General features: G+C 49.1%; 51 protein-coding genes (1 of these 51 cut by a window edge). 27 read left to right on the top strand and 24 right to left on the bottom strand.

The window, feature by feature from the left end:
* Positions 1 to 63: 63 nt before the first annotated feature.
* Both ACKFKH_RS17300 and ACKFKH_RS17295 read right to left on the bottom strand, forming a co-directional pair.
* Complete coding sequence (locus ACKFKH_RS17300) at positions 64 to 801, bottom strand: tetratricopeptide repeat protein (protein WP_446859570.1); 738 nt, start codon at positions 799 to 801, stop codon at positions 64 to 66.
* Between the two features lie 129 nt (positions 802 to 930).
* Positions 931 to 1641 carry a uracil-DNA glycosylase gene (locus tag ACKFKH_RS17295; protein WP_446859569.1) on the bottom strand — a complete coding sequence of 237 codons (711 nt, stop codon included), beginning with the start codon at positions 1639 to 1641 and terminating at the stop codon, positions 931 to 933.
* Between the two features lie 198 nt (positions 1642 to 1839).
* Between ACKFKH_RS17295 and ACKFKH_RS17290 the strand changes: the two genes are divergently transcribed.
* Together ACKFKH_RS17290 and ACKFKH_RS17285 are read left to right on the top strand one after the other, a co-directional pair.
* Positions 1840 to 2568: a phosphoribosyltransferase gene (locus ACKFKH_RS17290; RefSeq protein ID WP_446859568.1), complete on the top strand. Its 729-nt coding sequence runs from the start codon at positions 1840 to 1842 to the stop codon at positions 2566 to 2568.
* Positions 2569 to 2615: 47 nt separating this feature from the next.
* A complete protein-coding gene (locus tag ACKFKH_RS17285) occupies positions 2616 to 2909 on the top strand; it encodes a hypothetical protein (RefSeq protein WP_446859567.1) in 294 nt (97 codons plus the stop codon).
* On the opposite strand, the gene hpsP is transcribed toward ACKFKH_RS17285, so the two are convergent.
* From hpsP to hpsL, 5 genes are all read right to left on the bottom strand, one after another.
* A complete protein-coding gene (hpsP, locus tag ACKFKH_RS17280) occupies positions 2900 to 4075 on the bottom strand; it encodes a hormogonium polysaccharide biosynthesis glycosyltransferase HpsP (RefSeq protein ID WP_446859566.1) in 1176 nt (391 codons plus the stop codon). The two genes, ACKFKH_RS17285 and hpsP, sit on opposite strands and share 10 nt — an antisense overlap.
* Before the next feature lie 41 nt (positions 4076 to 4116).
* Positions 4117 to 4995 carry a hypothetical protein gene (locus tag ACKFKH_RS17275; RefSeq protein ID WP_446859565.1) on the bottom strand — a complete coding sequence of 293 codons (879 nt, stop codon included), beginning with the start codon at positions 4993 to 4995 and terminating at the stop codon, positions 4117 to 4119.
* Between the two features lie 61 nt (positions 4996 to 5056).
* Complete coding sequence (gene hpsO, locus ACKFKH_RS17270) at positions 5057 to 6220, bottom strand: hormogonium polysaccharide biosynthesis glycosyltransferase HpsO (RefSeq protein ID WP_446859564.1); 1164 nt, start codon at positions 6218 to 6220, stop codon at positions 5057 to 5059.
* Positions 6217 to 7227: a hormogonium polysaccharide biosynthesis glycosyltransferase HpsN gene (gene hpsN, locus ACKFKH_RS17265; protein ID WP_446859563.1), complete on the bottom strand. Its 1011-nt coding sequence runs from the start codon at positions 7225 to 7227 to the stop codon at positions 6217 to 6219. The genes hpsO and hpsN overlap by 4 nt, the downstream gene beginning before the upstream one ends.
* Positions 7228 to 7307: 80 nt before the next feature.
* Complete coding sequence (gene hpsL, locus ACKFKH_RS17260) at positions 7308 to 8918, bottom strand: hormogonium polysaccharide biosynthesis protein HpsL (RefSeq protein ID WP_446859562.1); 1611 nt, start codon at positions 8916 to 8918, stop codon at positions 7308 to 7310.
* Between the two features lie 393 nt (positions 8919 to 9311).
* Here hpsL and ACKFKH_RS17255 point away from each other — a divergent pair, with 393 nt between their 5' ends.
* From ACKFKH_RS17255 to ACKFKH_RS17240, 4 genes are all read left to right on the top strand, one after another.
* The gene (locus ACKFKH_RS17255) at positions 9312 to 9506 is read left to right on the top strand and encodes a hypothetical protein (protein ID WP_446859561.1); all 195 of its coding nucleotides are present in this window, start codon (positions 9312 to 9314) and stop codon (positions 9504 to 9506) included.
* A gap of 61 nt (positions 9507 to 9567) precedes the next feature.
* A complete protein-coding gene (locus ACKFKH_RS17250) occupies positions 9568 to 11277 on the top strand; it encodes a glycosyltransferase family 39 protein (protein WP_446859560.1) in 1710 nt (569 codons plus the stop codon).
* Entirely contained in the window at positions 11274 to 12506 is a 1233-nt protein-coding gene (locus tag ACKFKH_RS17245) for a glycosyltransferase (protein ID WP_446859559.1), read from the top strand. The genes ACKFKH_RS17250 and ACKFKH_RS17245 overlap by 4 nt, the downstream gene beginning before the upstream one ends.
* Before the next feature lie 134 nt (positions 12507 to 12640).
* On the top strand, positions 12641 to 12805 hold the full coding sequence (locus ACKFKH_RS17240; RefSeq protein ID WP_446859558.1) for a hypothetical protein: 165 nt from the start codon (positions 12641 to 12643) through the stop codon (positions 12803 to 12805).
* Between the two features lie 103 nt (positions 12806 to 12908).
* Here ACKFKH_RS17240 and pyrF read toward each other — a convergent pair whose 3' ends face one another.
* Entirely contained in the window at positions 12909 to 13631 is a 723-nt protein-coding gene (gene pyrF, locus ACKFKH_RS17235; RefSeq protein ID WP_446859557.1) for an orotidine-5'-phosphate decarboxylase, read from the bottom strand.
* Positions 13631 to 14836, bottom strand: a complete 1206-nt coding sequence (gene tyrS / locus ACKFKH_RS17230) for a tyrosine--tRNA ligase (RefSeq protein ID WP_446859556.1) — start codon at positions 14834 to 14836, stop codon at positions 13631 to 13633. The genes pyrF and tyrS overlap by 1 nt, the downstream gene beginning before the upstream one ends.
* A gap of 307 nt (positions 14837 to 15143) precedes the next feature.
* Between tyrS and ACKFKH_RS17225 the strand changes: the two genes are divergently transcribed.
* Positions 15144 to 17054: a transglycosylase domain-containing protein gene (locus ACKFKH_RS17225; RefSeq protein WP_446859555.1), complete on the top strand. Its 1911-nt coding sequence runs from the start codon at positions 15144 to 15146 to the stop codon at positions 17052 to 17054.
* Positions 17055 to 17132: 78 nt separating this feature from the next.
* Here the strand turns inward: ACKFKH_RS17225 and ACKFKH_RS17220 are convergent, their stop codons facing one another.
* Together ACKFKH_RS17220 and ACKFKH_RS17215 are read right to left on the bottom strand one after the other, a co-directional pair.
* Positions 17133 to 17450 carry a DUF1825 family protein gene (locus ACKFKH_RS17220; RefSeq protein WP_446859554.1) on the bottom strand — a complete coding sequence of 106 codons (318 nt, stop codon included), beginning with the start codon at positions 17448 to 17450 and terminating at the stop codon, positions 17133 to 17135.
* A gap of 129 nt (positions 17451 to 17579) precedes the next feature.
* Positions 17580 to 18572, bottom strand: a complete 993-nt coding sequence (locus ACKFKH_RS17215; RefSeq protein WP_446859553.1) for a J domain-containing protein — start codon at positions 18570 to 18572, stop codon at positions 17580 to 17582.
* Between the two features lie 469 nt (positions 18573 to 19041).
* Here ACKFKH_RS17215 and ACKFKH_RS17210 point away from each other — a divergent pair, with 469 nt between their 5' ends.
* Positions 19042 to 19482 carry an SHOCT domain-containing protein gene (locus ACKFKH_RS17210; RefSeq protein WP_446859552.1) on the top strand — a complete coding sequence of 147 codons (441 nt, stop codon included), beginning with the start codon at positions 19042 to 19044 and terminating at the stop codon, positions 19480 to 19482.
* A gap of 20 nt (positions 19483 to 19502) precedes the next feature.
* Positions 19503 to 20060 (top strand): helix-hairpin-helix domain-containing protein, encoded by a 558-nt coding sequence (locus ACKFKH_RS17205; RefSeq protein ID WP_446859551.1) that lies wholly within the window; start codon positions 19503 to 19505, stop codon positions 20058 to 20060.
* Between the two features lie 4 nt (positions 20061 to 20064).
* On the opposite strand, the gene lepB is transcribed toward ACKFKH_RS17205, so the two are convergent.
* Positions 20065 to 20643 (bottom strand): signal peptidase I, encoded by a 579-nt coding sequence (gene lepB / locus ACKFKH_RS17200; protein WP_446859550.1) that lies wholly within the window; start codon positions 20641 to 20643, stop codon positions 20065 to 20067.
* A 214-nt stretch (positions 20644 to 20857) separates the two neighbouring features.
* On the opposite strand from lepB, the gene ACKFKH_RS17195 reads away from it, so the two are divergent.
* Positions 20858 to 21496 (top strand): peptidoglycan-binding domain-containing protein, encoded by a 639-nt coding sequence (locus tag ACKFKH_RS17195; protein WP_446859549.1) that lies wholly within the window; start codon positions 20858 to 20860, stop codon positions 21494 to 21496.
* A gap of 18 nt (positions 21497 to 21514) precedes the next feature.
* Positions 21515 to 21928: a YidH family protein gene (locus ACKFKH_RS17190; RefSeq protein ID WP_446859548.1), complete on the top strand. Its 414-nt coding sequence runs from the start codon at positions 21515 to 21517 to the stop codon at positions 21926 to 21928.
* A gap of 78 nt (positions 21929 to 22006) precedes the next feature.
* On the opposite strand, the gene mscL is transcribed toward ACKFKH_RS17190, so the two are convergent.
* The 3 genes from mscL to rimI form a co-directional block, all read right to left on the bottom strand.
* Complete coding sequence (mscL, locus tag ACKFKH_RS17185) at positions 22007 to 22429, bottom strand: large conductance mechanosensitive channel protein MscL (RefSeq protein WP_446859547.1); 423 nt, start codon at positions 22427 to 22429, stop codon at positions 22007 to 22009.
* A 219-nt stretch (positions 22430 to 22648) separates the two neighbouring features.
* Positions 22649 to 25126 (bottom strand): ATP-dependent Clp protease ATP-binding subunit, encoded by a 2478-nt coding sequence (locus ACKFKH_RS17180; RefSeq protein ID WP_446859546.1) that lies wholly within the window; start codon positions 25124 to 25126, stop codon positions 22649 to 22651.
* 169 nt (positions 25127 to 25295) lie between these two features.
* Entirely contained in the window at positions 25296 to 25874 is a 579-nt protein-coding gene (gene rimI / locus ACKFKH_RS17175) for a ribosomal protein S18-alanine N-acetyltransferase (RefSeq protein WP_446859545.1), read from the bottom strand.
* Between the two features lie 130 nt (positions 25875 to 26004).
* Here rimI and ACKFKH_RS17170 point away from each other — a divergent pair, with 130 nt between their 5' ends.
* From ACKFKH_RS17170 to uppS, 4 genes are all read left to right on the top strand, one after another.
* A complete protein-coding gene (locus ACKFKH_RS17170; protein ID WP_446859544.1) occupies positions 26005 to 27438 on the top strand; it encodes a hypothetical protein in 1434 nt (477 codons plus the stop codon).
* 114 nt (positions 27439 to 27552) lie between these two features.
* A complete protein-coding gene (gene lysA / locus ACKFKH_RS17165; protein WP_446859543.1) occupies positions 27553 to 28935 on the top strand; it encodes a diaminopimelate decarboxylase in 1383 nt (460 codons plus the stop codon).
* A gap of 186 nt (positions 28936 to 29121) precedes the next feature.
* Complete coding sequence (gene cdaA, locus ACKFKH_RS17160) at positions 29122 to 30030, top strand: diadenylate cyclase CdaA (protein ID WP_446859542.1); 909 nt, start codon at positions 29122 to 29124, stop codon at positions 30028 to 30030.
* A gap of 132 nt (positions 30031 to 30162) precedes the next feature.
* Positions 30163 to 30921, top strand: a complete 759-nt coding sequence (gene uppS, locus ACKFKH_RS17155) for a polyprenyl diphosphate synthase (protein ID WP_446859541.1) — start codon at positions 30163 to 30165, stop codon at positions 30919 to 30921.
* Positions 30922 to 30928: 7 nt separating this feature from the next.
* On the opposite strand, the gene ACKFKH_RS17150 is transcribed toward uppS, so the two are convergent.
* Together ACKFKH_RS17150 and ACKFKH_RS17145 are read right to left on the bottom strand one after the other, a co-directional pair.
* On the bottom strand, positions 30929 to 31228 hold the full coding sequence (locus ACKFKH_RS17150; RefSeq protein ID WP_446859540.1) for a DUF3143 domain-containing protein: 300 nt from the start codon (positions 31226 to 31228) through the stop codon (positions 30929 to 30931).
* The gene (locus ACKFKH_RS17145; protein WP_446859539.1) at positions 31218 to 31799 is read right to left on the bottom strand and encodes a J domain-containing protein; all 582 of its coding nucleotides are present in this window, start codon (positions 31797 to 31799) and stop codon (positions 31218 to 31220) included. Before ACKFKH_RS17145 ends, ACKFKH_RS17150 begins: the two co-directional genes overlap by 11 nt.
* A gap of 262 nt (positions 31800 to 32061) precedes the next feature.
* Between ACKFKH_RS17145 and ACKFKH_RS17140 the strand changes: the two genes are divergently transcribed.
* Positions 32062 to 32691, top strand: a complete 630-nt coding sequence (locus tag ACKFKH_RS17140; RefSeq protein WP_446859538.1) for a Crp/Fnr family transcriptional regulator — start codon at positions 32062 to 32064, stop codon at positions 32689 to 32691.
* Here ACKFKH_RS17140 and ACKFKH_RS17135 read toward each other — a convergent pair.
* Entirely contained in the window at positions 32684 to 33949 is a 1266-nt protein-coding gene (locus ACKFKH_RS17135; protein ID WP_446859537.1) for a septal ring lytic transglycosylase RlpA family protein, read from the bottom strand. The two genes, ACKFKH_RS17140 and ACKFKH_RS17135, sit on opposite strands and share 8 nt — an antisense overlap.
* A 586-nt stretch (positions 33950 to 34535) precedes the next feature.
* Between ACKFKH_RS17135 and ACKFKH_RS17130 the strand changes: the two genes are divergently transcribed.
* The 3 genes from ACKFKH_RS17130 to ACKFKH_RS17120 all read left to right on the top strand — a co-directional run bounded on the left by ACKFKH_RS17130 (position 34536) and on the right by ACKFKH_RS17120 (position 35820).
* Positions 34536 to 34991 (top strand): VOC family protein, encoded by a 456-nt coding sequence (locus tag ACKFKH_RS17130; RefSeq protein WP_446859536.1) that lies wholly within the window; start codon positions 34536 to 34538, stop codon positions 34989 to 34991.
* Between the two features lie 292 nt (positions 34992 to 35283).
* Positions 35284 to 35460, top strand: a complete 177-nt coding sequence (locus ACKFKH_RS17125) for a hypothetical protein (protein ID WP_446859535.1) — start codon at positions 35284 to 35286, stop codon at positions 35458 to 35460.
* Positions 35461 to 35475: 15 nt separating this feature from the next.
* Complete coding sequence (locus ACKFKH_RS17120) at positions 35476 to 35820, top strand: DUF952 domain-containing protein (RefSeq protein ID WP_446859533.1); 345 nt, start codon at positions 35476 to 35478, stop codon at positions 35818 to 35820.
* Between the two features lie 21 nt (positions 35821 to 35841).
* On the opposite strand, the gene ACKFKH_RS17115 is transcribed toward ACKFKH_RS17120, so the two are convergent.
* Entirely contained in the window at positions 35842 to 36261 is a 420-nt protein-coding gene (locus ACKFKH_RS17115; protein ID WP_446859532.1) for a DUF732 domain-containing protein, read from the bottom strand.
* A gap of 383 nt (positions 36262 to 36644) precedes the next feature.
* On the opposite strand from ACKFKH_RS17115, the gene ACKFKH_RS17110 reads away from it, so the two are divergent.
* Positions 36645 to 38684, top strand: coding sequence for a hypothetical protein (locus tag ACKFKH_RS17110; RefSeq protein ID WP_446859531.1), 2040 nt, complete (start codon positions 36645 to 36647; stop codon positions 38682 to 38684).
* A gap of 86 nt (positions 38685 to 38770) precedes the next feature.
* Here the strand turns inward: ACKFKH_RS17110 and ACKFKH_RS17105 are convergent, their stop codons facing one another.
* A complete protein-coding gene (locus ACKFKH_RS17105; protein WP_446859530.1) occupies positions 38771 to 39985 on the bottom strand; it encodes an RNA-guided endonuclease InsQ/TnpB family protein in 1215 nt (404 codons plus the stop codon).
* On the opposite strand from ACKFKH_RS17105, the gene ACKFKH_RS17100 reads away from it, so the two are divergent.
* Positions 39984 to 40151, top strand: a complete 168-nt coding sequence (locus ACKFKH_RS17100) for a hypothetical protein (protein WP_446859529.1) — start codon at positions 39984 to 39986, stop codon at positions 40149 to 40151. The genes ACKFKH_RS17105 and ACKFKH_RS17100 overlap by 2 nt on opposite strands.
* A 51-nt stretch (positions 40152 to 40202) precedes the next feature.
* Positions 40203 to 41450, top strand: coding sequence for a metallophosphoesterase family protein (locus ACKFKH_RS17095; protein WP_446859528.1), 1248 nt, complete (start codon positions 40203 to 40205; stop codon positions 41448 to 41450).
* 243 nt (positions 41451 to 41693) lie between these two features.
* Here ACKFKH_RS17095 and ACKFKH_RS17090 read toward each other — a convergent pair whose 3' ends face one another.
* On the bottom strand, positions 41694 to 42233 hold the full coding sequence (locus tag ACKFKH_RS17090; RefSeq protein ID WP_446859527.1) for a LuxR C-terminal-related transcriptional regulator: 540 nt from the start codon (positions 42231 to 42233) through the stop codon (positions 41694 to 41696).
* 401 nt (positions 42234 to 42634) lie between these two features.
* Between ACKFKH_RS17090 and ACKFKH_RS17085 the strand changes: the two genes are divergently transcribed.
* The 4 genes from ACKFKH_RS17085 (at position 42635) to ACKFKH_RS17070 (ending at position 49967) form a co-directional block, all read left to right on the top strand.
* Positions 42635 to 46315, top strand: a complete 3681-nt coding sequence (locus tag ACKFKH_RS17085) for a WD40 domain-containing protein (protein WP_446859526.1) — start codon at positions 42635 to 42637, stop codon at positions 46313 to 46315.
* 480 nt (positions 46316 to 46795) lie between these two features.
* On the top strand, positions 46796 to 47431 hold the full coding sequence (locus ACKFKH_RS17080; RefSeq protein WP_446859525.1) for a PAS domain-containing protein: 636 nt from the start codon (positions 46796 to 46798) through the stop codon (positions 47429 to 47431).
* Between the two features lie 323 nt (positions 47432 to 47754).
* A complete protein-coding gene (hemE, locus tag ACKFKH_RS17075; RefSeq protein ID WP_446859524.1) occupies positions 47755 to 48810 on the top strand; it encodes a uroporphyrinogen decarboxylase in 1056 nt (351 codons plus the stop codon).
* Between the two features lie 155 nt (positions 48811 to 48965).
* Positions 48966 to 49967 (top strand): NAD-dependent epimerase/dehydratase family protein, encoded by a 1002-nt coding sequence (locus tag ACKFKH_RS17070; RefSeq protein ID WP_446859523.1) that lies wholly within the window; start codon positions 48966 to 48968, stop codon positions 49965 to 49967.
* A 46-nt stretch (positions 49968 to 50013) separates the two neighbouring features.
* Here the strand turns inward: ACKFKH_RS17070 and petL are convergent, their stop codons facing one another.
* The gene (gene petL / locus ACKFKH_RS17065; RefSeq protein WP_446859522.1) at positions 50014 to 50109 is read right to left on the bottom strand and encodes a cytochrome b6-f complex subunit PetL; all 96 of its coding nucleotides are present in this window, start codon (positions 50107 to 50109) and stop codon (positions 50014 to 50016) included.
* Positions 50110 to 50222: 113 nt separating this feature from the next.
* Here petL and aroB point away from each other — a divergent pair, with 113 nt between their 5' ends.
* Positions 50223 to 51326, top strand: coding sequence for a 3-dehydroquinate synthase (gene aroB / locus ACKFKH_RS17060; RefSeq protein ID WP_446859521.1), 1104 nt, complete (start codon positions 50223 to 50225; stop codon positions 51324 to 51326).
* A 14-nt stretch (positions 51327 to 51340) separates the two neighbouring features.
* Here the strand turns inward: aroB and ACKFKH_RS17055 are convergent, their stop codons facing one another.
* Both ACKFKH_RS17055 and ACKFKH_RS17050 read right to left on the bottom strand, forming a co-directional pair.
* Positions 51341 to 52129, bottom strand: coding sequence for a class I SAM-dependent methyltransferase (locus ACKFKH_RS17055; protein WP_446859520.1), 789 nt, complete (start codon positions 52127 to 52129; stop codon positions 51341 to 51343).
* Between the two features lie 57 nt (positions 52130 to 52186).
* On the bottom strand, positions 52187 to 52368 hold the 3' portion of the coding sequence (locus tag ACKFKH_RS17050; protein WP_446859519.1) for a ParE family toxin-like protein. The gene runs 91 nt beyond the window's last position; only the last 182 of its 273 coding nucleotides appear in the window; the start codon falls outside the window, past its right edge; the stop codon is at positions 52187 to 52189.

Raw genomic sequence — 52368 nt, 5'->3', positions numbered from 1 at the left:
TTCCCAACTCGCTCTCTGAGTATTCCTACTCATCACATAACTGGGATGCACCCCGCTTAATCGCTATAATCCTCTCAATCGTTTTTCTGCCTGACTCACCCATTTTTTGTTGCGTCTGTAGTGATAAATCGGTGAGGCTTTGACCTTTGCAATCATCGTTTCTAGACACTCGCGGGCTGCTTGAGAATCACCTTGTTGGATCAAAAGATTTGCCAGCAAAACAGAAGATTCGGGATGGCTCCAGTATTTGATGTCTTGAGTGAGATGGATTTTGGCAGCGTCCCAATCTTGCAACTCAAACAAAGCTTTGCCGTAAAGGAGCGAAGCCTCGCCACATTTGTAGTCACGATCGAGGCTCAACAGCGTTTCTAAATGACCTTTTGCCGACTCAAACTGCTGCTTTTTGACCTCCACAAAGGCCATTCCCCAAAGCGCATGAGGATTTTTTGGCTCTTTTTCTAAAGCTTGTTGATACGCCTCTGCCGCTTTGTCAAACGTACCCATCTCAGAGAGAACATTTCCCAGCGTCACGTACTGATGCGCTTTGCCAATATTTTTAACGCCTGCTTCTGCGTTCCAGAGTTCTTGGCTGTGCGTCCAGCGTTTGAAATAGTTGGGGATGGGCAGATTGGCGCGAGGCAGCCAGCAGGCAAAAAAGTAGATCACCGCTCCCATGACGTTGAGAAACAGCAAGATCCAGAGCCAGGTTTGGCGATCGTTCTCGTTTCGCACACAGTCAAAAATCATCAGCATCCAGAACGCACTGGGCAACAGTACCCACAGTCCCAGCGATGCTAGCAAGCCCTCTAATATAAAGCCTCTTGGGTAGTTTGTTCCAGTTGATGCACATCTTTCTGGATAGGTTCTTTTGATAAAGTTCCCAGACTCGCCAAAGAAGACTTCAGGGGGTTTCGAGTCAAAGCTCAAGCGTCAAGAATTAGCGCGAAGCTCATCCAATTTGTCTCTGACGGCTTGGATGTCTTGCCACATCAACCACTTGGGACTGCCCTGATCGCGCGACTGATTTCTCAACAGATACGCCGGGTGAAATATTGGCATGTAGAGGCGATCGTCTCGCTCCACCCACTGGCCGCGCACTTTGGTAATGCCTTGCTTGATGCCGACGAGCGTTTTCATGGCCGTCGCCCCAGTCAGCAAAATGATTTTGGGGTCAACCATGCGAATCTGCTCCAACAGATAGCCTTTACAAGCTTCTGCCTCATCGGTTGCGGGGGTGCGGTTTTCGGGCGGACGGCATTTGACCACATTGCAGATAAAGACATCTTCTTCGATCGTCAGCTTTACAGCCGCCAAAATTTTCTCCAACAGTTGCCCCGACTTGCCCACAAACGGCAGCCCGGTTTCATCCTCGTTTTGCCCCGGCCCTTCGCCCACGACCATGATCGGTGCTTTGGGATTACCTCGCCCGATTACGGCATGAGTCCGATTGGCTCCGAGGTCACAGCGATGACATTGGTTACAGTGCTGGCTCATCTGCTCCATTGATTCATAAGTGCCGATCGGAATCGGAATCTTGGCACTCGTCGGAATCAAACTCGGATCAAAATCCTTCGGCACTTTGGGGGCGGCAGGTTCTGCGCTAGGTGCAAGGTCAAATAAGCTAAATTGTTCTTCGTTCACCGTGAGTTGGCAGACAGGAGTTTAACTTATAAATTCTAGGGCGAATTGTGAGGGATGAGGGCGATCGAGAGAAAGAGTTTTGCGTTTTTAAGGTTTACCATTGTGTCGCAAGGCGAAACGCCCGTCTTTATCGGTGCATCAAACTTTTAGAATTTTGCCATCATAGGGGAAAGCCAATGCCCTCGGCTGGAGGAGGCGATGTCCCTATCGCAATTGTTTTCAGGATCAAACACGCTGTTTGTCGATCGCGCTCAAGCCGGAGAAAAGCTGGCTCAAGCCGTTTTGTCAGCCGCTCAGGGTTTGGATGCCAGATTCGTCGTCTATGCGCTGCCGCGTGGCGGGTTGCCCGTTGCTGAACCTGTGGCGCGATCGTTGAACTGCCCGCTGGATGTAATTGTCGCCAAGAAAATGACGCGCCCTGAGAATCCGGAGTTAGCGATCGGAGCCGTCACCGCTGATGGACAGGTTCTCTTACCAAAATCGCGATCGTCTGGGGAGGCTTCTCAAGAATGGGAACAAGCCCGCCAACGAGCGCAGAAAAAGGCCCAGCAGCAACTCGCTCAATTTGTCGATCGTCCCGATATCGACCCAGAAGGCGCGATCGCGCTAATTGTCGATGATGGCATCGCGACCGGAATGACGATGGCCGTTGCGGTCAAAGCTTTACGGACTCGCAATCCTGCCCAAATTTGGATCTGTGCGCCTGTGGCTCCAATTGAGTTGGTGAGCGCTTTACAGCAGGGGTGCGATCGCTTAATTGTTTTGGCAACGCCCGATCGCTTTCAGAGTGTCAGCCGTTTTTATCAAGTCTTTGCTCAAGTAGAGATGCAGGAAGCACTGGATTGTCTAAAACAGTTTTATCAGTCAAAGCTTCATCCGTCAGAGCCATCCACACTAGATAAAAAACAAATGGCTGATGACCAATAATTGCAAGCAAAATTGATAGACTAATGCGGGGCGTTTGGGAGTAAAAGATGAGGCACTGGCGGCAGTTTTGGCACAATTTAAGTTTTTTGGGTCAATACAACCCACCTCAGATTGTAGAAGCGGTGATGTTGATGTTGGCAGCGCTGCTGGTGTTGATCTGGGCGAGCGAACGGGCAATGCCCTACTTGCTGTTGAGTTGGATCTATACAGTGGGAGCCTGTGCGCTGATTGTCGTGCGCGAAACGGTGATTCCTTCTGCCCACGCAAAACTCAACCGGACGATCGCAACCATCACGGTGTTTTTGGTCAGTCCGCTCTTGTTTTTGCTTTATCAGACTTGACGACTCAAAATCTGGCAGTAAGCGTGGATCATCTGGTCAGCGATCGCGCCCCAACTGTAATATTTTTCAGCGTATTCTTGAGCGCATTTGCCTCGACGCTGTTGTTCGGCACGATCGCTTAAGGCAGTTCTCAAGGTACTCGTCAACGCTTCAATATCACAGGAAGTGACCCATCCCGCCTGAGCCTGCTGCACGTCTTGCCAAATGTGAACTTGATCAGAAATCACGACAGGCGTTGCGGCGGCCATGGATTCGGCGACGGCGATGCCAAAATTTTCGTAATAAGAAGGCAACACAAACAGATCGGCGGCTTGCAATAGCGCAGTTTTTTCGCTTCCAGAGACAAATCCGGTGAGGGTGGTACGATCGCCCAAATTTGACTGTTGAATTTGATCACGAATCGCTGCCTCAAATTCTGGATCTTGAGGATTTGCCCCTGCCAATACAAACTGAAAGTCTTGCTCTGTTGCTAATTTTTCTAAAGCAGGAATCAGCAAATCCAACCCTTTTTTGGGATCGATGCGAGACATGAAGAGTAGTAAGGGGCGATCGCCTGGAATGCCAAACTTTTCCTTGATGTCGATCGGCTGATTCATCGCTGGCAGCGTCACCCCTAACGGAATCACCAGATCTTGAGTCAACGTGCCAAAGCGATCGGAAATCTTAGCTTCTTGATCACTGGTGAAATGAACGGCGGCCGCCCCCGCTAAATTAGGCCGTTCTAACAAGGTGGCGTAGAGGGTTTTAAGCTGACGTTTTTTCTGTAAATCAGCCGGGTCAAGCGTACCCAACGGACGCAAAATGTAGGGGAGATGCTGCGATCGAGCCACCCGCGCCGCCATTGAACTCACCGGAGAAAACAAAGCGTGAATATGCGCCAAATCGTACTCATGGCTGTGGTTTGCCAACCAGCGCAGCAAATTTAACGAGAATTTGTACCGCCGAAATGGAGAACACCGAAAATAGTAAACCTCATAGCCGTTTTGCTCAACAGGCGTTTCGAGCGGCACATCTAAAGGAGGCTGACCGCGATCGCCATTAGAATCCGTGGTCAGAATGGTGACTTTAATTCCCTGGCTGGCCAGTGCAGTTGACAGTCCCATCACCATTTGACTGGGGCCACCGTAAATTAGAGAAATTGAAGGGACAATTTGAAGGATTCGCATGGGAATTAAAGGCAAACATTCTTTTGGGGGAGTTGGCCCAACTAGCGCAATTGAGTATCCAAGCGTCTCGCTGCAACTAGCTGTAAACGACCTAAACGATAGAATTCCCCAATCTTTTGTTTCAGTTTGAGGATTACTTTTTGGAATAAAGAACGTTGAGGATATTTCAACACGTTCTGTCGCTCAAAATAGACCGCCATCTTCTTTGGATCAGACTGTCCTTTCTTGATTCTGACTCCTTCCGTTCTATCCATGAAGAAGTGAATGCCATCCATCTCTCCCCATCGGGCAGTCATTCCTGCTTTGGCCGCGGCTAGACCGATCGCATTGCCTTCACCATCGTAAATACCATTTAGCTCAAAGTAGTGAGCCAATCGATCCCACCAATCGAGAAAATCCGCCTCTTTGCCAGAGTCTTTAGTAATACAGATCAAATACTCGTAGATAAACTTCGTGGCTGGATCATTCAAGCTCAACTCCAACTTTTGGGCTACTGCCTGAGTGACCTTAAATTCTTTAACAAATTTTGCGGTTGCAGTTCCTGTCTCAATCTGAGCATATCTTTTAGCCATCGTTTCACAGCTTCTAGCGGTAAGTCCTGGAGTTTTGATCCAGTCCATTTCTAGCGGCAGCGGCTCTAAGATTCGCATGTCTGCATCGATAAAAATGCAGGTCTCAAAGAGGCTCAGTCCTTTAGCGATCGCAAACCTTTTATCGTGGTAACACTTGACTCCTTGCTGTTGATGATGAAACGCTAAAACATTTTTTTGATGACTAAAAGCCTTGGGCTGGTCTGTCAAAATAATGAAACGAATGGCTGGGGCGTACTTTTCAAGGTCTTTGGCAAGTTCGATCGCAAGATCTCGGTAGGGCTTGCTGATTGCTAGGGAGCAAAAACAAAAATTTGAAGATTCTACCATCTGATTTCCTAGACGAATGGGGGATTCAAGCGTCCGCTTGTTTCTTTTTTCAGTCTGGGTGCTAGATATTCCGGTAGAAGTTGAGAAGTTCTTTGGCGAGAGCGTGGTTGGTGTAGTGGGCGATCGCTCGTTCATATCCGCGTTGTCCGAGTGCTTGGGCGAGATCGGGCTGATCCATCAGTTGCGATAGGCGATCGCTCAACTCGTCTACATCACCCTCCGGAAAGACCAAGCCAGCCTGACCAATCACATTAGGGATTTCACCAGAGTCAGAGCCAATTACGGGAATCTGACAAGCCATCGCTTCGATCAAGACATGCCCAAATTGCTCTTTCCAGCCCGCCGAGGTCAGTGTTTTAAACTGATAGGTGGTTTCAGACGGCAAGACCAGCGTGTTCATCAAGTTGATGTAGCGATACACGTCGGCATGGGGCACGCTCTCAACCCAGATTAAGCGATCGCTCAGTCCCAACTCTGTAGCCTGTTGGAGCAGCGTTTCTTTGAGTGGCCCGCGTCCCAAGAGCAGCCATTTCCAGGGACGATTGCTCAATTTTGCGAGAGACTTGGCCAGGGTCAACAATCCTTTTTCTTGGACAAAGCGCCCCACAAATCCGACGACAAAATCTTGGGGAGAAATTCCCAGTTGGGCGGCGAGGTTGGGTTGAGGTTGGGGGCGAAACAGGCTGTCGTCTACTCCCAATTGCGGCATGATTTTCATCGGGCCTGCGTAGGCGCGATCGCGCAAAATTTTCTCACCGTCCACGTTTCCGACCACGATGCCGTCGGTGTGTCGCAAGTTGTAAGCTTCTAGCAGCGAGACAGGAAACTTCAAGCTGTAGGGCAGATTCCACCAGGTAAAAAATACGTTCTTGGCCTTGAGTCCCAGCAATCGATTTAGCGTGATCATCTGGGCATACGCCAGCGATTTAGCACCCTGCTCAACTTGAATGATGTCGGGTCGAAACGATCGCATCAAAGCAATCAAATCCGCGCCAAAGGTGAGCATTCCCTGATTGTTTTGGCTGAAATTGGAGACAGGCACGACTCGAAAGGAACCTGCTTGCCGAGGTTGGGTTTCGACGACCTCTTTCATCACGCCGCCCGGTTTCCAGCGTTTGGGCACGACGATCGTCACCTCAATTTCTGGCTCCAAGTTGGCAAGAACTCGCAGCTTTTCACAGTTCAAATCCACAATATAGGAATGGCTGGCAACGAGAATCTTCATAGCGTAGCCCCCGCTTCATGAGTTAAAACTGGCGAAGTTTCTTGGGACTTGCGGCTATAGATTTGACCGTCATCCCAGAGCGATCGCACCACCGTTTTCAATGCCTGCAAAAATCCCAAACTGTAGAATCCAAATCGCGTGATGATCTTGATCGGCGAACCGCTTTTGTGACAGGGCGGACGACCCAACACATGACAGTCAAATAGTCGCAAAAAGAAGCGCGAAGCCTGCCAAAAGGTGAGGTTTTTGAACCCCATCAAAAAGTGATTGTGATAAAAAGTGAGTTGATATTTGAGCGATCGCGTGGTGATATCGTGACAGCCGCCCGTCTCTTCACCCAAATGGATCAGATGCGCGTCGGGGTCGTACCAGATCATCAGTCCCGTTTTGCGAATTCGCAGACAAAAGTCAGATTCTTCGCGCACCGCACTGCCCTGAAATCGCTCGTCAAACAGAATGCCATGTTTCTCAAAGATTTCTCTGCGAAACGACATATTGCAACCTCTGGCACTGAGTACCCGTTGAGGCTTGACCGTATGCACCAAATTGATGTGATACCAGGCGATTCCAGCATCCATCGCTTCAGGTGGCAGGTCTTGGATTTCTAGCCCTTCTTGGAAGTCGGCCAGCTTCATACGATCGAAGACTCGACCCGCTACGGCTCCAATGTCTGGGTTGTCATAGTTTTTGGCGTGCGCTGCTAAAAATCCAGGCTCCAGCAGTACGTCATCATCCAAAAACAGCAGAATGTCACCGTTTGCCCGCTTGACTGCATAGTTTCGCGCACCCGGCAGACTGGCCCAATCAACTTTAAAGAGACGAATTTTGCCCTCGCTGGCCAATCCATCTAGAAATGCCTGAGTTTCGGGCTGATGGGCTTGGGTTTGGTCAACGACGATCGTTTCAAAGTGAGGATAGTCTTGCTTTAAAACGTCGAGCAGCGTCGTTTGCAACGGTTCCTCGCGGCCGTAGGTAGGAATGATAACGGAGATGAAGGGGAGAGGCATGGAGGGATGAGGGATGAGGGATGAAACTAGTGGTTAGGGTTCCCTGCGATCGGGAGAGTGTTGAGAAGTTGATTGCACAATCAGGCCGTTTTGAGGTTTTTGGGACGCTGTTTTTTGGATTTTTTGGCGGCTATTGGAACTGGTTCTTGTTGATCAAGTTCAGGGAGTTTGAGGACAATTCCGGCAAAGAACCAGTAATAAACGGCAACCGGATCGACATCCAACGGATAGTAGTAGGTGTTGTAGCTGATGAAGAGAACGAACGTCCAAAAGGCAGCGCCGTAACCTCGTAAACTGCGATCGCGCACTGATCGATAAGCTTTGAAGGTGGCGATCGTCAGCGTCGTCACAACCGTTAGAAATAGAATCACCCCGATCGGCCCGATTTCAAATAGCAGCTTGGGATAGTACGTTTCGATTAGCGTCGTGTTTCCAAAGGTGCGGGCAGAATTGGTGGCGCGTCCGACTCCTTTGCCTAAAAAGCCTGGGCCATCGTTCACAAAGCCAAACTGCGACGCGATAAAGTCGGTGGGTGGGGCGGCGTTCCAACGGCTGACAGCGCTATCTAGTCGTTCTTGCACCAAAGCCGGGTTTGAGGCCATCACAAAGCTGAGAATCAACGCTAAACCAACCCCGATCGGAATAAATCGCTTTAAGTTGGCGACTTGTCCCGTTGTGATTAGCAAGATGATCGTGACGATCGGCACCAAAATCAGCGCAATTCTCTGACCCGACACAACGGACATCATGAGCGTCCCAGCCATCGCCGTTAGCCCTGCCCCTCGCCACAAAAAAGACGGGTCCATAAAAGCGACCGCAAAGCTAAAAAAGGCGCTAGAGATGAGAAACCAGCCCCATTGCCAGGGTGCGACAAACGTTCCGGGGAGGCGAATCACCCCCTGCTCAGGACTGTAGAGCAGCGAACCTCCGACAAAACAGCGGGCTTCTAGAGAAGCCTTAAACAGAGCTGCCCCTTCGCCGACCGTGCCCTGGCAGCGACCCGTTTGGAGGAACATGTACTGCACAAAAGCCAGTCCGCAGCAGATGATCACCAGAGCTACCATGATTCGCGTTAGCAGATACAGGTCTTGCTTTTTTCGCATCATGTAATAGGCACAGGGAATCAACGGCACATAGCCCAACAGCACTTTGAGTCCCAGCAGTCCCATAAAAAATGGTTTGTCGCCTCCCGTGTTTCCAGAAAGCTGCTGCGAACCGTTGACAAACAGCAACACCAGAATGCAATACGCCAGCAGCAAACTCAACGGAGTCCCCAGAGATTTGGGAATGACGATCGGCTGCTTGTGTCGTTTGCAATATTGAATGATCGCAATCAACGCTGGGATAAAAAACGCATCTTTAGCTAATTGAAATAAGGGACTGTTGCCCCCGATCGTGTAGGTGATCGTTCCGCTAAACGGCATGTAGATCAAAAAGCCATAAAGCGCTTGCCACGGATACTTAAAAGACAGCATCAAACAGAAGATCCCCGCCCCACCGCCGATCGCGCCTTTTGGCCCAGCGACGATCGCCATTAATAGACCTGCCACGATCGAGATCCCAGTTGTCATCGCGACAAAGTTGATCACTTCCTTGCGAGCCTGAGCAGCTTTGCGTTTTTGGGCGAGGCGTTCTTTGAGGCTCAAGACGGGAGCGTCGGTTTGAGAAGCTTTGCGTTTGGGCTTGGGCATAGGGTAGAAATCACGCAGGGCAAAAAGACAGAGGGGTAGATCGTTCCTTTAATCAAATAGCAAGCGACCCCTTGCGGGTAACTCGAAGAGATCGGCTTCTTCAAACTCCAACGCGCTGAGGTCATAGAAATCCGGTCACTTCTCAAAATTAAGCATCCCAATCGTAACTCAGAGAGTCTGTCGAGTTGGCTGCCGGAAAACTTGCAGAATTTACCTCGTTTTTATAGGTTGATAAACCTTTTGCCAGTACCTTTACGGATTTTTCTGCTTAAGTTTCCTACCAATAGAAGTTTGAAAGGCATCAACCAAGTTGCTAAGTCAGTGTTTCCCCTTGGGCATCCGGAATTTACTGAGATGAATGGGCAATAAATAAGTAACACGGGACGCAAGCCGATGACGTTTTGCCGCATACAGCGTGTTTTGCAACCCCGATCGCTCAAATTCCCTTCAAAAACCCAGACTCCAAGAGAGCGAATAATCGCAACACCAGGACACCTCCGCAAATCTCCCAACCATGCAGAGGCTCCACGGTTGTCAGAAATCGCTGCGTCCGATCGCTCGATCGAGGGGTTGACACGACATCACTAGATTCTGCACAGGGGAATGGTCTACTTCTGCTTAAATTGCGCTACCCCAAAGGCTTAATGCGATGGCACCTGGACTCGATTCACTGCTCCGTCCCCAAAAAGCACCGCTCACTCCTCTACAGACTCAACGCATAGAGTTTGTTTTAGGACTTGCCCTGGCGATCGGAATTCTCCTTAGACTACTCAATCTCAGCACACGAGAATTTTGGTATGACGAAGTTCTCTCACTGCTGCTCATTACCGGGCAAAAGATCCAATACGCAATGCCCCCAGATGTAGCAGTGCCGTTGAGTCAGTACACGGCCCTCTTGCGTTTGCCTTCAGAATCGAGTCTGGACGCGATCGCCAAAACCCTACAAGGACTGCTTCGAGGACTATACGCAGGAGAACCTCATCCGCCGTTATTTTTTTTAGTCCAACACGTATGGCTGCGGCTGTTTGGCAATGGGGAAGGGGCGATGCGGAGTTTGCCGGCCCTATGGAGCGTGGGCGCGATCGTGGCCGCTTTTGGATTGGGGCGCACTTTACTGGGCCGACGCGGCGGACTGTTGTTTGCAGCTCTTTTGGCCACTAATCCCTTCTATCTTTTTCACTCGTTAAATGTACGAATGTACACGCCACTGGCACTCTGGGTTATTTTGAGTACCTGGGCGCTTTTGAAACTGATGCCCGAAAAAGGTCAGGAAAACCAGCTAAATACTCCTCATAATCGGCGCTGGCAAATGATTTTGATTGGCTCGATCGCCGCTGGACTGATGACTTTTTACCTGTTTGCCTATTGGGTGACTGCGCTGGCGGGGCTGGTCTTACTCGTTGATCGTCGGCACTGGTGGCAACAGGGTTTGCGGCTAGGAATGGGCGTTTTGCTGACCGTGCCCTGGGCCCTCTGGGGAACGCTCAAACAGTTGAGGAGCGCAGATTTTGATCGGTTTAGCACCCTCAAAGCAGCCGGAAACCCTCTGTTGCTCCATGTTCAAGATGTCTTGCAGACTCTAGGCATTCACCTATTCACCGGAGATTGGGCCACAGCGCTACCGTTGGGTGCCGTTCAGACGATCGGGCTGGTTGGGCTGCTGATTTTAGTCTCGATCTGCATAAGCCTCTGGAAAGCGGACGATCGGCGCGTCTTGAAGGTGGCTGCTGTGATGGGAATGGGGCCGCTCTTACTGGCGCTTGGAGTAGACATCGCCGCTGGCAAGTTTACGCTTGGCTTTGGCTGGGGAAGGGCTTTGCTGTGCATTTTACCGGGGTGTCTGCTGCTAATAGCGTTGGGAATCGAGCGCAGTGGGCGGTGGCGAAACTGGCTCTCAACGGGTATCCTCCTGGTGTATTTGACGATCGATATCAGTGATCTCAGTGGGCGACCTCGGCAGGTTTTTCACCAGATTGCCGACCTTCTAAAACAAGATCCCACCGTCCCGACTCTGGTTGTCCTCAACTCTCAAGCCTGGGGACATGTCAACCGTTTAGCGTATTATGTCCCTGATCACCTTTCGGTTTCTCTGCTGGCTCAACCCTCAGCAACGCTTGCGACTGCTCTGGAAAAAACGCTGACTCTAAATAATTCTCCTTATCAACGAGTTCTCTGGTTAGAAAGCGGACGGCCGCTCTGGTCTCCACCCACGACGGATACAGAGCGGCAGCAAGTTGAGAAAATTTTGAGCGATCGATTTCAATTCATCCAGTCCAGCGACCTCTCCGGCACCATGAATTTAGATCGGTTTAGCCTTAAATTGTACAAGCGTGCTTCCTCTCCCCTCTTGAACCCATGACTTTAAATGTGTCTCGATCGCTGCTGCCTACTCCTACCGGATCGCTAGAAATCCCTGCTTTACCAGAAGTTGCTCAAACAGCCAGTCCCATTTATTTCTCACTGGTCGTCCCGACGTACAACGAGGGTAGAAACATTCAGCGCATTGTGAGCATTTTGACGGGCTTGCTCGATCAGGCTTTTCCCCAGGATTATGAGTTGATTGTGGTGGACGATGACAGCCCCGATCGCACCTGGGAAGTCGCCCAACAAATGCTGCCAGACTATCCCCAACTGCGTGTGATGCGTCGCCAAACCGAACGCGGACTCTCAACGGCCGTCATCCGAGGCTGGCAAGCCTCAACAGGACAAATCCTGGGCGTGATCGATGGAGATTTGCAGCATCCGCCCGAAGTGTTGCCTCAGCTTTTACAAAAGATTGCTCAAGGGGCCGACTTGGCCGTTGCGAGTCGTCATGTAGAAGGCGGCGGAACGAGCGATTGGGGGCTGATACGGCGGGTGTTGTCACGAGGCGCGCAACTGGTCGGACTGGTGATTTTGCCCAATGTGGTCGGGCGAGTGTCTGACCCCATGAGTGGCTATTTTATGGTGCGGCGATCGGCGATCGCTCACTACGTGATGAATCCGCTCGGCTATAAGATTTTGCTAGAAGTTTTGGGACGGGGGCAGGTGCGAGAGGTCGCAGAGGTCGGCTATGTGTTTCAAGAGCGCAAAGAAGGTGAAAGTAAGGTCACTTGGCGGCAGTATGTTGAATATTTGGGACATTTGCTAAAGCTGCGATCGAAAGGTCGGATTAGCCAGTTTACGGCAAAGTTTCCCGTCGATCGCTTTCTGCGGTTTGGACTGGTCGGGTTTAGTGGCGTTTTTGTCGATCTGGCGGCCTTTTACCTGCTGCGGGTGCAGTTTGGGTTACCGATCGCTCGCAGTACGATACTGTCGGCCGAAGTGGCTGTGATTAATAATTTTTTGTGGAATGATTTATGGACGTTTGGGGATATTTCTCAAAAACAACCAGGCACCTCTCAACGGTTAAAGCGGTTTTTGAAGTTTAATCTGGTCTGTCTGGCGGGGATCATTCTACAAGCGCTGCTGGTGAGTCTGCTGCATGATGCCTTCGGAGTGAATGAATTTGGGGCTAAACTATTGGCGATCGTCCTCGTCACCTTCTGGAATTTTTGGATCAATCTTAAATTAAGCTGGCGCGTGACCGACGTGAGAAACGGCAAGTAGGAAGGCAAGCGTTTAATCGGACTCACGGGTGCTTTTTGTTACCTATGTAGAAAATTCTCCTACCTGTTCCCTGGATAGCTGAGGCTGTACTATTTTCTCTAATCATAAAATTGAGCGCTTCGAGGAATAGAGTCATGTTTCAAAACCTTTGGTACTGGGTGACAGGCAGACCAGACAAACGAAATCTTTTGGCAGAAAAGCGCAAAGCTGCACAGCCGATGGGCATCAGAACTCAATCGATCGCCGAGCTTCTCAACGAGTGGGAAGAACAACTCGACCAAACCGACGCTCGATCATAACCAGTCTGGTTCAAAGTCCTCCAATTTTGGGGATTTAGGGGGCGAAAAGATGGACACTTCCCCACAGATTCATCCCTTCAATCAGCAACGCCCCAGTCTCTTCTCATTCTGAACGGCCCACCTCTTCACAGATCCGCTCAAACGCGCCTGCTGGATCGTCAGATGCCGTAATGGGGCGACCGATCACGAGATAGTTGGCTCCCGCTTGAAAGGCCGCGATCGGGGTCATCACTCGTTTTTGATCGCCTGTCTCAGCCCAAGTGGGTCGCACTCCCGGACACACCAACAAAAACTCATCGCCGCAGGTTTGTCTGAGTTGCGCCACCTCTTGAGGCGAGCAAACTGCCCCCGCTAACCCGCTTTCTTGAGCTAACAACGCCATCTCCAAAGCATATTCTGGCAACTCCAGCGGAACTTTTAGCTCAAAGGCCAGCGTGCGAGAAGAAATGCTGGTCAGCAGCGAAATGGCAATCAATTTGGGAGCAGGTAGACCCACCCGATCGGCGCTCATCTGCATGGCGGTTTGGGCTTGGGTTAACCCGGCTTTGCCACAGGTTGCATGAATGGTCAGCAAATCGACCCCAAATCGGGCAGCGGCGGCCGTAGCGCCTGCGATCGTATTGGGAATATCGTGAAACTTTAAATCCAAAAAGATCCGCTTCTGACGATCTTTTAACTCAGTCAGAATATCAGAACCACTACTGACAAACAGCTCTAGCCCTACCTTCCAAAATGTGACTTGGGGCAGCTTTTCAACGAGTGCGATCGCGTCCTCTAAAGAAGGCACATCGAGCGGCACAATGATGCGATCGGAAATCAAAGCCATTAGGAGACAAAACGCACAAATTTATTCTTACCAACCTGAAGAACTTTATCGATCAAGTCGTCAGGAGACTCAACCATACGATCGACTTCCCCCACTTTTTCACCCTCTAGCTTGACCGCTCCACCTTGAATTTGGCGACGCGCATCAGAACTGGTTTTACACAATCCGGTGACGCTTAATAGATAAAACAACTTTGCTGGAAACTGAACCGACGCTAACGAAAATTCGGGAACGGCAGCGATCGTCGTTTTGCCTCCTTGAATTAAACTCATGGCGGCTTGCTGTGCCCCCAAAGCAGCGTCTCTGCCGTGATATTGACTGACCACCTCTAGCGCAAGCAGTTTTTGGCGATCGCGCGGATTTTCGGGCAGCTTGTCTAACGGCAGGTCAGTGAGCAACTCAAAGTAACTGTTGATAATCGAATCGGGAATTTTTTCTAGCTTAGAATACATACCCAGTGCGTCTTCTGAGAGTCCGATGTAGTTGCCGATCGACTTCGACATTTTTTGAGCGCCATCCGTCCCCAACAAGATCGGCATCAACAAGCCAAACTGCGGAGTCTGCCCAAAATGACGCTGCAAATCGCGACCCACCGCCAAATTGAACTTTTGATCAGTGCCACCCAACTCCACATCGGCATTCAGCGCGACCGAATCGTACCCCTGCATCAACGGGTAAAGAAATTCATGCAAATAAATCGCCGTCCCCTGCTTATAGCGCTCCGCAAAGCCTTCTTTAGCCAACATTTGCCCAACCGTCATCGTCGCCAACAGTTCCAGCGTTTTGGGGAGGTCAAGCTGTGACAGCCACTCAGAGTTGTAACGGATCTCTAATCGGCCAGGCGTGTCAAAATCGAGAATCGGCCGCACCTGATTTAGGTATGTCTCTGCATTGGCAGCCACTTCCTCAGCCGTAAGTTGTCGCCGCACCTCTGATTTGCCCGTCGGATCACCAATGCGCGCCGTAAAGTCACCAATTACCACGATCGCCGTGTGCCCAGCGTCCTGAAAGGCTCGTAATTTTCGGAATACAATACTATGACCCAAATGAATGTCAGTGCCCGTCGGGTCAATGCCAAACTTCACGCGAAGGGGACGATCGCTTTTAGCGATACGCTGTACCAAATTTTCGTCAGGGCTACTTGAGTTGGGCTGATCAGGGAAAATTTCATAAGTGCCCCGACTGAGCCAGCTAAGATTCGACATACATTCTTGATCGACTGAGAGGAAACTGATGTCCCATTACACTAGACAGATCACACCAGGCCCATCTGCCAAAATTCACACGCTCTCTAGTCAGCCTACTATAATTGGTGCCATCATCGCTTTTTCTCTAGCCCACCCGCCATTTGTACTAAAGAAACTTCGCTCCATTTGGGTCAGTCTCCACTATCCTATCTAGAGCGATTTGAGTAAAAATCTACCCCTAGAAATTTTTTCTTATAGAATTTTCTGAATTACCTTCAACGATCGCCTGCCCCAACCGTCGCACCCTTAAGAAAGAGAGATTAACGTGGCATCCAATACGATTCGACAAAAACAAAAAAAAGAGTCCGGGTCTACCTTACACTTTGTCCAGACAGTGGGCAAAGTAACGGGTGGCACCGTTTTGGGAATCACCATGTTGGGCAGTGCGATCGTCGCGGGGGGTCTCGTCGGTCTGGCCATCAGTTTTCGCAATTTGCCGGATGTGCGAGTGCTGCGCGGCTACACGCCTAGCGAGACGACGCATATCTATGACATTAAGGGCAAAAATCTCGCCAGCATTCACGGCGAAGCCAATCGAGAAGTGGTGCCCTTGGATAGGATTTCGCCTCATTTAAAGCGGGCAGTGTTGGCGATCGAGGACAGCTATTTTTACTCACACCAAGGCGTGAATGCTCCGGCCGTCGCTCGTGCATTTACGGTCAACTTTAACCACGGACGCACGGTTGAAGGCGGCTCCACGGTGACCATGCAGTTGGTAAAAAACTTATTTCTCTCACCCAAACGCGCCTTTAGCCGCAAGATTGCCGAAGCTGTTTTAGCTTTGCGGTTAGAGCAGATCTTCAAGAAAGACCAGATTCTAGAGATGTACCTCAATCAGGTCTACTGGGGACACAATACTTATGGAGCGCAAACCGCCGCCGCCAGCTACTTTGGGAAGTCTGCTTCTCAGCTAAACCTCGCCGAATCGGCCATGATGGCGGGCTTGATTCAATCTCCGGAAGCCTTGAGTCCGTTTGTCGATCTCAAAGCAGCGACCCGTCGTCAGCATGATGTTTTGCGTCGCATGGTGGATCTGAAGTGGATCACGCCTCAAGAAGCCGACACCGCTCGAAAGTATCCGATCAAGCTGGGCAAAATCACCTCCTTTCAGACGAGTGCAATGCCCTACGTGACCGAAGCGGTGATTCAAGAGTTGACCAAAAAGTTTGGGCGAGATGCCGTTCTCAAAGGGGGAATGCGAATCCAAACGACGATCGACACCAAGCTTCAGCGCATGGGCGAAGATACGGCCAAACGTTGGATTCAGACCTTGAACTACGAAGGGGTCTATGCTGACCAGATGGCGATCGTCGCGGTTGATCCGAGAACCCACTTTATCAAAGCGATGGTGGGCGGTGTGGACTACAAAAAGAGTCAATATAACCGGGCGATGCAGGCCCTTCGTCAACCGGGGTCAGCCTTCAAACCGTTTGTTTACTATGCCGCTTTTGCGTCTGGAAGGTATGCGCCTGACTCGACGGTGTATGATTCTCCGGTCAGCTACCCCGATGGCTACGAAATGTATTCTCCACGCAACTATGATGGGACGTTTGCGGGAGCGATCACGATTCGTAGAGCGTTAGAAGTGTCGCGCAACATTCCCGCAGTTAAGCTGGGGCAAGAAGTTGGATTGAATAAAGTCGTCGAGGTCTTGAGAAGTATTGGGGTCAAAAGCCCGATCGACCCGGTGATTTCTCTACCGTTGGGGGCGGTGGATCTGACTCCTTTAGAGATGGCTGGCGCTTACGCCACATTTGCCAGCAATGGATGGTATTCAGAACCAACGCTAATTGTGCAGGTGACCGACAGCAGTGGTAACGTCTTGCTCGACAACACGCCAAAACCGAGACTGGTGCTTGATCCGTGGGCCTCTGCTGCGGTCAACGATGTCTTACAAGGGGTCGTGACGCGAGGCACTGCGACAGCGGCTCAGATCGGTCGTCCGGCAGCAGGCAAGACAGGCACGACTTCTTCTGAGCGTGACATTTGGTTTGTCGGCTATGTGCCTCAGCTTGCGACGGCCGTCTGGGTTGGAAACGACGACTACAAGCAGCTTGGATACGGGGCAACGGGCGGTCACTTTGTCGCCCCAATTTGGCGAGACTTTATGCAACAAGCCATGCAAGGAGAACCTATTGAGCGGTTCACGCCAACCTCTGAGTTCGATCGACCCTAGTAGAGAAAGGGATGGGGAATGAAACCGCTTTGATTTCTGTATTAGCGTGGTTTCTACAATAGAGGTTTTGGCTGAGGGCTATTTGTCAATTTCTGCTTTCATGCGCTCTAGCGTTCGGTTCATTTGGTCAAACATCTGCTGAGGCGTAATGCCATACTGACCAAGTTGAGTTTTGAGTTGTTCGACGGTCATCTGCGCCTGAAAGTCTTCGGATAGCTCAAAGCGCTTCATAAAAATTTTGTAGCGATCCATAATGGCTTCCATTTGTTCTATAAATAGAACTTTGCCATCGCGATCGAACTTCCCGTAGCTATTTCCAAGCTGCATCAAGGACTGATAATCTTCAAATAGCTTTTTGGCTTCATGTTGAACCAATTCAGAGTCAAAAATTCCCATCGCTGTAATTTAATAAATAGTCGATCAGTTGAGCAAAAAAGCGCTAAGTAGAACTGTGTAAGCAATCCCAATACAATTATCTTAGTGGAGCGATCGCTTCAGGTTAAGTAGTGTTTCCCCTACCCACATCTACCCGCGACCAAACAATCCAAAAAACCAGCCTTTTTTACTCTGCTTGTCAGGTTTCTTAGACTCGGTTTTTTTAGGTTCAGGTTTTTTAGATTCAGGTTTTTTAGATTCGGTTTTTTTAGATTCAGGTTTCTGTGAAGAACCATTTGTTGAAGAATTATGTTGAATGTCAAATCTAGCCGCAAAGTGTTTCGCGATCTGATCATCTGGGTTAAGTTGGAGCGCTCGTCGGAAGTGAGGTTTTGCCGCACTAGGTGTGATGTTTTGTCTCATGTAAGCCAGCCCAATCAGTGAGTGGTAATTACTTTTGTTTGGCTCCATTCTCAAAGCATCTTTTAGCTCTGCGATCGCTTTTGGCCAGGCATTTTTATTCATGTATTCCTGCGCCCGTTTGTAATGAAGATCGGCATAGTCTAACTGCGACCTAATGTTAGAAGAGTTGCTCGACGCTTGAGAATTTCTGACCTCAACGCTGTTGGTTGTGATTCCTGTTCGCTTCTCTCCGATGAAAATATTTTCACCGCCCATCTTTAGCTTGAGGTAAGCCAGGTTTAATTCGTTAAGCTGCTGAGTGATATTTTGAAAATTTTCTAAGGGTTGATATTGACGCTCAGACAGATTGGCGATCGCTTGCTCATAAAAGATATCTGCTTCTTGAAGAGACTTACGAGACAACTCACGCGCCAATTCACTCTGAGGGGCAGGAGATTGATCTCTCACCATCTGCCGCACTTTGAGCCGCATCAAGGCCAGCGTTTCAGCCCGGCCCTTTTCCTGTCTAATTTTTTCGTAAGCAGGATTGACGAGCCGCCCAAACAGCCTTTCGATCAATTCACCCGTTTCTGGATCAGTTGCTACGCTAATATCAGGACGCAAGATTTTGGCAACACTTCGGTATCGTTTTGAGACACGGACATTTTCCGCTAAAACTGAGACCCCCAGTACTGCGAAGGGGTCTGACAAATACTTTAACCAGTCTTGCGAGAAGGGCATCGATCGTCTGTCCTTAAACTTCTATATAAAACCTGAACGGGCGTTAAAAAACAGTCACGCAGCGATCTAAATTGCTGAGGCCAAAAGTTACAAAGATTCTATGTCATCTACCAGATTAAATGGCTCTCAGCAGCAGTCCTTTGTTAGTTATAGTGAAACAGAGATTCGCCTTGCAACCCGACGAAGAGACGCGATTTCTAAGTAGTGTCTACTCATAAGTAGTGTCTACTCAAGGTTTAGACCTTTACTTAAGTGAATGGGCCCCTATGTAACGATCGCACTTCAGAGCCATCCTATCTTGTTGACCCGTGGGACGGCACTGCTGTAGGAGTCTATACTCTAATGTACTCGGTCAGTACGGGTAGAACAGGAGAATGAGCAGAAGTCTTGTAGCCCAAAAGACATATCTTCCGTTTTGGCTCTTAATCGTCTCATACGTTACTGTGTTTGTTTTAGAGCGTGACGCGACATGTTAAGCAAGCCAAGAAACCGAAAAACTGCTGCAATTCTTGCGCTGGGGAGTGCTATCCCGCTTCCTTTGCTGGGGATTTCGCTCCATTTAGCAGGGTTACACAAGTTTTACCTGGGGCAAAAGTGGTGGGGAGTGTTGTACGTGCTGTTAGCATTTACCCCCATTCCCGCAGTAGCCGGAGTGATCGAAGGCATTTGGTATCTAATTCAAGACCCCGATGAGTTTGACCAAAATTTTAATGAAGGGATGTTGCTCGAAGAGGCAGATCGATCTCTTCGAGTGACCCGCAAAGAGTCGCCCACTCCTTCTGAAAAAACCGGAAAAGTCAGCACGATCGCTCAGGACTTGAGAGAGTTGGATCAACTGCGGCAAGATGGGCTAATTTCAGAGTACGAATTTGAACAAAAGCGCCGAAAACTGCTCGATCGAATTCACTGATTTTCCTATTTTTCTTTTTGATGACCCTTTTTGACTGGTTCTCCAAACAATCTCGCGCTCAGTTGGGTTCTCAACTGCCAAACTCACTACGCTCACGTATTCTCAATGATCCGTTTTATCGGTTTCAATCGTTAGAAGAAATCCGTCTAGCCGCATCACTGGGCATTCAAATTGACGTTAATCAAGCCAGCGTTGACGATTGGTTAAGGATTCCAGGTCTATCGATTCATCAAGCTCGTATGTTGACCCAGTTGTCTGATTCTGGAGTCCAGTTCTTTTGTGTCGAAGATTTAGCCGCTGCCCTAGGACTCTCACTCCAACGCCTCAAACCCTTGGAGCCGATTCTCAGGTTTTGTTATTACGAATCTGAAAGCGTTTGTGTGATTCAACGAGTCAATTTGAATGCAGCATCCGTTGAAGACCTGACTGGCATTCCTGGAATGGGCAAAGTATTGGCAAGAGCGATCGTTCGCAATCGCGTCTCAAACGGAGCTTACAAAAACCTGGTTGAGCTTCAACAAAGACTATCTCTACCCAGCCAAACTGTTTCTACCCTGATGCACTATTTGAGCTTCTGATTTCTCAAACTTTGCCCAAGCGATCGAACGGATAAAATCGAATCCAGGCTCGACCGAGAATATATTCCTTGGGCAAAAAGCCCCACACATGAGAATCGTTACTATTGTTGCGGTTGTCGCCCATTACGAAAAATGAACCTTCTGGAACCTTTGCGGGAGACATCAAATATTTGGGAGCTTCGGCAATATAAGACTCTTGAAGCGGCTGATTGTTGATGTAGACTTTGCCGTTTTTGACCTCGATCGTTTCTCCTGGTGTGCCAATGATCCGCTTGATGAAAGCTTGATCCTTAGAGTATCCCTGTTCTTGTAGTTGAGGGGGTGGATCAAACACGACAATATCGCCAAAGTTGGGCAACCCAAAGCGGTAAGACATCTTCTCAACAACCAGACGATCGCCCACATGCAGCGTTGGCATCATCGAGTCAGAAGGAATAAATCGCGGCTCTGCCACATAAGCCCGGACAATCAGCGCCAAAATCAACGCCACAAGCAGAATCTGAAAGTTTTCCCACAAAGTTTTCCACGGGGAGACTTTTTCAGGAGATGAAGTCTTTGGCTCAGTCGTCGGATCGGAGGTCATGGGCAGGCTTATCAATAAATGTGGCTTTCGTCATTGTACGGTCAACTGCAAACCTTCACAGCGCAGAACCACTTTCAAGAACCATCTTCAAAGGTCACTTTTGGTAGAATGGTCAGCTTCAAAAATTTTCGCAATCAATTGAATGCGTCTGTAGCAAAATTACCTTAGACTCAACTCGACATCTATCTGTTTTTGTACAAGGAATCTGATTTCTATGCCACTGACGCTTGCAGAATTGAGAGACAACTTAGATGGTTTGGGCTATTACCTGGGGCCAAGAGGTCTATTTGGGATTGGCAACGAGAATCAATCTTGCGATCGCAACATTCTAGGCAACATTGACTGCTCAACAACCTCGCTGCGAGAGGTCAACCAGCTTGAAAGCTATACTCAGGCAGCCATCTTTCAGTTTCAGGCTGACAATCTCATGGCAGCAACGGGACAAAATGGGATTGACCTGCAAAACAAAGTTGAGGAATCTGTCAGAATTTTACAAAACAACCTCAAGATTGTTCTAGCGAATTCTCTGCCGATCACGGGGCGCTATCTGTTTCAAACGATCGCCGCCGTCAAGACCTATCAGCAGAATAGACGATTTCCAGTGACCGGGATTGCCAGCCGCCCCGTTCGCAAACAGCTAGATGACGATGCGAGAAAAATCATCGGCAGACCTCCCGGAGTTACCCCTTCGCCGACTCCGACTCCGACTCCGACCCCTACACCCACCCCTTCCAGCGAACTTGAAACTTTGAGAAAACTCAGAGCAGACTTGGCAACGCTAAAAGACTTGCACGCCAGGAGAACGCTAACAGATGAGGCCTTTATCACAGCCGTATATCGGCTTATTCCCTAGTTGAGACTTGAAAATCTTATGACGAGACCCCCCATCGACCGTCAACGAGAACATCAAGCAAACGAGCGTACCTTTTTGGCTTGGCTACGGACGGCGATCGCCCTCATCGGTTTCGGGTTTGCAATTGCCCGGTTTGGGTTATTTCTCCATCAGCTTCAACTGACGCTCACTCAGCAGCCAGACCAGCGAAATTCAATCTTTAACTCTGAAACGTTGGGCGTGGGGTTGGTGGCGTTTGGCATTCTGACGATCACGCTAGCAGCTTGGCGTTATAACCAGGTGTTTCAACAGATTGAGCGGGGTGATTATCGTCCGAGTCGGCTGCTGGTGTGGGTGATGACGGGGGCTGTGATCGTGTTTGGCACCTTGAGCCTTCCCCTGCTGTTGGTCAATAATAAGCCGATTTTGTCCACTCCGCCTCGATCAAAATAGCCTCTCTAGAAACAACGATCGCCTAACTCTAATCAGGAAGTTCAGCGATCGTTGATCTTTAGTTGATCTTTAAAGGTTCTAGCGACGATCGAGACTAGAGGTTAGGCGCTCGATCGCGCCAGTCAAGCGTTCTTGGGACACCAAAACGGGGTCAGCAGGCGCAGCCGCTTCCTCGACAGCCTCCTGACGCACAAACCTTCTCTTTGCTTTCTCAAAAGCCCGAATCATCAAGAAGATCACGAATGCAATGATGACAAAGTTCAGCACTGCTGCCAGGAACAAACCAATCTTAATTCCATCGCCGATGACGAAGTTCTCAATTTGATTGACCCCTGCTGCTTTCATTGCTGGGCCGATGAGTGCGGGTGTAATAATGTCTTTGACAAAAGATTCAACGATCTTGCCAAAAGCGCCCCCAATAATCACTGCAACAGCTAGGTCGATGACGTTGCCCTGCATCAAGAATTTTTGAAAGTCAGCCCAAAAACTGCTACGTGCCATATGTCAATCCGTTCCTTTCGTTTAGTGCAACCTGAGTCATTGGTTACATAATGCTTGGGTCGTATTATATTTTGCCAACTATTCAGATTATTTTAAGAATTGTTAAGTATCTAAGCTAGAAAAAGTTTTTGTGTAGATAGATTAAGTTGTAGTCAGCACAAAAAAGCGGCAGAAACTTAAAGTCTCCACCGCCCGCTAATTTCTAATTGTCAAGTTTAGCTACTCAGCCGCTTGAGGAAGCAACTCGCGCTTTTCACCTTGAACGACCTTCACGGTGCCTGTCTCATCCACATCAATGATCGCAACGTCACCGTCTTTGATCCGGGCTGAGAGGATTTCTTCTGCCAGCGAATCTTCGAGTAGACGCATGATTGCCCGACGAAGAGGACGTGCCCCATAGCTAGGGTTATAGCCTTCTTCTACCAGGCGATCCTTAAATCGCTCAGTACATTCCAGCGTGATTCCTTGCTCAGTCAAGCGTTTGAAGACATCGTTTAACATAATGTCTGCAATGCGCTTCACCTCTTCCTTCACCAACTGACGGAAGACGATGATCTCATCCAAACGGTTGAGAAACTCAGGACGGAAGTAGTTCTTCAATTCTTCGTTGACGAGCGATCGAATCCGGTTGTACTGGTTGTCTGCCTCGCTCTCCGAAGCGATATCGAAGCCCAGACCACCGCCACCCTTCTCAATGACCTTAGATCCAATGTTGGAGGTCATGATCAGCAGCGTGTTCTTAAAGTCCACTGTGCGACCCTTGGCATCGGTCAGGCGACCATCTTCCAGGATTTGCAGCAGCATGTTAAACACGTCGGGGTGCGCTTTCTCGATTTCGTCAAACAGTACGACGGTGTAAGGCCGACGACGAACGGCTTCGGTCAACTGACCGCCTTCGTTGTAGCCCACATAGCCAGGTGGCGACCCGATCAGCTTAGAAACGGTGTGCCGCTCCATAAACTCAGACATGTCCAGACGAATCATCGAGTCTTCAGACCCAAAGAAGTAAGTTGCTAAAGCCTTCGTAAGCTCTGTTTTACCTACCCCCGTCGGCCCAGAGAAGATGAAGCTGGCGATCGGTCGATTGGGATTCTTCAAGCCCACCCGCGCCCGACGGATTGCACGAGAAACAGCTCTCACTGCTTCGTCTTGACCAATCAGACGAGTATGCAGCGTATCTTCCATGTGCAGCAGTTTCTCAGACTCGGATTCGGTGAGTTTATTCACCGGAACGCCTGTCCAGGAAGCCACAATTTGAGCGATATCGTCTTCGCCCACCACAGGAGAGGCAGCCGAATCAGAATCGGCAGATTCAGCTTTCTTAGTTTGAGCGATCGCCCGGATTTCAGCTTTGATTTCCATTTCGCGATCGCGTAGTTCGCCAGCCCGATCAAAGTTTTGTGACCGTACCGCATCATCTTTGTCTTTGAGGACTTGGCGCAGTTCCCGATCCAGTTCCTTCGCAGCAGGAGGTAACTGAGAGTTAATCAGCCGGACACGGGAACCTGCTTCGTCTACTAAGTCAATCGCCTTGTCTGGCAGAAAGCGATCGGAGATGTAGCGGTCTGAAAGTTTGGCAGCCGCTTCCAGCGCTTCGTCCGAGATTCTCAGTTTGTGGTGCTGCTCATACCGTTCTCGCAGTCCACGTAGAATCTCGATTGTTTCGTCTACAGTCGGTTCTCCCACCATGACGGGCTGGAATCGTCGCTCTAGGGCAGCATCTCGCTCAATGTGTTTACGATATTCATCCAGCGTGGTCGCACCGATACACTGCAATTCACCCCGCGCCAAGGCTGGCTTGAGAATGTTGGCAGCATCGATCGCCCCTTCTGCGGCCCCTGCACCAATCAAAGTGTGAACTTCGTCGATAACCAAGATGACGTTTCCGGCAGAGCGGATTTCGTCCATGATCTTCTTCAGCCGTTCTTCAAACTCACCCCGATATTTGGTGCCTGCAACCAGGAGTCCAATATCTAATGTGACGACGCGCTTGTCTTCCAAAATGTCTGGAATGTCGTCGTTGGCGATGCGTTGAGCAAGTCCTTCAGCGATCGCCGTCTTACCAACCCCAGGTTCACCAATCAAGACAGGGTTGTTTTTCGTCCGGCGACCAAGGATTTGAATCACCCGTTCAATTTCTTTCTGCCGACCCACGACGGGGTCAAGCTTGCCATCAGCAGCCATCTGAGTCAGGTTTGCACCAAACTCGTCAAGCGTGGGTGTCTTGGTACGCCCTTGACCACCACCGGGGGACACTTCGGCTGTTTCGCCGAGCATCCGAATCACTTGCGTCCGCACTTTAGATAGGTCAACTCCCAGGTTTTCGAGTACCCTGGCTGCAACTCCTTCACCCTCCCGGATCAGACCCAGGAGCAGATGTTCAGTGCCGATGTAGTTGTGCCCCAGTTGGCGAGCTTCTTCAAGTGACAGTTCTAGTACCCGCTTGGCTCTCGGTGTAAATGGGATTTCCACCGCAACGAAACCAGAACCCCGACCGATGATTTTCTCAACTTCAATCCGAGCGTCTTTGAGGTTGACACCCATAGATTTCAGTACTTTGGCGGCGACGCCGGTCCCTTCTCCAATCAGACCCAGTAGGATCTGCTCTGTACCCACGAAGTTGTGACCCAGGCGGCGAGCTTCCTCCTGGGCTAGCATGATCACCTTAATGGCTTTTTCTGTGAAGCGTTCAAACATGGCGTATTTCCACTCACCTGCTGCGTTGCCGGTAAAACAGATTCTAACATAGCCGAAATCTCCGGTCGCTGGGTTTGAGCAACAGGTTAAGGTGACGATAACCGAACGCTATGATTCGCTTTCGTCAAAGGGTGAATTCTACCGCCAAGGGCAGATTGTCAACGAAGTCTTAAGAATCTGTCAAGAAAGATTTTTTTCTTGTAATAGTATCTAAATTGACCGTTATTGCCCAATTTGATCGCGTTAAACGATCGCTCACTTCAGTCGCCCATTTGCTCAACAAGTCAGAAAACTCAAGGGTTTGCAGTCCGCCCCGCCACAAAATCAACGCATCCTCACCAGTATCTTCGTAGTAACCTTTGCGTCGTCCGGCTACTTTGAAACCGAATTTTTGATAAAGGTCAATAGCTGATTGATTAGAAATTCTGACCTCCAGGGTTGATCGTTCCAATCCACGCTGATAAGCAGACTCTAGGAGGGCGAGCAGGAGGGTTTGACCTAAGCCTTGATGACGGTAATCGGGATGGACAGCGACGATCGTAATATGCGCCTCGTCTAGGATCGCCCAGAGACATCCGTACCCAATCAGTTTTTTGTCGGAGACCAGTGCGATGAGGTCGCTGTTTGGGCTGTCTAGTTCGCGCTGATAGCCTGCAATCGTCCAAAGTCCGCTAAAGCAAAGCTGGTCTAGCTCAAGTACGGCGGGCAACAGGGATTCGTCAATCAATTGTAGAGTAACGCAAGTCACAGACGATCGGATGCAGAGGTCGATTCTGATTGTACCGAAGCTTCTTTTGCCCTGTGGGGTGAGGGTGAAGTTAAACACACAGGCTCTGACTGTAGAATATATTAGGCCAGTGTTACTACTGAGGAAGAATATGAGCTTTGTGAACGGTCGATCGCAGATAGTCTTGCTGGCAGCTTTGATGGCGTTTCCTCTACATCCTGCGATCGGCGCTCCGCAAAACGTTAAAGAAACGTTGAGGAGAATCGAGCTTCCCAAGATTCAAACCGATTGCAAAACTGAGTCTCAATCGCGTAAGCCAATCTTGCTTTATGGCTTTGGAAACGACGTAGGATCTTCTGGCAGGAACCCGAACGACTTTGAGCAAGAACAGCAAACCAAACAGCGCATTTGGAAGTTAATTTATTCCAAGCAATGGGATGAGGCACGGGTTGAGATTCAGAAGCAGCCCAAACGGTTTCGGCTAGAGATGTTTCCTCAACTGCTGAGTGCGCTAGTTAGTGCTGATGAGTCCGATCGCGCTTCCCGTCTGGTGATTGCCCAATTTCCTCGACAGACGTATGAACGCGCACAAGGAGTCGGAACGATCGCCAAGGCATTGATTAGTCAGGATCAGTTGCCAAAAGCGATCGCAGTGTTAAAAACAGTTCCTCAAGACTCAGGATATCTCAGTAGCGCGACGACTCCGGCTGCGATCGCATTGGTAGAAACTGGTCAACTAGAAAAACTTAGAGAGGTAGCGGCACTCTTTCCGAGTCAGAATGCTCAAGCAAAAATCTGGCTGGCGATCGGTGAGCAGATTTCCTTTGAGCCACCGTTGGCCAAGCAAATTGCCACAATGATTGAAGATCGAAAGCTGCGATCGCAGACTCTACAAAAAATTGCGATGAAGTGGCTTTATGCTTCAGGTAAAGACGCGCTCAAAGGATGGATTGTGGCAAACGAGATTGAGGATTGTATGATTCGGTCTAAATACTTCTTAGAGATTGCCGATCTCATAGCTAACTCGCCATCAAACGACCACAGCCAAGAAAAAGGTGAAACGTTAAACCAGGTTGAAACGCTGCTGAACGCGATCGACGAAGCGAAACTGGGCGATCGCAGAGCATTGGCACAGCTTCGATTGTCACTGGCGCAATTTAATTTTCGGGCTGGGCGCACGGCTCAAGCGACAAAACTACTTCAGCAGGTGACGCAGGATCAAAAGCGGTTTCAGTTCTATGCTGATCGGGCTGAAGTCTTGCTGGAAGTGGCTCAACAGTACCAGAAGTTTCAGAAGGTGCCGAGTGCGGTTCAAGCTCTGGATCTTGCCGTAGTCGCCATCCAAACTGCTTTTGACAAAAAAGAAAATTCGGTTGAAGGATTGCCTTCGTCAAACACATTGCCAATTGTGGAGTGGCGCGATCGCACGCTCAGAGAAATTGCGATGAAATATCGATCGCTCAAACAACCTCAAAAAGCAGCCGCGATCGATCAGATGTTTCCCAAGAATCGGATTCGTCTTCCGTTAATGCAAGTGCCTCGAAACTTTAAAGTGCCGCCTGCAACCGTTCCTGCTAGTCGCTAGCGTCAGGAGCGATCGCCGCTCAAAATTCGCCTCAAATGCATAGCCCTCAATTGTAAACTGGTTAGAGATAGCAGAAAAGCTTACTAAACTCTTGCCAGCATTGAGGAACTCCGCATGGTATCGACTCCGCTCGCGGTGACGGCTTCTGGTCGCCAATACTTGCCAGACTCCGAATCCGATCGCTCCCCCAATCAATTTTTGCTGCCGCTAACAGCAACCGTCAACGATCGCGACCACCTCGAAATCGGCGGTTGTGACTTGACGGCGTTGGTCAAACAGTTTGGCTCTCCCCTATATGTGCTGGACGAGGAAACGCTGAGAACAGCCTGTCGTCAATATCGGGATGGGTTCAAGAAATACTATCCAGGTGAGTCGCAGGTTCTTTATGCCTCCAAAGCCTGGAACTGTCTTGCAGTCTGCGCGATCGTCGCCAGTGAGGACTTAGGAATCGATATTGTTTCGGGTGGCGAACTCTACACCGCACTCAAGGCAGGCGTTGATTCCCAAAAGCTTTATCTCCACGGCAACAATAAGTCTCTGGATGAGTTGAAGCTGGCGATCGAGTCGGGCTGCACTCTAATGATCGACAACTGGCTAGAGCTGCAAACGCTGGCTGACTTGGTGAAAGGGAAAAATCCCGTTCGGATTATGCTGCGCTTGACACCGGGCATTGAGTGCCACACTCACGAATACATTCGCACCGGACACCTCGACAGCAAGTTTGGGTTTGATCCCAATCAGGTGGAGGAAATTTTTAAGTTTGTCAGTCAGCAACCTGCGCTGGAATTTGTGGGTTTACATGCTCACATTGGCTCCCAAATTTTTGAACTGCAACCTCACCAGGATTTGGGATCAGTCATGGTGCAGTGGTTGAGCAAGGCGGCTAACTATAACCTGAAGATTCAAGAACTCAACATCGGCGGCGGGTTGGGCATTCGTTATACAGAATCAGACGATCCTCCCAGCATTGACGAGTGGGTAAAAGTTGTCTGTGACTCCGTAGTAGCTGCCTGTCAGAGTGAAAATATTCCTCTGCCAAAACTATTGTCGGAACCAGGTCGATCGCTGATCGGCTCTGCCTGCGTGACGGTCTACACAGTGGGAGGACAAAAAACGGTTCCGGGCATTCGTACCTACCTCAGCGTGGATGGTGGCATGTCGGATAATCCTCGCCCCATCACTTACCAGTCGGTTTACAGAGCCTTAATCGCCAATCGCATGTCTGCGCCGATCGCTACTCAAGTCACGATCGCTGGAAAGCACTGTGAATCGGGTGACATTTTAATCAAGGATGCCGCACTGCCAGAGACGCAATCAGGTGACCTGCTGGTTGTCATGTCAACAGGAGCCTACAATTACAGCATGTCCTCTAACTACAATCGTCTACCCCGCCCGGCGGCGGTTTTGGTCAATGCAGGTGAAGCTAACACCATCTTGCAGCGCGAAACCTATGAAGATTTGATTCGGCACGATCGATTACCCGAACGGCTGAAATAAGACGGAATAGAGGATCAGGGCAGAGGTAAAAAGGTGTTTGGTCAGATTACGCTAGAGGCAACCTAGACGTTTTCTCGATCTCATGACTTCTTCATTCCTCCTCGCAAAAGCGGGGCAACGCCCTCCCTCGTCCCTCCTCGCGAAGCGGAACGAAGTTCTCCCTCACCCCTGACTGGAATACAGTCCTTGTTGACTTTTATACTTTCAAATCTCAGGTTTTTGATTGACATTGGGTTAGTGTTGGCGCTTACGTATGTGATGTTAGTCATCATTGGTGAGCGTCGAACCCTTTGGATGGTCAGAGGTTTCATCGTTTTGATGTTGGCAGCCGCGATTAGTCGCAGACTTGACCTGACGCTGCTCAGCTTTGTGCTGAATAATTTGGTGATCGGGGCGGCGGTTGCGATGGCTTTTATTCTTCAGTCAGAGTTTAGACGCTTTTTAGAACAGCTGGGACGAGGAGAGATCCTTCAACTGTTCCAACCATCGCGTGGCAGCTTACCTAGAACTGATAGCGTCAGCGATGAGATTGTCGATGCCGTTAAAGAATTATCTCAGAATCGGACGGGGGCGCTGTTAATTTTGGAGACTTCTAGCCCGATCGATGAGCGAGATTTCTCCGTCCCTGGGGTCAAGATCAACGCGGAAGTGTCTAAAGAACTGCTGCAAACTATCTTTCAAACGACGACGCTGCTGCACGATGGGGCGGTGCTGATTCGAGGGTCGCGCATTCTGGCCGCAGGCGTAATTTTGCCCCTCTCCGAACGAACGGCTTCTCGACAATTGGGGACGCGACATCGAGCCGCAATGGGAATTACCGAACGAGTCGAAAATTGCATCTGTGTGGTTGTATCTGAAGAAACCGGATCAATTTCCTTAGCCGAGCGGGGCACACTAAACCGTCCTTTAACCAGCAGCAAACTCAAAGAACTGTTGGAAGCGCGATTTTCTCAATCCGGCGATCGCGAAGCCGTTGCCCCCGATTTCCGCACCTTGGGCCGCCAAATTGCCACCAAAGTTTTTGCTCTGTTTTCAAAAATTAGCGGTAGCCGAAAAATCAGTGGCCGACCCAAAGATGAAAAAAAAGCAGAATGAAGGGACTGATCTTATGGCATCTTTGCAAGAGATTTATCTTTATTTCGTCTCAGAATCGTTACTCTAGAGTCGCATCCTGCTCGACACCTACAACCCTTTTCCACCTCAAGCATCGGCTTCCCCCAGAAAACAATGACTGCCAAGCAAACGATCCTTCAAGAACTCCCGGCTGACCTCGATCGCGCTCGCCTTCCCAAACATGTTGCTGTCATTATGGATGGCAACGGCCGCTGGGCAAAAAGTCAGGGTCTCCCGCGAATTATGGGTCATCGGCGAGGGGTAGATGCGCTCAAAGATCTGTTGAGGTGCTGTCGAGATTGGGGCGTTCAAGCGCTAACAGCTTATGCCTTTTCGACCGAAAATTGGGGCCGGCCGCTCGAAGAAGTGGAGTTTTTGATGACGCTGTTTGAGCGAGTCTTACGGCAAGAACTGCGCGAAATGATGCAGGAAAATGTGCGAATCAAATTCGTCGGTAATCTAGATGCGCTGCCCCCAACTCTGCAAAATGAAATCGAGCGATCGATGCTAGAAACCCAGGACAATCAAGGAATTCGCTTTACAGTTGCTACCAATTACGGCGGACGGCAAGAGATTCTCAAAGCCTGCCGAGCGATCGCTACTCAAGTACAACAAGGACATTTGCAGCCCGACGAGATCGACGAAAGTTTGTTTGAGCGACACCTTTATACGGCGGGAACCTGTGATCCTGACCTGCTAATTCGCACGAGTGGAGAAATGCGGATTAGTAACTTTCTGCTGTGGCAGATGGCCTATGCCGAGATCTACGTGACGAAAACCTTGTGGCCTGACTTTAATCGTCACGAATTTCATCAAGCTCTGGTGTCTTATCAAGAGCGCGATCGCAGGTTTGGCAGAGTTTTAGAAAAATAGAAGACAGTCACGGGCCAGCAAAAATAGCGTCTTCGATATCCTGACGACTCAGCGAGTATTTGAAGGCTCTTTGCACATCGGGCCGATCATCTAATAAGTAGCGAACTGCGAGTTGCTCAACTTCTAGACAGATTTCGGCTCGCCACTGGGGAGTCTCGATCAGCCAGCAGTGCAAATCTTCAGAATCTTGCTGACCGCCTTTTTTGGCAAGCCAGAATTCAATCTGGGGAAGCGGATGGTTATATAAGGGAGTGTCAGCCGAAGGAAGAGTCATGCGGGTTTGGGTTGAGATTCGATCAAGGGACATTGGACGTTATTGGGATTTCGGGCGTTTCGGGAGAAGTTAATTTCTCCATCGGCTGTGGAAGTTGTGGAATCTCTTGGACGATCGCTTCTTGAGTCGTCAGCGGCTGGAAAGCAGACTCTCCTCTCGTAAAGCCGATCGTAATGGCCAAAATTAAACATCCCACAAAAGTGATGCCCAAAATAAACAGGGCAAAAATCTCTCCGGGTGAGAGCGGTCGATCAGTTGCGTCAATGTAAGCAGAATCCGTGTAGCGCGGCTGGGGCCGACTCAAACTAGGAAGCGGCTGTACCACAACGACACGAGAGTACCCAATCTTGAGATCATAAGCACTTCGGCGATCGGGATTACAAAGCGTCGCGTAGGCTTCGTTGAGTTGCTGAAATTTTTGAGTGGCGATCGCAGGTGGCAACTGAGTCGTGTCTGGGTGATACAGCTTACTCATTTCCCGGTAAGTCTGTCTGATTTCTTGCACCGACGCTGAGGGATGCAGCCCCAACAGGGTGTAATGATTAGAACTCACGACCTTCTGGTAAGGCCCCTTCTGCCCGTTGCCGTCTGGAGTTGCAGTCACCGCAATTTCACCCTTATCCGGTTCTCACCCCTCATTGTAACCAGGTTAAGGAAAGCGCAACTATCGCTATCTTATTTGAGTTGTGAGGATTCGGTTGTTCGCTACTTCATGCTTCGGCAACGGATCGAACGCGCGATCGACTTTCTCAACTCAAATCATTGATTACTCCAAAGCTTAACCTGACCCCAACCTTGAAATTACCTAACCTTGAAGTCGAGGTTCTAAGGTGAGGAATAGGATCTGATATCCCCTTGAACCTCACATGATCCAATCTTTTAGTTCCGAAGTTCTCAACCATCCTGATCTGCGCCAAGTTTTAGAGCAGCGCTATCAAGGACGCAATTTGCAGCCATTTCGCAGTGGGCAATCAATCCAGATGTCGCCTCACGAAATTTGGGTCGTCTGTCGAGGTGTAGTGCTCCTGAGTACGCTTTATCCTTCTGGGGACGAGGCGCTACTGGGACTAGCCAACTCCTCGATGCCCTTTGGGTTGCCTCTGACCTACATTCAGCCTTATCAAGCGATCGCCCTCACCGATGTAGACTTGATGGCTGTCAGCCTGTCAGAAATTGAGCAATCGCCTGTCCTGGCCCAGGAAATCTGTCGCCATATGAGCCGTCGCCTTCAGCAAGCAGAAGCCTTTCTAGCATTGGCCGGATGCCGTCGAGTCGAAGATCGATTGCGTCAGCTTCTCTTGCTGCTACAACATGAAGTTGGGCAACCCGTCAAGGCAGGAGTTCGCATTAACGTAAGGCTGACCCATCAACACCTGGCCAATGCGATCGGCACCACTCGCGTCACGATTACCCGCCTCCTCGGTCAGCTTCGAGAAGAAGGATGGTTGACGATCGATGCGACCCGCCACATTGTTTTGCCGTTTGGAACTACTTGAAGGCAATATTTTCGCTGAGGGTGGGCTGCATGATCACAGCTTCGATCGGCACCACCCCTTTGTCTTCGCTGTGGATACAACGGGCAGCCCGATTGGAGAGATCCAATACTCGGTTGTCAAAGTAGGGCCCGCGATCGTTGACCCGCACGACGACGCTTTTGCCGTTTGCTACATTAGTCACCCTTAAATAGGTGCCGAAGGGCAAGGAAGGGTGAGCGGCGGTCAGTTCGTTTTGGTCAAAAATCTCCCCGGTTGCCGTCTCTCGTCCATGAAAGTAGGGGCCGTACCAGGACGCTAACCCACTGATACTGTCTCCGGTGTCTCTCAAGCTGTGCATAGTCACCTGAGCGTCTGCCAGCGAAAGCGACGACTGACTCAGAGCGACGCGCAAATTGTTGACCCACTCGATCGCCACCATCTCAGCCGGACGCTCAAACTGAGCCGCCAAATCATTGTCAATGACAAATAGGACGCGATCGCCCCACTTTCCGGCGGGATGGTTGCGCTCAATGCTGGGTCTTAATTGGGAAGCATCGAGTCCAGGCTCTTTGAGCAGATCTTCTAGTTTCTGAGCGATCGCGTCTGCCTCAGCTTGACTAGGAATCTCTGCCACAAGGCATCCTTTGACCCAAATTTGAAATCCTGTGGTCTGCCCTGAGAAGCTTTCGGGTTGGGTGGGGCATCGCCAAAAGCCAGTGCGGACTTGTTTCAAACTTTCGCTCTGCTGCGACCCTGCTTGAAGCACGACGACAGAACTGGACTCCGCAGCTAAAGTCGGCACCCCCGCAAAGAAGTTTTGCACCACTTCGGCCAGGTAGTTAAACGGATTGTCTGTAACAACTTCTGAGGAGACTGTCCAAGCGATCGGCTGCAAGGCTGATTCTGGGCTTTCTGAATGCGTCTCTGGAGAAGCTGACTTGGGACTTAAAAAAGATTCGATCGCTCCTAACAAAACTGCGTTGGGTGAGGCGGGCTGTTCTGCGGATTGTGCTGGATGAAAACTTTGACTCAGCTTTAAGTTGAGCGGTACGGCAAGGTTGAAAAGATAGGAACTGCGAACTGAGTTGATTGCGCTTTTTAGGGAGGTTTTTGAAATGTCAGACGCATTGCTCGACCCCTTGCGGGTATCTCGAAGCAGCTGCGGTATCTGGTTGGAGAAGATCTGCGCCAGGTGTTTAGGCGCTTCGATCAGCTTTTCTCCAATCTCTGGAAAGCAGCCAAACCATGATGCTACCCATACAAAACCAAGGATTGACATGTGTCTAGAATAAGTTGTAGTGGACGATACTTTTTCACTAATAGATAGTATAAAGTTAATGTGAAGTAAAAATCTCTATCTGAGGGAAGTAATTTTATTTATCGAAAAGTGATTGATCCCCGTGGGCCAGTTCCAAGTTTTGACATCAGACTTTTAAGCGAGTGCTGAGTTAATTTTGTTAGTTGTCTGGAAGGTCTAGAAAAGCCTCAGAAGTACTCAGTGGAAGTGTTAGAGAAAACTGACTTCGTTAAGATTCTAATAAAGAATAAGCTGAAATATCTTGTGTCTGTGATCGATTCGCTGCTTCTCAAACGTCTTTTCAAGCAATTTCAAACTGAGCGCAGATAAATATCTTTAGTCGGTGACTCGCTGTTAGATCCCCTCTAGCTCTCCTCAAAAGTTCTCTCAGATCTCAGCCTGCGATCGCAGATGCTTTAGACAATCGAGATTTGACGATCCACATAATGCCAGCCTGCGATCGACTGAATTTTGAGAAAAGGGTGAGTTTTGTAGAGTCTCACGCTAAAAGAGTGTTAGCTGCTATGAAAATCTTTTGACATCCAACCCTCACTCCTCAACACGTTATATGCTCTCCACATCTCCAACCCTTACGTTGTCTCCAGGTAGCCTGCGTCGTGTGCATCACTTTGCCATCAATGTGCGCGATATGCAGGTGTCTCGTCATTTTTACGGCGAAGTTTTAGGGCTACACGAGCTAATGGGTGCAGAAGTCCCCGAAACGCTAAAGGCTGAAGTTGCTTCTGGGAAGGTTGCCAATTTTAAGACTCCAGATGACATGATTCTCGATTTGTTTTGGGAGCCTGACCTGTCTGCGCCTCATCCTGACCCCCGACAGCAGTTTACTCGCGCCAATCATCTAGCGTTTGACATCGTTCCTGAAGCGTTCGATCGTGCCGTCGAGGTGTTGCGTCACCATCAGATTCTCATCGATCATGGCCCGGTTAGCCGTCCGACGGGGCGCGGGATCTATTTTTATGACCCGGATGGGTTTTTGATTGAAATTCGGTGTGACAAGGTTTAGTGCGAGGCGACTCCTTGCGGGTAACTCAAATCGATCGCTTGCCACCGTTCCGTAGGCAAAACATGGTCTGAATGCTTTACTGTTAGGCTCTGCTCACTTGATCCAGTAATTCTCAGGATATGAAGATTGTGTGAGCAAAGTGATTAAGTGTTTATGCCGTCGTGAGGGAAATCACAAACCATCTCAATCAATTAGGACATCTTAAAAGAAGAACGCGATCGTACCTTTCTTGAGTAGGATTTTTGAAAGGGTGGTTACGCAGTTCGGTTGTTCCTGAAGTCGAGAATTTGTGATGTTAGAAAAACTACTCCAAGCGGCGGTAATCACCTTACTCCTGAGTCTTCTGGCGGCGGCAAGATCACCCAAAGCCAGTGAAGCGCCTAGTTTCTCATCGTTTCAGGCATTCTCACTGCCCTCATTGAGCTTGCACATGCAGACTCCTTCACCGCAACAGACGCTGACGCACTAATCGTTTTGGCTGGCTATGAGTCTTATTTTCCACATTACTTCTCAAGACCAATGGCAGCAAGCACAACAGCAAGGCTTTTATCGATGTGATTCTCTAGAAACAGAGGGCTTTATTCACTGCTCCGAGCTTCAACAAGTTGTCTGGGTAGCTAACCGCTTTTATCGAGGCGAATTGTCGCTGGTGTTGCTTTGTATTGAGGTTGACAAGGTGCAGTCAGAGATTAAGTATGAGCTTGTCGAGGAAGATAAGTGGTTTCCTCATTTGTATGGCGTGCTAAACCTGGATGCGATCGTCGAAGTCATAAATTTTGTCCCCGGATCGGATGGGCTGTTTGAGTTGCCCGCTGGACTCCAAAGCTAGAACTTTTCAGCACTGAGCAGTTTATGGGCAAAAGTGTGTAGTTGCCAGATCTGCGGTAATCTGCTGTTTTGCCTGGTCTACAGGTGAATTGTTGTAAGCCAAAAGCGCTCGTTGGCGAGTTTCTGTGGCAGTTGAACCACCAAATTTCACCACTCGGCAGGTGGTTTTAGCGGCGGCGATCGCGCTTCCTTGATTTTGCCCAATGTACTGGCTGAGTGCTTGATTGACCTGGGTTGGATACTGGCCAGCCAAGGTTTGAAAGTCGCTCACAAAGGCACTGTTTGCAGGCATTGAGACAGGCTGACCACACAGTTTAGAAAGATCTACAAGCCGATTTTCTCCTTGCATGTAGCATGGGTAGTCAACGTTTTGAGCTAAAGCAGGCGACATTGATAGAAGTAAGCAGTAGAACGCTGTCGTCAGACAAAGGGCAAGTTTCATAAAGGAAATCTCCTGAAACAAGATTGACCAAAACAGAATTTTAGAGGCGAATAACAAGACATATTGATTCCTTCTCGATCTCATCGTAAGGGATCTCTTCTATTTATGAGTTTTGTTAAAAAACATGAATTAAGACGTTGAGTTAGCGCTAATTTTTTGAGTCATATGAGACAGTTCTTAACTTAAGGCTTACGGAAATAATAATTAACAAATTTTGAATGGATTTGTCGAGAAGATGATGATGAATCGATCGCTATTATGCGTCTGATTGTTGAATTCGCTCGAAGTAAGTTTTACAAGCCAAATCCAGAAGGGGCATCGTTGAGTCTGACGAAGTGCCTAATTTTTGTCGCAGTTTAGTAAAGCTAGACGAGGAGAATTCCATGAGATATCGTCGAACACTTTTTCTCTTTTTGATCAGCCTTTTAGTCAGCTTTTTAGCCTTTTTTATCTCAAATCTTTTAGTACATCCAGGTGCAGTAAATGCTACTTCTCCTTTACTGTCCCCTGCGCCTACTCAAGTGATCGGCTCTTATGATTATTTTGGGCGATCGCTGACTGCTCAAGAAGCCGCAGATCTTGTCCGTCAAAAAGGGCTTGATCCAAATAGCTCCACGTCCTACGCTCGAATTGGGGCTGTTAAAATCACGTCCCAACTAATTAGTAAAGGAGAGCAAATCTTTTTCGATCGCAAAATTGGCGATACCTTTGGACTACAGCGAGTCTTGGGGTTTGGACAGGGCATCACCCAAGTGTTTCCAGAGCTAACGGCGGCGATTCTCAAACAAGGCGGGCAGCCCACCAGCAATCTCAAAATTACGCTTCAGAAAAACATCACGCTAGGAAGTCAAACCTTTCTTAAAGGAACAACGGTGAGTACGGGGCTGGATATTCCGCGAGGGGGTGTCTTACCGATCGGTCTCAAAGTCAGCGGTGATGTGACCTGTGCCATTTGCCATGTTGCGCTTTCACCCAAAGGCGAGCAGCTTAAGGGCGTTCCCAATGGCGATTTGGGGGTGCCGCTGCTGATTGCGCTGGCTCCTAACTCGGCCGCAGGGTTTGCCCGCTTAAATTTTAACCCGCTGGATGCTAAATATCAGGGCAACGGCAAAACGATCCTCGACAGCACCGGAAAATTAGTAAAACTTCCCGACCCGCAAATCTTTGAACGAGCGTTTGATGATGCCGTGTTGGCGGTGCCTTACGGTCATTTTGAAAGTTCGCCCGACAGCATTGACAATACGACCCAAATTCCGGCGGTATTTACTTTTAAGTCTGGCCCTTATACAGCAGGTGGCGAGTTTGCGGTTGGCCCGTTTGGGGGGTTGAGTGCGATCAATAATGGCGTTCACTCGTCGGAGATTAATTTGTTGGCGGCGGCGCAGAGAAGTGCAGAAACGCTTGGGGTCGATCGAGAAGTTTATTTAGGGACAGTTCTGCAAAATGCGGCTGATCCAAAACTGAGATTGCCAGCAGGGCCGCCCGTCAAACCCTCGGAGTGGCTGCGTCAGGTGGCTCCCAATTTGTCTCAAGCAGAACTTGAAGATCAGGTGGCGGCTCCGGGAGTGGGCAGCTATCCCAATCTAAAGCTGTCGCTGTTTACCTACAATGGTCTGGTTTTTAGCCCCAATACGCTTAAGTTTGACATTGCCAGTGGTCGGTTTTTGTTTGCGGCAAATGCGATGTCCGCTTGGCAAAATAGTTTGGTGCCGCCACCCAATCAGACGCTACAAAATCAGCAAGCGTTGCAGAGCGGGTCTGTCGAACGGGGTGCCCAAATTTTTGAACAAGCGCAGTGTGTCACCTGCCATCGATCGCCCTTCTTTACAGATAATCTGATTCACCCGATCGCTGAGATTAAATCAAATCCGGCTCGTGCTGAATCGCGTCTGGCTCAAAATGCGCTGCTGGTTCCGCCCAAGATTTACAGCTTGAATACGCCAGTTCCCATTCCTACCAATGCTGAAGTGATCGACGTGCCGACGGCGGGCATTTCTGACAGCCCAACGACACTGCCCAAGGGATTGTTGCCAGACGGTGGCTACAAAACGCCTTCTTTGCGGGGATTGTATCTAACGGCACCTTACCTGCACGATGGTGGCGTGGCGGTTCGTAAGGGGGCGCTGCAAGTGGGAGCAGACGGCAGTTTTAGTATCGTTGACCCTAGCGGATTGGGACTTTCGGGCACGCTCAGTCAGGCGATTCCAGCAGATCCGGCGGATAGTTTGCGGGCGTTGCTCGATCGGTCTCTCCGAACTCAAGTGATTGCGGTAAATCGGCTAAATCCTGCCCTGCAACTGAGCAATCTAGACGGCACAGGTCACGAATTTTATGTAGATGCTACGACTGGTTTTTCGCCTTCTCAGCAGAATGATTTGGTCAATTTCTTGCTGGCACTAGACGACAATCCGGGAAGCTTCTGAGGAATGGATTGGGAAATAGGGCTTTGATGAAGTTGTGAATTTGATGGGGCGATCGCCCAAGCTGTTGAAGTGTAAGCGACCGCCGCTCATAATTTACTAACGTTTGCTAACAAACTGAAATCTTCCTGCTTCAACTCGGAGAAGTCGGCTTCACCCGATCCACAGGCTGACACGGGATGGCTTCCCGCGGTTTTCAAATTGATTGCCGCATTCAGATCTCGGTCAAGACTGAATCTGCAATGCTCACAGGTGAACATGCGCTCAGAGAGGGTGAGTGCTTCTTTTTTGGCTCCACAATTCGAGCAAGCTTTACTCGATGGAAACCAGCGGTCTACGATGACGAGTTCAGACCCGTACAGCTTGGTTTTGTAGTCCAACTGCCGACGGAACTCATAGAAGCCCATATCACCTATGGCTTTTGCAAGCTTGTGATTTGCCATCATTCCAGACACATTAAGATCCTCAATGACTACCATGCTGTGGTTCTTGGCAAGAGAAGTCGTGAGCTTGTGGAGCGTGTCTTTACGGATATTGGCAATCCGTTGATGCAGACGGGCAATTCTGATTTGGGCTTTCTTCCAGTTGGCTGATCCTCGCTGTTTGTGGCGATTGAGCCATTGCAGTCGAGACAGCTTTGATTCGAGTTGGCGATACGATTTCGCACCCTCAAAGACTTCGCCCGTGCTGAGAGTGGCGAGAGACTTCACGCCTAAATCCACTCCCACAACATCAACTGATTTAGGCGATGCGATCGGCTCTACCTCAATTCGGAATGAGAGATACCATCTATCGGCGGTGCGGCTAATCGCGACATTCTTGATGGGCACTTGCGGCAACTCTTCGTAAGTTCGCAGGATGCCAAGTTTCGGAACTTGAATTCGACGAGTACCACGAATCTTGATTGTGCCGTCCAACTCAAATGAGTCTGAGCGTCCTTTCTTCTTAAACCTGGGAACCCCTGAGACTTTCTTAAAGCACCTATCCCAAGCCAGTCGTAAATCTCGCAGCGCATATTGAGGCGCACATTTTGAGGACTCAAAGTACCAGGGATTTTCAGGCTTCACCAATGCAACCAACCATTTATGCAAGTCAATTGCAGAAGGGAATTTAATTCTGTTCTCTGGATTTGCTTGGTTGTGGTCAAGGATTTGTTTGGTTAGTCCGAGTCCCCAATTCCACGCATGACGCGCTACGCCAGAATGTTTCAGCAGGTCGGTACGCTGCTGATGGTTGAGTTTGAGTTCCGTCTTGAATCCTAAGAGCATGATATCATCGTACAGCAAGCGACGTACAAACATCATGTCTAAACGATTAGATTTTCGGGTTTCAGATGAAGACTTTGCAGCACTCGAAGCGTACTGCAAGAAAACAGGTGCCACCAAGACAGGCGCAATTCGGATGTTGCTCCAAGTCCTCAAAGATGAGCAATTGTTAGTAATTGTGAGAAAATCGCTCACTGTTGTTTGACCTTTAGTCATTCGCTGTTAGACTACTTGTACTATTTCTCACCTAATCGTTATGCCTCGGTTTCTTCATGTCGCAGATGTTCATTTGGGATTTGATCGCTACGACAGCAAAGAGCGCACCAAAGATTTTTACCTGGCGTTTGAGGACGTGTTGCAGAAGTATGCGATCGAGGCTGAGGTTGATTTTGTCGCGATCGCAGGCGATTTGTTTGAGCATCGCACCCTTCAGCCCAACATTCTCAATCAGGCAAAACTGTGTTTGCAAATGCTGAAGGAACAGCACATTCCCGTCATTGTAATCGAGGGAAATCACGACAATCGCCCCTATGGAACGCAGACTAATTGGCTGAAATACCTGGCGCAAGATGAACTGCTGATTTTGTTGGAGCCGGAGCGATCGGCTCAGGGAGAAGTCGTCTACGAAATGTGGAATGGCGAATCGGGCGGCTATATTGATCTCGACTGTGGGGTGCGCGTCCTGGGTTCTCAGTGGTATGGAGCGTCTGCACCGGGAGCGATCGAGCGTTTGGCAGATGCCATTCAACAACTTCCAGCGAGTCCGGGGCATTCGGTGATGCTGTTCCATCACGGGTTAGAAGGGCAGATTGCAAGATATCAGGGGGCGCTGCGCTACAACGATTTGTTACCGCTTAAAGCCGTCGGAATTGACTATTTGGCGTTGGGTCACATTCACAAAAACTATAGCGAACAGGGTTGGATTTTTAATCCAGGGTCGTTGGAGGCGAATAGTGTTGAAGAGTCGAAATACGATCGCGGTGCTTATCTAGTAGAACTGACTCCTGAAGGCATTCAAGCGGAGTTAAAAAAAGAGTATTATCAGAGACCTTTTGTGCGATTAAAGCTGACGGCGCGGGGTCAAGAAAGTCTTGAAGAAATTGAGGAAATGGCGATCGCTCAAGTTCAATCAGCCATCAAATCAAAACAGTTGAAGCCTGAAAAAAAACCAATGGTTGAGTTGAGAATTGAAGGGCAGGTAGGCTTCGATCGATTGGAACTTGACACCAAAAAACTTCAGCAACAACTCAAAGAACTCAGTGGCGCTTTGATATTTTTACTGAAGTATGAAGCAAACGCTGTGGAATACGCTTCACCGTTGCCAGAAGATGCCACTCGGCTCCGAATTGAGCAAGAAGTATTCACGGATTTGGTCGCCGCGCACAATAGTTATAAAGGGCGATCGATCGAACTGGCTCAAGGATTAATTAACCTCAAAGATCTGCAACTCGAAGACCGACCCGAACCAGAATTGTATGATTTCATTCAGCAATTGTTAGCGTGAATTCAATGAAAGTTTTTCGCTTCGATATTGGGATCTGGTGCCCCCCAAGCTACCCATTCTAAGGATTTCCCTGGTCGGGAATTTAGCTGGTGTGAATCTGCAAGCGAAGCCAGGAAGCTCATCGAACTGACGTAATGGTTAGAGAACGTTTGAAACGTACCAGAAGCTACTTTACAGTCTGGGGGCGGGTGAATCCGATAAACGATACGTTTCAAACATCCTCTAAGTGATGGTGGGCGACTTTCAGCACCAGCTTTCTTGATGCGCTTGTTTTTTGGACTGAATATTGCCCAAGTGTTTCTTTACGGTATCGATCGTGATGTACAGTTGAGCCGCGATTTCTTTACGTGATTTGTTACAGCGTCGTAAAAACCAAACCTCCGCTTCACGAGGGGTCAATCCATACTTTTTTGCTTCGGTCACTGCCAGACTTTGCATCGATTGCTGCTGGTCTTCAAGTCGGACTAAAAGAGAAGGTTCTTGAGCATCTTCTAGCGTGATCCATTGGACTCGAAGGCGAAAGGTTTGAAGCTCAGTGTTGATTTCGGACTCAATGATGAGCGGATGTTCTCCATAGAGTTCTCGACTTTCGATCAGGGCTTCGCACGATCGCCAAACTTCTTCGGGCAGCGCATTTTTTTGAGGATTCAACTGTTGGCAAATCTGGGCAGCAGGTGTGTTGGCATAAATAAATTCACCTTGCAGATTCACAATGAGAATGCCATCGACAAACCCTTCCAGTACAGAGGTAAAAAAGTGATTAGAATTTTCAGAGGAACTCATGTTCATTATGGGGGCTGGGAATGAACGGTTAACTAACTATTGCTTCAGTACGTTTGAATAGATCCAGTCATGCACTTCACTACAAAAAGTAGGCGTGATTTCCAGAAAGTTGCGGCGAAGCATTCCGTGAACTTACTTACGAAGCTAAACCAAACTTTTGCCCGTGACGGTGGAGAAAAGTTAGAAGTTGCGATCGCTCAACGTAAGGAAAGGTTAGTTAAATGTTAGTTTCCTAGAAAAGCGTGAGATTCTAGATTTTGGAAGTCTGTAATCTTACGGATTGTTTTATTCTCTATCACCGGAAATCTACGTAGCCAACTTGGATCACTTAATGAAGATCACGATCGGTTGGTGAAGAGTCCACGATCGCGGTCAATCAGGAGATTTTGGGGTGCAGTCCGATGACCATCGAAGAAGCACTGATCGTTTTGGATAGCCTGCTCGGAAGACAACGCCTGACCCATCTGCAAGAAACCGTTTTTTGTCGCGCTTGGGAGGGTCAAACCTATGAACAAATCGCCACTACCGAGGGCTATGACGCTGACTATGTAAAGCTGGTCGGTTCTCAACTGTGGCAACTGATTTCTGAACTGGTCGGACAACGGGTGACCAAAAATAACTTTCGAGTTGTCCTGCGCCAACGGATCGGGACTTCTGAACCAAAAGAGCTAACTCCTCCCTCATCGTTTCTTCCCTCTCCTTCTTCTCGCTCTGATTCGACTTATCAGGATTGGGGCGAAGTAATTGATCTGTCCAATTTTTGTGGTCGATCGCATGAGCTAGAAATTTTAGAACAGTGGGCCACTTCGTCCAGGCTAATTGCCATTTTAGGCATGGGCGGCATGGGCAAAACCGTTCTCTCGGTCAAACTAGCGCAGCGATTGCAGAACCAATTTGAGTATGTGATTTGGCGATCGCTCAGAGACGCTCCGACGGTCGAAACCATTTTGTCTGATCTGATCCAGGTTCTTTCTCAGCAACAAGAAACAGAACTTCCAGATTCGGTAGACGGCAAGTTAGGTAGGCTGATGCACTATCTAAGACAACACCGCTGTTTGCTGATCTTGGACAACGTTGAGTCTATCTTAGGGACGGGCGAACAAGCTGGACATTACCCGATCGGGTACGAATTTTATGGTGACCTGTTTAAACGGATTGGCGAAACGCTGCATCGAAGCTGTGTCGTGATTACCAGCCGTGAGAAACCGAGAGAAGTGGTGGCGCTAGAAGGGATGGCGATCCGATCGCTCAAAGTGACGGGTCTCAATTCATTAGAGACGATCGAGTTACTCAAAACAAAGCGCCTGTCTGCTACCGAGTCCGTTTTTGGGCAACTGATTGAAATGTATGCGGGGAATCCTCTGGCGCTCAAGATTGCGGCGACGACGATTCAAGACTTGTTTGATGGCGACGTATCCGAATTTCTCAAACATGGAACGGCAGTTTTTGGCGATATTTCTGACCTGTTAGATCAGCAGTTCGATCGCCTCTCTGATCTCGAAAAGCAGATCATGTATTGGTTGACTATCGATCGAGAAGGCGCATCGCTCTCAGATCTCGCTGAAGATCTCGTTCCTCCGGTGCCTCGTCGCTATTTGATGGAGGCGTTGGCATCGCTGGCTCGACGGCCGCTCGTGGAAAAGCAGGGCGCAAAATTTACGCAACAGCCTGTGGTGATGGAGTATGTCACCGATCGCTTGATCGAGCAAATCTATAGAGAACTTTGGGCGGATTCAATCAAAAGCTCAAAACTTCCGCTCTTCCACACTCACGCCTTGATGAAAGCAACCGTAGAAGATCATGTTCGAGAAAGCCAGGTGCGAATGATCGTTAAGCCACTGCTCGATCGCTTTCTTGCGTCGCATCATAAACCAGAAGTAGAACGTCAGCTTAAACACTTCTTAAATCGGCTACGAAATCAGCTTGAAGGCACTTCTGGATACGGCGCAGGTAACATCATTAACTTGTTGAATCAATCCCATTCAGACTTGAGCGATTGGGACTTTTCGGACTTAACAATTTGGCAAGCTTACCTTCAGGGCATCCAGTTGCACCGCGTGAATTTTGCGAATTCTGACTTAAGTAGATCAGTGTTTTCGGAGACTTTGGGCAACGTCTGGTCAGTGGCTTTTAGTCCTAATGGAACGCTTTTAGCGGCCAGCGACACGGCTGGAGAAATTCACATTTGGCGCGTTAGCGATCCGCAGGGGAACTTACTGCAAAATCGGCAAAAGTTAATCACCTGTCACGGACATCAGCATTGGGTCTGTTCGATCGCTTTCAGTCCCGATGGCAAAACGCTCGTCAGTGGCAGTGGCGATAAGACGGTAAAACTCTGGGATGTCGCAACCGGACACTGTTGGCAAACGCTAGAAGGACACACCGATTGGGTGATCTCGGTGGCATTTAGTCCAACTCGATCGCTTGTGGCCAGTAGTAGCTCCGATCGCACCATTCGCTTATGGAACATTCACACGGGAGACTGTGTGCAAATTCTGGAAGGACACGAACATTGGATCTGTGGAATCGCCTTTAGCCCCACTGGAGATCTGGTCAGCGGTAGCGACGATCGCACCCTAAAACTCTGGAATATTCAAACTGGAGAATGCGATCGCACATTGATTGGACATCAAAGCGTCATCAGAGGAGTGACTGTTAACGCAAATGGATCTCTGATTGCAAGCGGAAGTGAAGATCAAACCATCAAGCTTTGGGATGTGAAGACAGGGGAATGCCTCAAAACACTAGTCGGACATACGAGTGAGGTACGTTCTTTAGCCTTTCATGCAGATGGAAAAACATTGGTTAGCAGCAGCTTCGATCGTACTCTCAAGCTCTGGGATATCTCTACCGGAAAGTGCCTCAAAACCTTGCAAGGACACACCGAAGCGGTGCGATCGGTGGCGTTTAGTCCCAATGCTTCGCTTCTGGCGAGTGGCAGCGCTGACCAATCGATTCGCCTCTGGAATCATCAGACTGGGGAATGCCTCAAAACGTTGCAGGGCTATACCAATTTTGTGTTGTCGGTGGCGTTTAGTCCCGATGGGGGAGCGATCGCCAGCACCAGTGCCAACCACACCGTCAAACTCTGGGGAGTTTCTTCTGGAGACTGTTTGAAGACCATGTACGGACATACTAACTGGGTCTGGTCGGTGGCGTTTAGTCCTGATGGGCAAAGTCTCGCGAGTGGCAGCTTTGATCAAACGATTCGGCTCTGGAGTCGCCAAACAGGGCAGTGTCTCAAGATTTTGCGCGGACATACCAATTGGGTCTGGTCGGTGGCGATGAGTCCTGATGGCATTTTGTTAGCCAGTGGCAGCTCTGATCAAACGATTCGGCTCTGGCACACTCAGACGGGCGACTGTCTCAAGGTATTGGCGACTCCCAGCCGCATCTGGACGGTTACCTTTAGCCCTGATGGTCAGCAGCTTGCCAGTGGCGACGAAGATCACACGATCCAACTCTGGGATGTTCACAAAGGGCAGTGTCTAAAAACGCTCAATGGTCATCAAGCTCGAATTTGTTCGGTGGCTTTTAGTGCAGACCAACACACGTTAGTCAGCGGCAGCGATGACCACACAATCAGAATTTGGGATGTTAATACTGGAAAATGTTTGCGGGTGATGCACGATCGCGACTGTGTAAAATCGGCTCACTTCAACACAGATGAAACTCAGATCATCAGCAGTGGCTTTGATCACACCGTCAAATTTTGGAATGCTCAAACGGGCCAGTGTCAGCAAGTGTTGCAGGGGCATGAGGCGCGCATCTGGTCGGCGGACTATCGACGCGATCGCAAAGAGACATCTAACAAAGTTGATCGCAAAGAGATGTCTGCGGAAGCTGATCGCAAAGAGATATCTGCGGAAGCCGATCGTTCTTCAAAAATGCCAGAAGCTTTGATCGCCAGCGGCAGCGAAGATGAAACCATTCGTCTCTGGGACGCGACCTCCGGCGAGTGTGTGCGCGTGTTACGCAATCTTCGACCTTATGAAGCGATGAACATTTGCGGAGTGACAGGTTTAACCGAAGCGCAAAAAGCCACTTTGAGAACCCTGGGAGCGACTGAGCAGGTCACCTAAGCAAGGTCAGACTAACGTCAGTTCGATAAACTTTTTCGCTTCGTTGCCAAGGGATTCGCCCCCTAAATCCCCCATTCTGAGGGACTTTGAATCAGCATAATTTCTTTGAACTCTGGAACTTTCTCTGGGTCAAAGTCCCCCAATTTTGGGGGATTTAGGGGGCTGAAGCTGATCGCAACGAAGCGAGTCACTCTCATCGAACTGACATCAGACTAAGACTGTGCGCTAGGCTACACAATTATACCTTGTAGAAAGATTAAGGTATAGTTACCTGCTGGTCACAAACAGCACATGCAAAACTAAGGGAGTCCAAAACGCTACAAATTGATAATTAATTTGGTTCCCACATTAGTTTCTGAAGTTTCTGAAAATAGTCTCTGAAAATTGGTACTTGATAAAGCTCACCACTTGAGATCGATACTCAACTCCTTCCCGCAAAACAGTGTGAGGCTTTTAGTTTTAAAAGATATGGTTTAAGAAATGACGATCGAAACAAAACCCCCAGGGCTTGATCAAACCGACAATTCATTCGCGCTGCCAGACAATGAGATCGAGAGACTTCGAGCTGTTTTACAGATTTCTCAAATCGCCGCCTGGGAATGGGATATTTCAACAAGTCGGGTTTGCTGGTTTCAAAATTTAGAGGTTGTATTGGGCTGTTCGATCGCGGCCGTTCCCGTCAACTACGAAGCTTGGTTGCAGCAGGTTCATCCGGGCGATCGCGTTCGATTTAATTTAGAAGCGATTCGGGCATTAATTACGCGCTGTGATTATGTCAGTGACTATCGAATGATTCGATCGGATGCCAAAATTCAGTGGCTTCGCAATCAGGGGCGCATTTGTTTTGATGCAGAAAATCGACCGATGCGAGTGTTAGGGTTGACCCAAAAAATTGACCCTCCATCAGAAATTTGTCAGCCATCTGATCAGAAAATTCGCTTTATGGAAGCCGTTTCTCACGACTTTCGCACTCCCCTAACCATCATTCAAACCGCCACCGAACTGCTCGAACGCTACGACGAATCTTGCACCAAAAAACAAGAGCGATTTCAGCAGGTTTATCAAGCGATCGAGCAAATGACTCGCCTCCTCGACGAAGCTTTAGTGAAAGAGTAAAAGGCGGTGAATTTGATGAAAGACTTCGCTGCCATTTTTCACCGCAAATCTTCCGCAAATAAGAGACTTTGAACCGCCAATCTTGTCTAGAAGTCCTACAGAATTGGCAGCTTGGGAGGCAGAAGTTCTGAGCAACGAAGCGAAAAAACTTCATCAAGTTGACGCTAAAAGAAATGGGCGCGACTCCTTGCAGGTAGCTCGAAGAGATTGCTTTACGCTCCCTTCTATTTCAAAACCGTTACATTCAGCCGCTTACACACGAAACCCGATCCCCCCGGTGATAAGCTGACAAATGAATTCAAATACTGGTTAAAGAGGTCGAAATGGCGGGGGTTCCACTTTTATTAAGAGCAGCGCGGGGAGAAGCCTTGGATCGTCCCCCCGTTTGGATGATGCGGCAGGCAGGTCGCTATATGAAAGCTTATCGAGATCTGCGAGACAAATACCCGTCTTTTCGAGAACGGTCTGAGATTCCAGAAGTCGCGATCGAGGTTTCTCTTCAACCCTGGAGGGCTTTTCAACCCGATGGCGTGATTCTGTTTTCTGACATTGTGACTCCCTTGCCCGGACTCGGCATCGACATGGACATCGCCGAAGGCAAAGGCCCGATCATTGATGACCCCATTCGCACTCAAGCTCAGGTGGACAACTTGCGCCCGCTTGAACCCGAAGAATCGATGCCCTTTATCAAGCCGATTCTCAAAGCCCTGCGCGACGAAGTGGGCGATCGCTCAACCGTTTTGGGATTTGTCGGCGCACCCTGGACTCTGGCAGCCTATAGCGTCGAGGGCAAAGGCTCCAAAACCTATTCGGTGATCAAGAATATGGCCTTTTCTGATCCGACAATCCTACACCAGCTACTAGGGAAATTGGCGGACGCGATCGCGATTTACACCCGCTATCAGATCGACTGTGGAGCGCAGGTGGTGCAGATGTTTGACTCGTGGGCGGGACAACTCAGCCCTCAAGACTATGACACCTTTGCATTGCCTTATCAGCAGCGCGTTTTTCGTCAGGTTAAAGAAACTCACCCCGATACGCCGTTGATTCTGTTGGTGAGCGGCAGTGCAGGCGTGTTGGAGCGGATGGGCAAATCAGGTGCCGATATTGTCAGCGTCGATTGGTCGGTGGATATGGCAGACGCTCGATCGCGCCTGGGTAAAGACATGAAAGTGCAGGGCAACCTCGATCCGGGCGTGTTGTTTGGCTCAAAAGCGTTCATTCGCGATCGCATTCTCGATACGATTCGCAAAGCTGGTAATCGGGGACACATCCTGAACCTGGGTCATGGTATTCTTCCACTTACACCTGAAGAAAATGCGGCGTTCTTCTTTGAAACTGCAAAACAGGTTGATAAGTTACTGGCGACCTCTTGTTAGGGATGAAGGATGAGGGATGAAGGATGAATTGAATGATTGGTTCGAGTTTCAGTGTTTGCGTTTATTCTATGAACTCATACACTCATGATTCATACTGATAGCTTAATGACTCCTACATCCCTCATCCCTCACCCCTCATCCCTCATCCCTTCCCCATGACTTCAAAGCGAATCTTTGTGACAGGTGCGAGTGGTTGCATTGGTCACTATATTGCTGAAACTTTAATTCAAGAAACCGAGCACGAATTGTTCTTGATGGTCAGAGATCCTGACAAGCTCAAGTTTGATGTTCATGTTCGGCCTGGTGTGACGATCGTTCGTTCAGATTTGCGAGACATTGAGCAACACAGCGCTCTGTTGAAGACGATAGATTGTGCGATTTTGACGGCAACGTCTTGGGGCGGTGATGAGATTAATGATGTGAATGTGCTGAGTACGCTGCGGTTGATGAAGCTGTTAGACCCGGATGTGTGTCAGCAGGTGATTTATTTCTCGACGGCTAGTGTGCTCGATCGCAACAATCAACTGCTCAAAGAAGCCGGAGAATTTGGCACAGACTATGTGCGATCGAAGTATGTTTGTTTTCAAGAACTCTCGAAGTTGGCGATCGCATCCAAAATTACGGCGCTGTTTCCGACGCTGGTCTTGGGGGGAGGCGATCGCTATCCCTATTCCCATGTGTCGTTGGGGGTGGGGGAAGTGGTGCGCTGGATTAAGCTAATTCGCTTTTTAGACGTTGATGGCAGCTTCCATTTTATTCATGGTCAAGACATCGCCCTCGTCGTAAAGCATTTGGTCGAGAATCCGCCGACTGCCGCTGGCCCGCGCAAGCTGGTTTTGGGTAATGAGAAACTGACGGTGAATCAGGCGATCGAAGAGGCCTGCGCCTATCTCAACCAAAGAATCTACTTCCGCATTCCCCTTTCACTGTGGTTAGCGGATTTCTTCATTTTTCTATTCCGGATTCAGATGGGTGACTGGGAGCGCTTTTCTCTGCACTATCGCCATTTCACCCACCAAAATCCCGCGACTCCTGCCACGTTTGGAATGCCGACCTACTGTGCAACGCTGTATGACGTGCTGAAGTTAAGCGGAATTCCTCGTAGAACGGGTCGATCTGCTTTAGTCGATAGATCTTTGAGCGCACGACCCAAGTAGCTTGAGCAACGGACAGTTGAAGTCAATCATCCGTTGCCAGTTTGCACTAGATAAGTTTGATAGCGCGGAATGCGAAAAATAAGGTGAGGGCAAGCGCGATCGCGCCACCTACCAGACCGACATAAGCAATCACTGCGGACATAAAATTCGTCTCCAATTTCAACCTCTAACAAAACTATACAGAACAACGCATCGCCATTTGTAGAAGTTCACATCAAGTAAGATCAAGTACAAGGTATTTTCGCGAAAGTCATCATGCAGTCTGTCATCCCGGTTGTTTTGCCCGAAAAGTCTTATGAGATCACCATTGCGCCAGGGAGCGTCGGTCGCGTCGGCAAGCTAATTACAGATGCAGAAACGCCGTTGAAACTGGGTCAAAAAATTTTAGTGGTTTCCAATCCCACCATCTTTCGCTGCTATGGTCAACGGCTGATAGATTCACTAACTCAAGCAGGATTCAGTGTGGATCGCTGCATTCTAGCTGCGGGAGAGCGCTACAAAACGCCTGCTACGTTGCAAAAGATCTATGATGCGGCGCTAGAAAATCGCCTGGAGCGATCGTCCACAATGGTTGCTTTGGGCGGTGGTGTGATCGGCGATATGACAGGCTTTGCGGCGGCGACCTGGCTGCGAGGAATCAATGTAGTGCAGGTGCCGACGACTTTATTATCGATGGTGGATGCGGCGATCGGCGGCAAAACCGGGGTCAACCATCCCAGAGGCAAAAATCTGATTGGGGCATTTCATCAGCCTCGGTTAGTGTTGATCGATCCACAGGTGCTAAAAACGCTGCCAATGCGCGAGTTTCGGGCAGGAATGGCGGAAGTGATCAAGTATGGAATTATCTGGGATGCAAACTTATTTGATCAGCTAGAACAAGCGCCTCGATTAGATCAACTCCGCTACATCAGCGACGAACTGCTACAAGAGATTCTGACTCGTTCTTGTCAGGCAAAAGCTCACGTCGTCAGCAAAGACGAAAAAGAATCGGGACTGCGGGAGATTCTCAACTATGGCCATACGATCGGTCACGCCGTCGAAAGTTTAACCGGATACCGCATCGTCAATCATGGAGAAGCGGTCGCGATCGGCATGGTAGCGGTCGGTCACATTGCTGTTGAGATGAACTTGTGGACGCAGGAAGAGAGCGATCGTCAGCTTGCTCTGATCAAAAAAACAGGTTTACCGACTCAGCTACCTGAAGGGTTAGACATTGAGGCAATTATCAACTCTCTGCAATCCGACAAGAAGGTGAAAGCGGGACAGGTGCGATTTGTGTTGCCAGAAGGAATTGGGAAAGCGATCGTCACGAATCAAGTGGCTCCAGACACGATTCATAAAGTGCTACAAAAGATGTAAAAGCGGGACAAAGTTTATACATTTGATTGGGCTGTGATTCCGATAGTGGCATAGTAGATAGCCCAGGAATTGCGATCGTCTGCAAATAAACAATATTGCTCAATGTCTTCTTGAGTAACTTCCCCTGTTGCAATATATTTGTCTGCAAGTTGCAGAGTCGATAGTTTCATGACCGATGCGATTCCTGAACCGCCAGGAGAGATGGGAACATCATTTTCTACTAACGGCTGCAAGCCAAGCTGTTGAAAGATAGCGGGTAATTTAATTCCTAGTGCATAATCCATATTACGATTAGCGAACATTTGAAAGATCGCTTGATTGACTCGATTCATAGATTGATAGGCGGCTTCTTCTCCGACGATCGCTTTTGCTGCCGAGAAGTCAGGCTCTTCGATCACAATCCATCCGCCTGGTTTCAGCAAATCCAACATTCTCGACAAAGCAACTTGAAAGTCTGAAATATGAATGAGAACATAGCGGGCATGAACCAGATCAAAAGAGTGATCTTCAAGCGGAAGACTGCGAATATCAGCCTGCAACACTTCGACATTCGGCAGTTGAATGTTATTTACAAAACGGGTGTCTAAATCAACCGCAACCACTTTGCCATTTTCTCCGACAACAGATGCCATCCACTGGGCAATTGATCCGGCTCCGGCCCCCACTTCAAGACATCGCCAATTTGTTGTAATTCCCGTCGCTTGAATTCGTTTGCGACTGGCTGGATCGAAAACTTGTTCGATCATCTGAAGCCGTTCCAGTTCTTTGATATGTTGAGAATCAGTAAAAATGTATTGAGACATTGACATTCGCCTCTCTGCTGATCTGGGATTTAGCTATTTCAACGAAACAACTCTAAATTACAGTCTTTTCAGCAATTCATCATACTCATCGTGTGTGCCAATCCAAAACCAGTAGATGTGATCATCCGACTCCAGCAATCCTACAACACGGCAATTTAGGCTGACACGAGCAGAATAAATCGGTTGGCGTTGACTCACTCGCTTAAACTGCAAACTATTGTGATAGGAGTCTTCGCGCC

The sequence above is a fragment of the Phormidesmis sp. 146-20 genome (genome assembly GCF_052939475.1).
The sequence above is the reverse complement of the archived record's forward strand: the minus strand, read 5'-3'. Positions and strand labels throughout refer to the sequence as shown.

Excerpts from the sequence above, each read along its gene's own strand:
- ACKFKH_RS17290 (WP_446859568.1), top strand. The coding sequence starts at position 1,840 with ATGTCCCTATCGCAATTGTTTTCAGGATCAAACACGCTGTTTGTCGAT.
- ACKFKH_RS17285 (WP_446859567.1), top strand. The coding sequence starts at position 2,616 with ATGAGGCACTGGCGGCAGTTTTGGCACAATTTAAGTTTTTTGGGTCAA.
- hpsP (WP_446859566.1), bottom strand. The coding sequence starts at position 4,075 with ATGCGAATCCTTCAAATTGTCCCTTCAATTTCTCTAATTTACGGTGGC.
- ACKFKH_RS17275 (WP_446859565.1), bottom strand. The coding sequence starts at position 4,995 with ATGGTAGAATCTTCAAATTTTTGTTTTTGCTCCCTAGCAATCAGCAAG.
- hpsO (WP_446859564.1), bottom strand. The coding sequence starts at position 6,220 with ATGAAGATTCTCGTTGCCAGCCATTCCTATATTGTGGATTTGAACTGT.
- hpsN (WP_446859563.1), bottom strand. The coding sequence starts at position 7,227 with ATGCCTCTCCCCTTCATCTCCGTTATCATTCCTACCTACGGCCGCGAG.
- hpsL (WP_446859562.1), bottom strand. The coding sequence starts at position 8,918 with ATGCCCAAGCCCAAACGCAAAGCTTCTCAAACCGACGCTCCCGTCTTG.
- ACKFKH_RS17255 (WP_446859561.1), top strand. The coding sequence starts at position 9,312 with ATGACGTTTTGCCGCATACAGCGTGTTTTGCAACCCCGATCGCTCAAA.
- ACKFKH_RS17250 (WP_446859560.1), top strand. The coding sequence starts at position 9,568 with ATGGCACCTGGACTCGATTCACTGCTCCGTCCCCAAAAAGCACCGCTC.
- ACKFKH_RS17245 (WP_446859559.1), top strand. The coding sequence starts at position 11,274 with ATGACTTTAAATGTGTCTCGATCGCTGCTGCCTACTCCTACCGGATCG.
- ACKFKH_RS17240 (WP_446859558.1), top strand. The coding sequence starts at position 12,641 with ATGTTTCAAAACCTTTGGTACTGGGTGACAGGCAGACCAGACAAACGA.
- pyrF (WP_446859557.1), bottom strand. The coding sequence starts at position 13,631 with ATGGCTTTGATTTCCGATCGCATCATTGTGCCGCTCGATGTGCCTTCT.
- tyrS (WP_446859556.1), bottom strand. The coding sequence starts at position 14,836 with ATGTCGAATCTTAGCTGGCTCAGTCGGGGCACTTATGAAATTTTCCCT.
- ACKFKH_RS17220 (WP_446859554.1), bottom strand. The coding sequence starts at position 17,450 with ATGGGAATTTTTGACTCTGAATTGGTTCAACATGAAGCCAAAAAGCTA.
- ACKFKH_RS17215 (WP_446859553.1), bottom strand. The coding sequence starts at position 18,572 with ATGCCCTTCTCGCAAGACTGGTTAAAGTATTTGTCAGACCCCTTCGCA.
- ACKFKH_RS17210 (WP_446859552.1), top strand. The coding sequence starts at position 19,042 with ATGTTAAGCAAGCCAAGAAACCGAAAAACTGCTGCAATTCTTGCGCTG.
- ACKFKH_RS17205 (WP_446859551.1), top strand. The coding sequence starts at position 19,503 with ATGACCCTTTTTGACTGGTTCTCCAAACAATCTCGCGCTCAGTTGGGT.
- lepB (WP_446859550.1), bottom strand. The coding sequence starts at position 20,643 with ATGACCTCCGATCCGACGACTGAGCCAAAGACTTCATCTCCTGAAAAA.
- ACKFKH_RS17195 (WP_446859549.1), top strand. The coding sequence starts at position 20,858 with ATGCCACTGACGCTTGCAGAATTGAGAGACAACTTAGATGGTTTGGGC.
- ACKFKH_RS17190 (WP_446859548.1), top strand. The coding sequence starts at position 21,515 with ATGACGAGACCCCCCATCGACCGTCAACGAGAACATCAAGCAAACGAG.
- mscL (WP_446859547.1), bottom strand. The coding sequence starts at position 22,429 with ATGGCACGTAGCAGTTTTTGGGCTGACTTTCAAAAATTCTTGATGCAG.
- ACKFKH_RS17180 (WP_446859546.1), bottom strand. The coding sequence starts at position 25,126 with ATGTTTGAACGCTTCACAGAAAAAGCCATTAAGGTGATCATGCTAGCC.
- ACKFKH_RS17170 (WP_446859544.1), top strand. The coding sequence starts at position 26,005 with ATGAGCTTTGTGAACGGTCGATCGCAGATAGTCTTGCTGGCAGCTTTG.
- lysA (WP_446859543.1), top strand. The coding sequence starts at position 27,553 with ATGGTATCGACTCCGCTCGCGGTGACGGCTTCTGGTCGCCAATACTTG.
- uppS (WP_446859541.1), top strand. The coding sequence starts at position 30,163 with ATGACTGCCAAGCAAACGATCCTTCAAGAACTCCCGGCTGACCTCGAT.
- ACKFKH_RS17150 (WP_446859540.1), bottom strand. The coding sequence starts at position 31,228 with ATGTCCCTTGATCGAATCTCAACCCAAACCCGCATGACTCTTCCTTCG.
- ACKFKH_RS17140 (WP_446859538.1), top strand. The coding sequence starts at position 32,062 with ATGATCCAATCTTTTAGTTCCGAAGTTCTCAACCATCCTGATCTGCGC.
- ACKFKH_RS17135 (WP_446859537.1), bottom strand. The coding sequence starts at position 33,949 with ATGTCAATCCTTGGTTTTGTATGGGTAGCATCATGGTTTGGCTGCTTT.
- ACKFKH_RS17130 (WP_446859536.1), top strand. The coding sequence starts at position 34,536 with ATGCTCTCCACATCTCCAACCCTTACGTTGTCTCCAGGTAGCCTGCGT.
- ACKFKH_RS17125 (WP_446859535.1), top strand. The coding sequence starts at position 35,284 with ATGTTAGAAAAACTACTCCAAGCGGCGGTAATCACCTTACTCCTGAGT.
- ACKFKH_RS17120 (WP_446859533.1), top strand. The coding sequence starts at position 35,476 with ATGAGTCTTATTTTCCACATTACTTCTCAAGACCAATGGCAGCAAGCA.
- ACKFKH_RS17115 (WP_446859532.1), bottom strand. The coding sequence starts at position 36,261 with ATGAAACTTGCCCTTTGTCTGACGACAGCGTTCTACTGCTTACTTCTA.
- ACKFKH_RS17110 (WP_446859531.1), top strand. The coding sequence starts at position 36,645 with ATGAGATATCGTCGAACACTTTTTCTCTTTTTGATCAGCCTTTTAGTC.
- ACKFKH_RS17100 (WP_446859529.1), top strand. The coding sequence starts at position 39,984 with ATGTCTAAACGATTAGATTTTCGGGTTTCAGATGAAGACTTTGCAGCA.
- ACKFKH_RS17105 (WP_446859530.1), bottom strand. The coding sequence starts at position 39,985 with ATGATGTTTGTACGTCGCTTGCTGTACGATGATATCATGCTCTTAGGA.
- ACKFKH_RS17095 (WP_446859528.1), top strand. The coding sequence starts at position 40,203 with ATGCCTCGGTTTCTTCATGTCGCAGATGTTCATTTGGGATTTGATCGC.
- ACKFKH_RS17090 (WP_446859527.1), bottom strand. The coding sequence starts at position 42,233 with ATGAGTTCCTCTGAAAATTCTAATCACTTTTTTACCTCTGTACTGGAA.
- ACKFKH_RS17085 (WP_446859526.1), top strand. The coding sequence starts at position 42,635 with ATGACCATCGAAGAAGCACTGATCGTTTTGGATAGCCTGCTCGGAAGA.
- ACKFKH_RS17080 (WP_446859525.1), top strand. The coding sequence starts at position 46,796 with ATGACGATCGAAACAAAACCCCCAGGGCTTGATCAAACCGACAATTCA.
- hemE (WP_446859524.1), top strand. The coding sequence starts at position 47,755 with ATGGCGGGGGTTCCACTTTTATTAAGAGCAGCGCGGGGAGAAGCCTTG.
- ACKFKH_RS17070 (WP_446859523.1), top strand. The coding sequence starts at position 48,966 with ATGACTTCAAAGCGAATCTTTGTGACAGGTGCGAGTGGTTGCATTGGT.
- petL (WP_446859522.1), bottom strand. The coding sequence starts at position 50,109 with ATGTCCGCAGTGATTGCTTATGTCGGTCTGGTAGGTGGCGCGATCGCG.
- aroB (WP_446859521.1), top strand. The coding sequence starts at position 50,223 with ATGCAGTCTGTCATCCCGGTTGTTTTGCCCGAAAAGTCTTATGAGATC.
- ACKFKH_RS17055 (WP_446859520.1), bottom strand. The coding sequence starts at position 52,129 with ATGTCTCAATACATTTTTACTGATTCTCAACATATCAAAGAACTGGAA.